Here is a 57280-nt window from a genome sequence, read left to right on the forward strand (position 1 = left end):
ATCCCGCTCATCAGTGGTTGCGGGAGACGATATCAAAGTCGATCTGAGGCGCCGCGGTATCTCTCCCAGCAGATCTGGCTTTAGCGTATCGGTCGCGAATCAGATATCTAATCGCGCGCAGTACGCCACTCCTGCTGCTTGGCCGGCGTTTCATGCGTCGGACAATTAGTAAAGCGCCGCCTGCCGTGCATCTCAATCATCTCGACGTTGGTCGTCGGCGCCCGATCGGTAACGCAGTAGGTACCCCTTCCAGTGATCACCCGCGTGCGGCGCGCGCCGTCGCCCGTGTTGTTCACCAGTTCCTCGACCTTGGGCGCTTCCCACAGGCGCGGCGCCGCCATGGCGCGCGCGTGCTCCATGCCCTCGCGCATGCGGAGCTGCGGGCTATCCGGTGGCAAGACGATCAGCGGCTTGTTTTCCTTGCGCAGGGCGCGGTCGATCTCGCCGACGCTGCGCCGCGCATTGGCGAGGATGTCCGCGGCGCCCGGCAGCGCAGCGGGCTGCTCGTCCACTGCCGTGGGCGCTGGCGCGGCCGATGGCGTCTGCGCCACCGGTGACGCCGGGGCCGGAGCGGTGCGCGCCGCCCGCATCGGAGCAGCTACCGATGCCGGCCGGACCTCCTTCACCGGCTCAGGTGCAGCCGGCTCAACGCGCGGTTCCAGCGTTGGCAGCAAAGGTAGCGATATCCACTGCATCGCCTCGTCGCTCCCTTCCTGCGGCATCGACGGCAATTTGCCTGCCATTTGCCACGCCAGGATCAAGGCCAGGTGAACCGCCAGCGTGACGCCAACGCCGGCAAGACGATCATTGCGCGTGCCGGCAGTCAGCGGGAATGGAGTAGAGAGGCTGGTCATCGACCACCAGTATAGCGAGCCCGCCAGCGCCTACGCTCACCAATTCTATCCGGCACCCACGATCGCCCGGACCGCCGCCAGGTGCACCGGAACCGACATCACCTCGAGCAGCAGCTCGCGCAACCCGTCCCAGACGATCTGCACGCCAAGGCACAGCAGGATGAAAGCGGTGAGCCGCAAGAAGACCGCGGTCCCCGCCTCCCCGATCAGCCGCAGCAAGTGTTCGCCATAGCGGAACGCGAGATAAATCAGCACGCCGATAAGCCCCAGCGCCATCAACGCGCCGCCCATGCGCGCCAGCGAGAACACGATCTCCACGTCGTGCAGCGCGACGCCCACCGTGATCGCCACCGCGATCGAGGCCGGGCCGCAGCTGATCGGGAAGGTCAAGGGATAAAAGGCCTGCCGGTGCGCATGGTCCGGCGTGTAGGCCTCGGCCAGCGCGGTCCGGCTGTCTAGCGTAGAAGGCGTCGCGCCCAGCAGGCGCCAGGCCACCGAGGCGAGGATCAGGCCACCGCCAACCCGCACGATGGGCAGCGAGATACCGAAGAAATCGAGCACATACGAGCCGATGAGCATCGACCCCGTCATCAGCCAGAACATATTACGCGCGATGCGGCGCGCCAGCAGCGCACGGGTCGCGGGCGACGCGCCCTCGGTCATGCTCAGGAAAATCGGTGCGGTGGCGGCCGGATTCAGGATCGGCAGCATCGTCACCAGGACGAACAAAAAACTCCTGGCCACGGCCAGTATCAACTCGATGGTCATGAAATAGCGTGTTCAAGCCCGGCCAGCGGTCGACGAGTGCCGCTGACGGGCCAGGCCCCCAGGCCCGGACCGCCACTGTACATCATGCCCTGGCAGCGCGGGCACACCGCTGCCCCGGGATCAACCGTCGACGTCGTCCGCCCACCCCAACCGCATCGGATTGAAATACAAGCCCTTCACGCACTGCGTCGGCGCCACCCGCGCGAAACCGAATGCCTCATACGCCGGCACCGCATGGTTCGACGCATTGACCGTGAAATTGCCGTCGCCACCACGTGCGATGGCCGCCGCCCGCGCCACATTCCACAAGCGCCGCGCCAGCCCCTGCCCCTGCCAGCGCTTGCCGACGAACAGGTGAAATAAATGGCTGTTGTCGCGGATCGCGATGAAGCCCGCGAGCTGTCCCTCGTCCAGCGCCACGTGGTACACATGCCCCATGGCCAAGTATTTGCGCACGCCGATCTGGTCGTTCTCGGCCAGGAAGGTGGCGGCGCCCTCGCGCGTCGATTCGTGCACGATGAACTCCAGCGCCAGCTCGCGCAACTGGGCTGCAATCGCCGGAACGAGCAGCGGAATATCGGTGTCTACCAGCGGCCGGATGTCCATGGCATGTATTGACAGTGTTGCGCGGAACGTAAACATACCACAGCGTTGATTTTCCATAATGCAATTTTATTGACGAGCGAACCGGCCCCGCCCTACCATGGTTCGACCATGCCGAAAGCCAGCTTCCTCGCCTTATTTTCCCCTGCCGCCGGCACGGTTCCCAGACGTCGCAAAGTGCCCCTGACGCAGCCGCTGCGCCACGCCCGCTACCGCCGCATCTGGCTCGCTAACCTGGTATCGAACCTCGGAACCTGGGTCCAGACCTTCGCCGCGGCCTGGCTGGTGGCCTCGCTGTCGCAGTCGGCCTCGATCACCTCGCTGGTGCAGACCGCCACCTATCTGCCGATATTCCTGTTCGCGCTGCTCGCCGGGGTGCTGGCCGACGCCGTGCACCGGCCCAAGTTCCTGTTCTTCTGCAATCTGTTCAATGCCGTATGCGCCGCCGCGATGGCCGTGCTGGTCTGGAGCGGCAAGGTATCCAGCGGCCCGGTGCTGGCGATCACCTTTTGCCTGGGCATCGGCACCGCCTTCGTCTGGCCGGCCTGGCAGGCGGCGCTGGCCAGCCTGGTCGAACCCGACGAAGTCGAAGCCGCCGCCACGCTCAACAACCTGTCGTACAACCTGTCCGCCATCCTCGGCCCGGCGCTGGGCGGCCTGCTGTTCGGCTGGATCGGGCCGGGCGCCCTGTTCCTGGCCAATGCCGTGTCCTTCATCGGCCTGCTGGGGGTCTACTGGCACTGGTGGCGCGAGGGCGAACCGCAGCCGGCCGCGCGCGAAAAGTTCGGCGTGCGCATGCGCCTGGGCTTCGCCACCGCCTTCGGCTGCCCGCGCTACCGCCGCATCCTGCGCAATGTGTGTTCGGTCTTCTTCGCCACCATCGCCTTCGCCAGCCTGCTGCCGGTATTCGTGCGCGACGTGCTGCACCTGCGCGCCGGCGTGTATGGCACCCTGATGGGCTGCCTGGGCGGCGGCGCGGTGGCCGCAGCCTTCTTCCTGCCGCAGGTGCGGGCCCGGGTCGACCGCACCGGGCTGCTGGCCGGCGCGCTGCTGGTGTATGGCGCGATGCTGCTGGCCATGCCGCATACGCGCTCGCTGGCCCTGCTCGCGCCCATGATCGTGTGCGGCGGCATGGCCTGGTCCACCACCGTCTCTACCCTCAACGCGGCGGCCCAGCTGTCCTTCCCGGCCGAGGTACGGGCGCGTACGCTGTCGATCTACCTGTTCATCATGTCCGGTGGCTATGCGGCCGGCAGCGTCGTCTGGGGACTGGTCGCCGACGCCTGGGGCGTGCGCGCCGCGTTCGCCGCCGCCGGCGCCTGCGTGGTGCTCAATGCACTGGTCTTGCTCACGGGCGGCCGAAAACATCCCATCTAATCGTGTCTTTGATCCGTTACGCCAGCGTGTAAAGTGGCGGTATCATCCTGATCATTTTGCCAATGCCAGTCACGCTCGCCGATTTCCGTTTCGCCCCCTGCTTCGACGTCGCGGTCGCGAGTCGCGTCGGTTGCGGCCCATCCACCCGCGCCGAGAACCAGGATAATTTCGTCGTTATCGATTTCGACGGCCGTGCCTGCCGCCTGCAGGACCAGCAACCCTGCTTCGTCACCGTGGACGGCTGGCCGTCGGGCCATGGCCGGTTGGCGGTGCTGGACGGCATGGGCGGCCATGGCCATGGCCGCGAGGCGGCCGAAGCGCTGGCGGCGGCCCTGCTGATGATGCCAGCCTGCGCCACGCTGGAAGAACTTAGCGAGCGGCTCGACGCCATCCACACCGGCCTGCAGGCGCGCTTTGCCCAAGGCGCCAGCGGCGCCGCACGGCCAGGTACCACGCTGACCCTGCTCGAACTGCCGGCGAGCGGCGCGCCGCTGCTGTACCACGTGGGCGACTCGCGCCTGTACGAACTCGACGCAGCGCACGCCGCGCCCCTGACGGTCGACCACGTGCCGGCCACCGTGGCCGCCCTCGCCGGCCGCCTCGACGAAGCCCACTGGTGGCGCCAGGTGCACGGGCGCCATGCGCCGCAGATTGCCCAGGCTTTCATCCTTGGCAATGCCTTCGCCGACCCGACGCGCCTGTCCGATCCGCTGTTCGCCCTCACCCCGGACATCCTGCCCTGCTGGCTGGCCCACCTGGCCGACCGCCGCGCGCTACACCTGCGGCCCGGCGCCGCCTACCTGCTGGCCACCGACGGGTTCTGGTCCTGCGCCCAGCCGGACGGTTTCGTGGCCGGCTGGCCGGCGTTGATGAACGGCGATCCGGCTGCGGTGACCCTGGTCGAGCGCCTGTTCGGCCTGCTGGAAAACGATCCGCCGGCAGGACTGCAGCCCGACAACCTGACCGCCCTCGTCGTACGGCCGCTGGCCCGCCATGCGGACGAAACCGTATTGCCGGTGGAAGCCCCCACCAAAGCCACCAACTGATCTCATGCTTTTAGAAAATAATGTTGTTAATCAACGAACTTGGTGCGCCGTGCGGTTCAAAAACAGCGTAAGCTTGCAATATTGATTTCGACCATTATTTAACTTGTCGCCCTGACATGAACCGCTGCCGCAATCCCGAGCATCCGCACTGCACCGTCTGGGTCATGCCCGACGACGCCATGTGCGCGCACGGGCATGCCCAGCCCGCAGTCGACATGCAGCCCGCCTCCGCGCCGGCAGCCACGCTGGTGGCCACCGCGCCAGTGGCCGGCCTGCCGTCGAGTTTCGACGCCATCACCGCCCTGCGCAGCCGGCGCACTACCGATATCGGGCCAGCGCCGACGCTGTCCCGCGCCAACCTGCAACGCCCCCAGCTGCACATCAGCGGTTTCGACCCGCGCGCCGCCGGCGGCCGCCAGGCGATCCGGCTCGAGCTGCGCGGCATGCCGATGGATTGCGCGCCCGAGGTGCGCATGCTGGTGCGTTCGGCCCTGCGCCTGCACGGCGGCGAAAGCTATGCCTTCCAGCGCACCTCGCGCGGCGACTGGCGCCCCCTGTTCCTCGAATTTTCCTCGCGCGGTCTGGAACACGGCCAGTACCGCATCGAGATCGAGCTGCACAGCCATCATCGCCAGGCGCCGGAATCGAATCGCACCTGGACCTGCTCGCCGGTCATCCTGGTGCCACGCCAGGACGCCAGCCTGGGCGAGATCCACCAGACCTTTCTCGCGACCCACAAGAACGTGCGCGTGACGGCCGACGACGCCGGTATCGCCCGCGTGAATGCACCGGGCGGCGGACGGATCGACATCGACGTCACTGCCCGCAATGCCTCGATCGCCCAGCTCAACCTGGACAGCGGCAGCGGCAAGATCGACCTCGGCATGTCGACCATCGCCTGGGACGAAGACCTGATCGAGATCGACATCCCGGTCGAGGCGGCGCTGCATCCCTGTCCCGCGACCGGCGCCTGCCTGGTGCACGCCGAGGCCGACTCGGCCACCCAGCGCCACGTACGCCTGTTCGCGCTGGATGAATGCGTGCTGGGCCGCTTCGAGAGCATCGCCGCCGAGGCCGACCTGCTGCTGTCCCACCACGGCGAAGCCGGCGCCGAGATCGGCGGCCTGACGCGCCGCCTGTCGGGACGGCACGCCGTCATCCGCCGCAGCCGCCATGGCTTCGAGATCGAGGACGTGTCGCGCTACGGCGTGCTGCTGGACGGCGTCTGGCCCGGCAAGCACATGCCGGTGCAGCTGCGGCTCGGCATGCGGATCGAACTGACGGCAAGCATCAAGGGCATCGTCACGCTCGAGGTGACGGCCCTGATGGCGCACGCGGTGGTGCTGCACCGGCTGGACGCCGGCGCGCGCGCCGAATGCTTCTACCTGATGGCGCCGGACTGCATTCCTGCGTCGAACCGGCACCAGCAAGCATCCAGCATGCCGCGCGCCGCCGCGCTGCCGATGCTGTTCCATCGCGACGGCGGCTTCTGGCAACGCGACCGCGACAGCGGCCGCGACACTCCGCTGGCGCCGCAAGCCCAGTTGGACCGCCTGCTGCAGACAGGGCTTGGCATCGCTGCGCGCTTCGTGGCGCAGGCCTATCCCGAGGCGCACGGCGGCCCCCGCGGCAGCGGCGAACGCCACCACCACGCTCTCACCGTCGCACTCGACGCCTGACGCCGCCTTTCGGGCGAACGCTCAGCCGTGCGGCGGAATCAGGATCAGGAAGACCAGCGCGGCGCCGGCCAGTAGTGCAGCCTGCAGGGCGAACACGATCGCCGGCGCCCGCAGGTGTTCAGGAATCTTCATGGCTCACCTCCCGTATGCAATAAGCCCACGTTGGTGACGCCAGCTTACGCCTGGCCGCAGCCCTCCCGCGCCAGTTAGCCGCGCGGCAAGTCAGTCATGGCGCCAGGCCGACGGCAAGGGTGGCAAAGGAATGCGTTCCGTTTCTCCGGGCACCGCCACGAAGCGGTCCGCTTCCCAGTCGTGCGCCGCCTGCTCGATACGCTCGCGGCTGGTCGAGACGAAATTCCAGAAGATGAAACGCTTGCCGTCCAGCGGCGCGCCGCCGATCACGACGAAGCGCGCTCCTTCGCGCGAACTCACCCGCACCGCGGCGCCCGGCTCGAGCATGGCCATCGTGTTGGCGGCGACTGGTTCGCCGTCGACCTCGATCGTGCCGAATGGTGCATAGAGGGCGGCTTCTTCCGGCAGACGGTCGAGTTCGATGGCGGCGCCGGCGCCCAGGTGCACGTCGAGGTACAGCGTTTCGGCGAAGGTCGGTACCGGCGAGGTCTGGCCCAGCGCGGTGCCGACCAGCACCCTCACCTTGGCGCCGTCGAGCTGCACTTCAGGGATCTGGTCGGCCGGCGTGTGGCTGAAGGCGGCTGGCGCTTCCTCGTGTTCGCGCGGCAGCGCGGCCCACAATTGCAGGCCGTGGGTGCGGCGCGTGCGTTCGAGCAGGTCTTCGGGCGTGCGCTCGGAGTGCACGATGCCGCTGCCGGCCGTCATCCAGTTGATCGCGCCCGGCTCGATGCGCTGCTCGGTGCCCAGGCTGTCGCGGTGCATGATCGCGCCCTCGAACAGATAAGTCACCGTGGCCAGGCCAATGTGCGGATGCGGACGCACGTCATGGCGCGTGCCCGGCTCGGCCTCCACCGGTCCCATGTGGTCGAAGAACAGGAAGGGACCGACCGATTGTTTGGCCGCCGCCGGCAGGATGCGGCGCACGGTGAAGCCGCCGCCCAGGTCCTTGTCGTGCGATTTGAAGAGGTGTGCGATGGTCATGGCGAGCTCCTGGTCGAAAAGGCAATGCTCGACTGTACACCGGAGTTAAAGTTCGCGCACCACCCGAAAGCCGACGATATCGTTCGACAGCACGGCCGAGAAGCCGTTGCGCAGCGCCGCGCGCAGGTAGCGCGGGTTGTACAGCCAGGAGCCGCCACGCAGGATGCGCCGCACCTGGTCGCCGCCCAATTCCCATGCGCTGCCATCCTGCGGGGCGCCCTCGTAGTTGTCGTGCACCACGTCCTGCACCCATTCCCAGACATTGCCGTGCATATCGTGCAGGCCCCAGGCATTCGGCGCGAACATATCCGCCGGCGTGGTGCCGTGCCGGAACTCGCCGCGCGGGCCGCCGTTATAGGTAAAGCTGCCGTCGAAATTGGCTTGCACGGTCGAGATGGTGTCGCCGACGTTGAATGCGGTCTTGCTGCCGGCGCGGCAGGCGTATTCCCATTCGGCCTCGCTCGGCAGCCGGTAGCGCTTGCGCGTGGCCGCGCTCAGCCAGGCCACGTACTGCTGCGCGTCGAACCAGGTCACGCCCACCACAGGATGCATCTCGGTTTGCGGGAAACCGGGGGATTCCCAATTGACCTCGCCATGCTGTTCCCAGCCGCTGGCCTGCACGAAGGCGCGCCACTCGCCGACCGTCACCGGATAGCGCCCCATGGCGAAAGGGCGTTCGATGCCGACCCAATGCTGCGGGGTCTCGCGCGCGATCCAGTTCTTTTGCGAGCCGGCCGCCATCGCGATGCGGCGTTCGTGCTCGGGCGAGCCCATCTCGAAACGGCCGGCCTGGATCAGGACCAGGGCCGGGCCGTTGCCGCTGCCGTCGGTGAACGGGTCGTGCAGGATGGCGCCGGGGTCGACGGCCGGCATCGCTGGCGGCGGCGCGCTTGGCGCCGGCTCGGCCGCGCGCGCCAACTCTTCCTCGCGCGCCTTCTTCTGCTGCGCGATATATGCGGCGGCGGCCCTGGCCTGGGCAGCTTTCCGGGCCGTCTCTTCCTTGGCCGCCTGCGCCTTCGCCACCTCTTCGTCGCGCCTGGCCAGCAACTGCTGGCGCAGCGATTCCTTGCGCGCCAGGCGCGCCTCCTCGGCCGCCACCCGCTCGCGCCGCTGCTGTTCGCGCAGCTGGACGCGGCGCTGCTCGTCGAGCCGGGCCTGGGCCGCCGCCGCGGCTTCCGCCTCGACCTTACGGCGTGCGGCTAGCTCGCGCGCTTCCTTCTCTGCTTCGACCCGGCGCGCGGCTTCCTGCACCGCCAGTTCCTGGGCCGATGGGCCGGCCGCGGCGCGGATCGCGTCCAGCAGCGCGTGCACCGTGGCCGGACGCTGCGCCGGATCGGATGCGAAGCCGGCGCGCAGCACGTCCCACTGGCGCGCGCCGAGCGTCTCGGGCACCTGCCCGCCCGGCGCCCCGGGCAGCACGCCGGTCAGCAGCTGGTGGATCATCACCGCCACCGCATACACGTCGAGCGTCGGCTCCGGCACCCGGCCTTCGAGCGCCGCCTCGGGCGCGCGGTAGCCGGCGGTGCCGGACGTCGCCGGCGCATCGAACGGCGACATGGCGCCGCTGGCGCGGGCACGGGCGGCGATGCCGAAGTCGAGCAGCTTCACTTCTCCCTTGCGGGTGACGAACACATTGCCCGGCTTGATGTCGCGATGGACCAGGCGGTGCTTGCCCCAGGCATAGTCGAGGGCGTCGGCGACCGGGTCGAGCAGCGCCAGCACGCGGTCCAGGGGCAGCCGGGACTCTCGACCCAGCACGGCGTCGAGGTCCTCGCCTTCCAGGTATTCCATGATGATGAAGTAGCTGGACGTGGCCGGATCCTGCGCCCACTCGTAGACGCGCACGATGTGCTCGTGCGCCAGGCGCCTCGCGCGCGTGGCTTCCTGGATCAGGAGCTTGGCGTGGCTGGCGGCCTGGGTCAGGTGCGGCGGCAGGATCTTGAGCGCGACCTGGGCGCTGTGTCCCAGTTCGGCATGGGTGGCGAGGTCGGTCGCCTGCCACACCTGGCCCATGCCGCCGTGGGCGATCAGGCGCTCGAGCCGGTAGCGGCGGGTTTGCGGGCCGATTTCCTGGCCGGCCATCAGGCCGATCTCGGTGCCGGGACGCGCCATGGGCACGTCCGCTACGGGACCGATCTCAGTGCCGAGGGCCTGCGGTTCGGCCCCGGCGCCGGCGCGCTCGGCCGGCGTATAGGCCGCGTCAAGGATCGCGTTCTTGCGCAGGTCGAACTCCTGACGGCTCAACAGCCCGTCTTCGTGCAGCGCGCGTAGTTCGCGGATCTTGTCGATGGCAGTCTGCATTGCTATTGAATCACGCCGGCAGCGTCGCTCCGCAAGCGGCGCAGAAACGGTCGTCACGCCCGGCCGGATGGCCGTGGACGCATTGGCGCGCGCCCACGATGCCAGTGGCCAGCGTCGCCTGCGAAGTCAGCGCCGCCTTGTTCACATCGTTCTGCATGGCTAGCAGGTCGAGCTGGTGGCGGCGGTCCTTGTCGACCTCGAGTTCACGGCGCGCCTGTTCGGCGACGACCCGCGCGTCGGCCAGCGCGGCGTCGATCTTGCCCACGCCAGCCACGCCGGCCAGCGCCGTCAACTGGTCGCCATCCATCGAGGCATGCACGCGCGTCTTCAGGTAGTCGGCCAGCACCGCCGCATTCGGCGCCTCGGCCAGCGCCAGCTTGGCGGTATCGTCCATCGCGCCCAGCGCCTCAAAGCGCGCCATCGCCAGACGGGTCAGTTCGAGTTCGTGGGCGCGGTCGGCCGCGCGCGCGCCTTGCTCGATGCCGGCGCGGCGCTCGTCGGCCTCCAGGGTGACGTCCTGCATCAGGCGCGCGTGCGTGCTGTCGGCCTCGATCGTGCGCAGCAGCTTCTCTTGCTGGGCGCCGCGGCGCACGCTCTCGATGCGCTGGCGCGCCTGTTCGTCTTCCCATTCCTGCGCCCGTTCGGCCTCGCGCCGGCGCGCCTCGTTAGCCAGCTTCAGGGACTGGAACGTCGCCTCGTGCTCGGCGCCCTCGATGTCGCGCAGACGCCGCGCCGCTTCTTCTTCGCTTTCGCGCAGCCTTGCCAGCTCGGCGCGCTGGCGCGCCGCGTCCTCGATCTGGCGCGCCTGTTCGATCTTGTTGCGGATCTGCTGTTGCAGCAATTGCTGAGAGAAGCGCTGCTGCGCCAGCTGGCGCGCCTGGGTGGCCTCTTGCTGGGCGCACGCGATCTCGGCGCGCATGCGCACGCCGGCCAGCGCGCGCAAGTGCTGCCACTCGGCCGCCTCGTCAGCGCGCTGCGCGTTCTTTTGCGCCATCTCGTGCTCGAGTTCGGCCAGCACCCCGGCCGCGCCATTGGCCAGCGCCTGCTTGCGCGACTGCGCCTCGAGGATGCGGCCATACAGCTCGATCTGGCGCGCCCGCACGCCATGCGCGCGGTCGGCGCCCTGCAGGGACAGTTCTGCGCGCGCGATGGCGTCATCCTGGCGCAGCTCGGCGCGGCGCAGCCGCAGCCGCCCTTCTTCTTCGCTGCGCTTGATGCGCTGCCATTCCTCGGCCGTGTACAACTCGTCCAGCTGGCGACTGTGGGCCAGTTGCACGTGCTTTTCGTCGGTCGCCAGCCACAGGCTGCCGATGCGGGCGCGGTTGGCGTCGTATTTGTCGTGGCGCAGCTCGAAGGTCTCGACCGCCGTCACCGCCAGGCCGTAGCCGGCCAGGAGCGTCTTGAGGCCGCCCTGCAGGCGCTGGTCGAGCTGTTCGCGCAATTCGCCATTGGCCGCCAGTTCGCGGATCGAGCGCGCGCCGATGAACTCCAGCGCTAGCTGGCGCACCGGATGCGACAGCAGTTCGCGCAACTCGGCGGCGCCGATCGTGCCCGGCGTGGTCATGAAATGGCGGGCGAAGGCCGGCACGTTTTCGATCCTGACGCTGACCGAAAAGCGCAGGGCGATATCGAGATGTTCGCAGGTAGGGATGTCGTCGAATTCGAACGGCACCGCCAGCGCCCCGGTGCGGGTGACGAGGATCTCGGCGTGCTGGTCGCGCAGCAGGTGGTTCAGACGGGTGAAGAACCCTTCGATCTCGTACTCGCCCTGCGGCACCTCGGTGGCCTTTTCTCCTTGCAGGATGAAGCCGCGCGCCGTGGCCGGCACGCGCAGCGTCTTGACGAACAGGCCCGACAGCTCGCGCACGCCGAAGAACACGGCCAGTTCGTCGGGGCCCGGCACCCAGCGGTTCTCGACCAGCACCGGCTTGTTGCGCGGCGCGCCCAGGATCACGCCGCAGCCGGCGCAATAGCGCGCCTCGGGCGCGTTCTTGCACTCGCAGCGCGGGCAATTGGCGCCTTTAATTCCGAACATCTGCAACATATCCGACTCCGTTCTGTCCTGTACTTCTCGTCACTTTCAACTGCAAACCTGCTGTCCAGCCACTGGATTTTAGCAGGGCCATGCCTTCGGCACGGATCGCTCCCGTGCGCAGGGTGCGAACCGGTCAAACAAACTGCTATCCCTGCTAGATAATCCCGATCCGCTCGACGCAGGCCAGGCTGGCGCCGCGCGCGCGCAAGGCGTCGCGCAGTCCATGAGGCAGAGCGGATTCCCACTCTTTTGGCAGCAGGATGCGGTCGCCCGGGCCGGCTTCGCGCGCGATCAGCGCGCATTTCGGCGCCAGCGCCTCGACCGCCTCGACCCGCCCCGCATGCCAGGCGCTGGAGCTGCCGGTGGCGATCACCCGGCCGCGCGCCAGAAATTCGCGGCCGCGCGCCATGCGGTCGGCCATCACCAGCGCCAGCTGGTAAGAGTCGCCGGAGAAGCGCGGCTCGCCGAAACGCACCGTGGTGCGCCACTGGCCCTGGCCGCGGCCATCGAAGTGGCGCGACCCGGCCAGCACCGCCGCCACCTGCGCCTGACGCACCGCATCCACGTCCGGCACGCTGACCGGATCGTCTTCGCCGCTCCCGGCCCTGGCCAGTGGCCGCACGCTGACCTCGACCCAACCGAGGCCATCGTGTTCGCCGCCGCTATGCATCGGGAACCAGGCGCGCGCGCTGGAGATCCCGGCGGCGGGATCGGGCTGGCCGTTCAGGGCGCCCAGGTGCGCCAGGGCGTCGGCGCCGCCCAGCAGCACGCCGTCGGGCATACCTGCCAGCCTGCGGCCATCGATCCGGCCCAGGTGCCAGGCGTCGGACCAGCCATTGGCCACGACCTCGCGCCGTGGCGCAAAGACGTCGCGCACGATGCGGTCGGCCAGTACCGCCGCCAGTTCCCAGTCGCGGTCTCCCTCGGCCGGCGCGCGGTCCAGGCTCAGCACCACCTGGTCGCGACTGTCGAAGCGCGGCTCGGTGTGGCGCGCCAGGCGCACCACCTGCTGCATGCGCTCGGCCACGCCAGGCGCGCCCGGCACGCTGCACTTGACGTCGGCGCGTCCGGCGCGCGGGCGGCGCGTCGCGGTGATCGTCAGCATGCCGCCATCGACGGCAATGCTGCGGCACTGGACCGCACTTGCATCTGCTTTCATGCCTCCTCCAACTCCACTTCACGCGCCGTGACCGCGCGCCGCGCGCCAGCCTCGGTCTCGAGATTGGCCACGATGCGGTCGGCTTCGTCGAACAGGTTGTCGAGCGGGCCTTCGCCGGCCACCTTCAGGCGCGCCAGCAGCGCCCAGGCCTCGTCCAGCGCGCTGGCGGCGCGGCGGCTGTGGCGTGCGCGCCGCAGCTGCTCTTCCTGCGCCAGCGGCTGGCCGGGAGCCGCCAGTTCCAGGGCCGGCATGGTGCCGACCGACAGGCTGACCAGGTCGAGCCGGCGCAGCAGCTCCTGGTGCTGACGGAAGCGGCCCTGGTCGGCCGGCAGCACCGCCATACGCACTGCGCACATTAGGCAGGGCAGCTCGAGGAACAGGCGGCGCAGCGCGCGCGCATCCTCGCAGGCGGGAACGAAGGCTTGCTGCGGCACCGCCGGGGCCAGCGCACCCTCGCGGGCAGCGGCGGACGGATGGACGGCATCGAGCCGCGCGGCAAGGCGCGCATCGAGCGTGGCCGCGTAATCACGCGCGGCGCCCAGGTCGACCGGCACGCAATCGTCGACCGTCACGCCGAAACGCGTATACATCAACTGGTTGAAACCGGTGCGGAAGGCGTTCCACTCTTCCAGGGTCGTGCAAGGGGGCAGCTCGAGGTTGCCCTGGGCCAGCTCGCGCTGCAGCGCGGTCTGCGCCAGTTCGACGAATCCGCTCAATTCGACCATGCAGCCGGCCTCGCTGGCCAGGAACAGGTCGAAGCGCTGGTGCGTGGCGCGCGGGTCGCTGGCGTCGATCGCGAAGTGCACCCGCAGGCCGATCTCGGGCGCGCCCGCGAACGGCGCCAGCTCGCAGGTATAGGGGCCCGGATGGACGCACCATGCGGTTTCGCCCTCGATGGCGGCGATGCGGCTGCCGGCGGCCTGGCGCCGGCTGCGTCCGCCCCGGTCGACCAGTACGGCGGCGCAGCCCGGCGGGACGGTGAGGCCATTCGGCGCCGGCAGCGCGATCGCCACGCTGCCGAGGCGGCTCGCGTCGAACTCCGGCTGCCGCAGCGGGCGCAGCGTGTTCTGCAACGTATTCTTGAACAGCGAACCTAGCATCATCGTCCTTCCGGGTATGTCAGAACACCACTACGTGATCGGCGTCGCCCGAGGAATCACCTCGAAGCGCGCTCCATGCTGCTGAAAATGCGCCGCGGGCAGTGCTTCGAAAGGCCATGGCCCTTCGCACTCGCCGTCGGCATCGAGTTGCCCTTCCAGTACCAGCGCGCCGCGGCCATCCCGCACCTCGATCGCCGGCCGTGCTTCCATTACTTCGGCGGCCCCTGCCGCTTCCGGGTCGAGCTGGACCACCACGGCCAGGCTGCCCGCGGCGTCGACAAAGTGCAGGCGCCACATGCCGTCGTCGGTGCGCAGCAGGTCCAGGGCATTGCCGCTGTCGGCGACGCGCAGCAGGCCGCGACTGCCGCGCCAGCCAACGGGCTGCGCCTGCGCACGCCGGCTGTCCGCCAGGTGGCGCAGGCGGCGCAAGGTCAGTGGCGAGCCTTGAAGCGCGGCGCGCTCGCCCGCCGTCAGCGGCCGGCTGCCGTCCAGCGCCTGCGCCAGCACCGCGTCGGCCAGCACCAGGCGGTCGCCCTCGATCCGGCGTCCCAGCAAGGCCCCGGCCTGCAACTTGCGATCCAGTTCCGTCATGCCCATCGTCTTTCCTCCTCCATTCCCGCCATCTCGTTCAGGTGCGCGACCGCGGCGTCACGCCGCTTGCGCAGGGTTGGCAGCGATATCCCGTCCAGCCCGGCCAGCTGCTGCATCGTCGGCAGCTCGCCGGTCTGCGGATCCAGCCATTCGGACGGATAGCTGTCGTCGAATGGGCCGAGCAGCTTGAGATACACCGCCAGCCGCACCGGCAGCGAATCCTGCGCCATACGGCGCGCCGCCCAGCTGGCGCGGTCCTCGCCCAGCGCCGCCAGTACAAGATAGTTGGGGGGGAGTGAAACCTGTTGCGCGACCAGGGCCAGGCGCGCAGTCTCCTGCGCCTCGACCGGGTCGGCATCGATCGCCGCCGCGGGTTCAGCGGCATCCAGCTCGTCCTGGCGCGCCTCAAGGATCAGGTCGGGGCCAGGCGTGCTGCCCTGTTCCGATTCGTCCAGCACGCGCCAGTAGTCGTCCAGCCAGGCGCTGGCCTCGCCGGCGTCGTGCAGCCAATCCTGGTCACGGTTGGCCGACAGCAGCTCGTATTCGCCGATCTCGCGCAGCATGGCGCCGATCTTTTCAGGACTGTTCTTGAGGCTGGCGAAGCGCTTGGACTTCGTGTGCAGCGGGCCCGCTGTGCCGGTGTGAAGCTCGAGGCTTTCGCTCCAGCGCATGATCCATTCGGGCTTGCAGTCGCCGCTCGTGCGCAGCTGGCGCGCCTCGATCGGCATCGCCACGACCTCGCGGCCCAGGATGGCGCCGACGTGCGGCGCGTGCTCGCGCCAGCCCTCGAACAGTCGCGCGACCTCGTGCCAGGCGGTATCGAGCATGCGGTAGGCGTACATGCGATTGGGACTGCATGGGCGGCCGCAGGCGGCCTGGTAGTTGTCGCTATCGACCTTGTCGCGCAGGACGGCGTACAGGTCGTTGAATTTCTTGCGCAGCAGGGCCTCGCCGCCAGGCTGGCTCCAGAACGGGCCGATGCGCGCATGCTCGGCCACCACCGCCGCGCATAGAAAGGCCCAATCCGACGGACGCGCCTGCAGCTCGTAGACGAGGGTCAAGGCCAGCTCGCCGCAGGTATCGCCATAGCTGTTGCCGGGCGCCTCAGCACGCGCGCCGGCCGCGTGCAGGGCATGGCCGACCGCGTCGACGTAGGCGCCGAGCGACTGTTCAGGATCCGGATCGAGCAAGGTATCCGGCCCGAGCCGGGCGCACGCCTGCAGGGAACAGTGTCCCAGCAGCTTGCGGACCTGCTCCCAACCGTGTTCCTGATACCGGGTTCCCGGCAAACGCATACCTTACCCATCCTCTGTTTCGCTCCGCAGCCATAGCGGATTGAAATAGATGATGCCATACAAACACGGCCTTGAGGCGCGCAAGAGCGCTCTATTTGTCCCTCTTTTCCAACGAATGGCCTTGCATGGATTGCAACAGAGCGGCCACGACCGGGGCCGCGTGGCCGCCGCCGGTAGCCGCCGAATGACTGACGAAGGCCGCGAATGCCAGCCGCCCGGTCTGGCCCGGCAGGGTTCCCGGCTCGAGCCAGCCCATGAACCAGACGGTCGCCAGATCGTCCTGGCCGGCCGGCGCCGTGCCGGTCTTGCCGTACAGGCCAGGCCGCAGCGCGTCGAAGCCGGCGCCGCGAAACGCCCCTGCCGCGGTGCCGCCGTCGATCACGCCCTTCATCCCGGCGCGCACGCGGTCCAGGCGCACGCCCAGCGGCTCCCCTGCCCCAGCCTGCGCCGCGCGGCCGTCGAGCGACAGCAGCAGGCGCGGCGCCACGGTACGACCCTCACCGACCGCGGCCGCCACCAGCGCCATCTGCAGCGGCGTGGTCTGCATGCGCAGGCCGATCGCCATCTGGCGCAGTTCGTGGCGGCTGTGGACCGGATCGAGCCGGGAGGCGCTGGCCTGCAGCGCGTCCCACTCGCCCCAGCGGTAGTCAGGCGGCAGCAGGCCGCCGTCGAGCCGCAGCGGCTGGCCGAAGCCGAGCCGTCCCGCCATCGCGGCCACCGGCCGCACCGTGTCCAATGCGCCCGGCTCCAGTTCGCGCGCGCCCGGCATGCCGCCTTCCGGCTGGCCCATCAGCGTATGGTCGCTCAGTTCCGCGCTCCAGGCGAACCAGGTATTGACGCTGTGCGCCATCGCCTGCGCCAGGCCCAGGCGGCCGTCCTGGGCCCGGGTGCTGGTGATCTGGTCGCGGAAATTGGTGATGCGGGCCCGGTTGCCATCGACGGGATAGCTGGGCGCGCCGGTGCGGAAATCGTAGCCACCCGCCTGCGCCAGCCGGTCCACCTCATGCAGGGGCAAGCCCTGCAGCAAGCCGTCCAGGCGGGCGTCGCCGCGCGCCGCGCCCTCCAGGCCGAGGGCGGTGATCACCTTGAAGGTCGAGCCAGGAGCGCGGTGCGCGCCGCCATCATGCTGGAAGGCGGCGATGCGGAGCACGCTGCGGGCCGGATCGGCGCGGTCGAAGTCGCGCAATTCTCCCCAGCGGCCCGGATCGGCCTGGCCGCCGCCGCTGGAGGCCGCGGCCAGGATGTCGCCGCTGCCGGCGTCCAGCAAGACCAGGCCGGCGCGCCGCTCCGGCTGGGCATCGAGGCCGCCGACGCAGGCCTGGCCGTCCCAGCGGCCTCCGCGCAGGCCGATGCAGTCGAGGAGCTGCTGGGCCCTGGCCTGCAGGCCCAGGTCGAGGCTCAGCTGCGCCTCATGCTCCGTGCCGCCAAGCCGCGCCAGCATGCCGGCGACGCTGCCGTCGTGCTGGCGGTGCACGCCCAGCAGCGGCGCCAGGCCGGCGCGCAGCGACGCTTCGGCCGGCGCGCCGTCGGCCCACAAGGCTTCGCCATGGCGGTCGCGCAGGCGCACCGGTACGGCGGCGGGCCGTGTTCCGTCGCTGCCACCAGCCGGCAGCGCCTGCCAGGCCAGGCGGCCATCGACCATGGCCAGGTGGCGGTAGGCGGCGTCGGCGCCGCCCGACATCGTCGCCAGGTCGAGTGGTTCGACCTGCACCGCGATCGCGGCCGACCCGGCCAGCGGCGCCAGCACGAGCCGCTGCACCGCCTCGCGGTCCGGGCAAGCACGGCCGTCGCAAGCGCCCTGGGCCAGCACGCGCGCGCCCGCCACGCCGCGCACCCGGCCCGCCACCAGCAGCTCGACCGGCCGGCCGGTTGCCGGTGTATTCAAAGTCACCAGCGATCCCTGGCGGCCGCCTTCCCAGCCGCCGACCCGCTGCCATGGTTCCCAGCCCTCAGGCAGACGCGCGAACAGGCGCATCGCTGCCACCGGCAGGCCGGCTTCGCGCGGCGCCGGCGCGCCGCCGACCAGCGCATGCCAGACCGCGTCGGCGCCCGGCAGGCTGCGCCAGGCCACCAGCCGGCGTTCGCTATTAAAGATGCGCACCTGCTCGCGCACAAAGGCGCCGTCGGCGCGGTGGTGCAGGCGCTCCAGCAGGCGGCGGTCGCCTGCATCGAGCTGGTGATCTTCCCAACCCGGCAGCGGCGCGCGCGCCTCCCGGACGGCGCGGTGCCAGGCCAGCAGGTCGCGCGGCGCCAGTTCGACCAGTCCATCGCGGCCCAGGCGCAGCAGACCGCGTGCGCGCAGCGCCTCGAACAGCGCCTGGTCCTCCATGCCGGGGCCTGGCAGCAGTGGCACCTGCCATGCGCCCGGCGCCAGACGCAGCTGCACAGGCTCTCCCTGGGCCGGGAAGGCCTGGACCAGGGCCGCGCCGCCAGCGGCGCCCTGTTGGAAATGATGCAGCACCAGCTCGCCCGCCTGCGGGCAGGCGGCGCTGGGCCGGCGCGTGAAGCGCAGGGCCTCGCTGCCCCACAGCAGCCAGCCGCTGTTACCCAGCACGGCCTGGCCCTGGCGCGCGCGCGTCACGTTGCCGCCGCTCGCATCGCCGATCCAGCCTGCCGTGGCGGCGCCGGCATTCCAGGCGAGCGTCAAGCCAGTCGCGCCGGCGCCGGCATTGCCGGTGATATCGATGCGCGGCATCGTCGAGCCGGGTCGGGCCAGCAGCACGCTGCGCGGCGGCGCATTGGCGGCGCGCGCGATCCGCGCCGCCTCGTCGAAGGGATAGCCGATCCGCAGCGGCAGCATGCGCGGCCGCGCCGGGTCGAGCATCTGGGTGCACAGGTCGACCCGCAGCGACGGGGCGGCACGCATGCCGCTCGCCACCAGCAGGGCCAGGCCGCCGTGCTGGGTGAGCGAGATGCCGCTGTCGCGCGGAACCACGAAGTCCAGCCCCGGCGCGATCGGCTGCAGGGCGCCCAGCGCGACCGCACCGGGTGTCTCGGCCGCGCCGTCCGGCAGCGCACGCGCATGCATCGCCAGCGCGACGGCGCCGCCCAGGACGACGGCCAGCACGGCCCATACCCAGGCTGGGCCAAGGGACAGGGACCAGCTGGCCCCGGCGCTCATCGGGCGGGCGCCAGCGCGCAGGTTGCGGGAACGGCGGCGCGCCGTGCGCGTAGCGGCCAATTGGTCGATCAGGGTCGCGAGCATGCCTGTCATCCGGTGTTTACGTGGCGCCCACGCGCCCTTCGCGCTCAGCTAGCGGAGGGGAGGTGAAAGAGAAGGTGCCGGAGGGGCTTCATCCGCCGCCTGATGCAGCTCATTCCGCGTTTTCGACTGCTCGTCGCATCCCGCTGGAGACCATGCGGCGCTTGGCCTACAGTGAACACATCGACACACCAACCACCTGAAAAGGAGCTGCAAAATGAACGTCCTCAAACACATGGAAGCCATCTTCATCGCCGCCGCCCTGGTCGCCGTCCCGGCGGGCTATCTGGCCAAGATTCCCGATGCCCGTGCAGACAACTACAGCATCGACAGCGCAGCTATTGCCAGCGGCGACAAGATGGCGGTTGTGACGGTCAGCGCCAAGCGCCTGGACGCCGCCGAAAAATCGCAATTGCTGGCGGCGGACACCGTCACCGCCGGGAGCCGCATGTGAGCGCCGTCGGTCGCCGACGCGCCGCCAGGATGCGGCGCGCGGCGGCCCGAACTTCATCATCCACTGAGCTGTATCATTTGTAAAAACTTGCTTCAAACGTCACGTCCCGATTCCCGGATTGCTATATTCCATCGCATCCGCTCAAGGATCTGGAGACGAACATGAAATCCCCCCTTTTGATTGCAGCCCTGATCGCCATCGGCGCCGCTGCCTTCACCCCACTGGCCTCGCACGCCCAGCCCCATATCTCGGTCGTGATCAACACCGCGCCGCCGGCGCCTGTCTACGAAGTCATTCCCACCGCACGCCGCGGCTATGTCTGGGCGCCCGGTTTCTGGGAATGGCGCAAGCATCGCCACCACTGGGTGCCGGGCCACTATGTCACCGCGCGGCCCGGCTATGTCTACGCGCCACCGAGCTGGCACCATCGCGGCGGACGCTGGGTGATGGAGCCGTCGCGCTGGAACCGCGGCCCGGCCCACCATTACGGCCCACCACCGGGCCACTACCGCGACGATCGTGACCGCCATCACCGCAAGCACGACCGCCACCATGGCCGCGACCGGGACCGCGACGGCATCCGCGATCGCCATGACCGCGACCGCGATGGCGATGGCGTGCGCAACCGCCACGACCGCCGCCCGGACAATCCCCACCGCTACTGAACCACGGCGCGGCCAGGATGCGGATCAGCGCTTCAGGTGCTTGTCCAGGAAGGCGAGGATCTTCGCATCCGCCACGGCCGCGTTCTTCTTCTTGGAGAAGCCGTGGCCCTCGTCGTCGAACACGACGTACTCGACTTCCACCTTATTCTTGCGCACCGCCTCGACGATCTCGTCGCTCTCGGCCTTGATCACGCGCGGGTCGTTGGCACCCTGGATCACCATCAGTGGCTTGCGGATGTGATGGGCGTGGAATAGCGGCGAGGTCGCGACCAGGAACTCCTTGTCCTTGACCGGGTCGCCGATCTCGTCGTACAGCGCCTTGCGCTGCGCTTCCCAGTACGGCGGGATGCTCTCCAGCGTGCGCACCCAGTTGCTGACGCCGAAGATGTCGATGCCGACCTTGAACGCCTCGGGCCGAAAGGCCAGCGCCGCCAGGGTCATGTAGCCGCCGTAGCTCCCGCCCATGATGCCGATGCGCTCCGGATCGATATAGCCCTGGCTCGCCAGCCAGGTCTTGGCCTCGACGCAATCCCACAGCGGCTCCATGCCGTGCTTGCGGTCGTCGGCGCGGAAGAAGGTCTTGCCATAGCCCGAGCTGCCGCGGTTATTGATGCCCAGGACCGCATAGCCGTGATTGACCAGGTACTGGATCCGGGCGCTGTAGCCGCGCATGGTCTGGCCGCCCGGCCCGCCGTGCACCAGCATCACCGCCGGCACTTTCGCGCTCGGCGACGCGCCCTTCGGCCGATAGTAGATCGACGGGATCACCATGCCGTCGAAGGACTTGAAGCGCACCACCTCGGCCTCGACCAGGTCGTTCGGGTCGATCTCCGGGTTCAGGCTGCGCGTCAGCTGCGACGTCTTGCCGCTCCTGAAGTCGTGCACGTACAGGTTGTTGGGCGAGCGGTCGCCGTTCAGGTAGAACGCCATCAGCTTGCCGCTTTCGGAGAAGGTCACCTGGCGCATCTCGCCGCCCGGCAGCTTGGGCAAAGCCACCGGTTTGCCTGCCTCGTCATACAGCCGTACCTCGATACTCCCGTCGCGGTTAACCAGGCTGACGCGGTGGCGGCCGTTGCGCGAATAGTCGGTGCCCAGCAAGTCCCAGTCGGCCTTCTCGACTTCCTTGACCTCGCCGCTGGCCAGGTCGTAGGACTTGATGCGCGCGAACTCGCCCTCCCCATTGCTCGTAAACAGCAGGCGCTTCGATGCCGGGTCGAAGTCCGCCGCCGCATGGCTGGCCGGCTCCTTGTGCGGCGTGATGTGTTTCATTTCGCGCGCCTGCACGTTATAGACATAGACGTCGCTGTCCGACGTGGTGGCGGGCTTGTTGAAGGCGAGCCAGTTGCCGTCGCGGCTGATGGCCGAGACATTCATGCCGCTGTCGTTCTTGTACACCATCGTGCGCGCATAGGTGGCGGCCTCGTACAGGTACAGGTCGAAGAACTTCGGATCGCGCTCGTTGGTGACGACGTAGAAGCCGCTGCCGTCCGGCTTCCAGCCGGCGAACGAGGCTTTCAGCTTGTCGCCGGGCGTCAGGTCGCGCTCCTTGCCGTCGAGTTCACGCACGTACAGGTGGTTTTGCTCGTCGCCGCCGCCATCGCGCGTAAACAGGATGCGGTCGTCGTTGTAGAAGTAGCCGACGGCGTAGGTGGTGTCGGTCTTCGACGCGGTCAGCGCGCGCGGCTTGCCGCCGCCGACGGGCACCGTATAGGCATTGAAGATGCCGGACTCGTTACTGCTGAACAGGATCTGCTTCTCGTCCTTGCTGAACGAGGCGCCGGTGAGCGAGGTCGTCGCCATGAACTGCTCGATCGTGTAGCGTTTGACGGCTTGAGCGCGCGGCTTGGCCGATGCGGCCTGGGCAAGGGCCTGCATCGGCGCAAGGCCGACGCCGGCGAGCATGGAAAACAGGGACAGACTGACAGCACGACGATTCTGATGCATACGTTCTCCTGTGGTTGAGTCCAACAGGATGAGTGTTTCAAAAGTCTTAACACCTGTCAACAATCGCGGATCGGTTATGCTCTCGCCATGATCGACCTCGCCACCCTGCAAGCCGCCGCCTTCAAGACCGAGCTGTCCGCCGCCCGGCGCCTGACCGCGCGCACCGGCATGCCTGAGGCCGAGGCCCTGGAAAAAACCCTGATGCTCAGCGCCGGCAACGCCGGACTGGCCAGCCTGCTCACCGACCGCCAGGCCCAGCGCAGCCACGCCGAACTGCAGGCAGCGCGGCGCCAGGCCAGCGTGGCCGCCGCGCGCACCCGCGGCGCGGGGCCGGAGACCAGCGCCTGGCGCGCCTGGTTCGATGGCTCGGCGCGGCCAAACCCTGGCCGTTGCGGGCTGGGCGCCGTGCTCGAAGGGCCGGCCGGCGAGCGCCATGAACTGTCCGTCGACGGCGGCCATGGCAACAGCAGCGAAGCGGAATACCGCGCCCTGAACGCCGTGCTGCGCGCGGCCGTCGAGCATGGCGCGACCGACCTGCTGGTGCTGGGCGACAGCCAGGTCGTGATCGACGACGTCAACGCCCCTGATGGCGCCAATGCGCCGGCCCTGGGCCTGCTGCGCAGTGAGGCGCTGGCCCTGCTGGCCCGCCTGCCGCAGGCGCGGCTGCGCTGGATCCCGCGCCACAAGAATACACGGGCCGACGCGCTGTCGCAGCGCGCCGTGCCGCCCCTCACCCTGGAACAAGAAGCATGACCGAAACAAGCAATACCGATCTCTCCGGCTGGCGCACCAGGCTGGTCGCCATGGCCGCCAGCAGCGCCGACACCGACGGCGCCCACGACAGCGCCCACCTCGACCGCGTGTGGCGCACCGCGCAGGCGCTGCTGGAACACCATCCCGAGGCCGACCGCCTGGTGGTGCTGGCCGCCTGCTACCTGCACGACCTGATTAATTTGCCGAAGAACGACCCCGAACGCGACCAGGCCTCACGCCGCTCGGCGCGGCTGGCGCGCCATCAGCTGGCCCACCTGGGCTTCCCGGCCGACAAACTGGACGCCGTGGCGCATGCGATCGAAGCCCACAGTTTCTCGGCCGCGATCCCCGCCGAGACGATCGAAGCGAAGATCGTGCAGGACGCCGACCGCATGGACGGCCTGGGCCTGGTGGGCCTGGCGCGCATGTTCTACATCGCCGGCCGCATGGAAAGCAGCCTGGCCCACCCCAGCGACCCGCTGGGAAAGGAGCGTGACTTCGACGACCGCCGCTATTCGCTCGACCACATCATGGTCAAGCTGCAGAAGCTGCCCGACATGATGCAGACCGACGCCGCGCGTGCGCTGGGCCGCGAGCGGCTGGCCAAGCTGCTGGCCTTCCGCGAAGAGTTCGCGGCCGAATGGAGTGGATCCTAGACCGCAACCTTGACCACTTGTAGCAATGCTAAGATAGACGAACTGTATTGACCGAGGTGTCCATGACCAGTTCGACCGCAGCACCGCAACCCGTCTCCGGCAAACTCAATTTCGTCCTCGTCTGCGTCTTCATCGACATGCTCGGCATCGGCCTGATCGTCCCGGTCCTGCCGCTGCTGCTCGACCAGTTCGTCGATGGGCCGGACAAGCGGGCCTTGTGGTACGGGCTGCTGGCGGCGACCTTCGGTATCCTGCAATTCCTGTTCATGCCGGCGCTCGGCGCGCTGAGCGACCGCATCGGCCGCCGTCCGGTGCTGCTGTATTCGATGGCGGGCATGTGCCTGAACTTCCTGGTCACGGCCTGGGCGCCCAGCCTGGCCTGGCTGTTCGTGGGCCGCATCATCGGTGGCATGTCCTCGGCCAGCATGTCGGTCGCCTCGGCCTACGCCTCCGACATCTCGACCCGCGAGAACCGCGCCAAGGCCTTCGGCAAGATCGGCGCCGCCTTCGGCCTGGGCTTCATCTGCGGCCCGATGCTGGGCGGCATACTTGGCGACGCCAACCTGCACCTGCCCTTCTACGTCGCGGCCGCGCTGTCGGCGGCGAACCTGGTGTATGGCTTTTTCTTCGTGCCGGAGTCGCTTGCCAAGGAAGGCCGCGAACCGTTCAGACTGGCGCGCCTGAATCCCTTCTCGGCCTTGCTCCGATTGGTCAAGCGCGAAGACATCCGCGGCCTGGTGATCGTGATCACGCTGGTCACCTTCGCCCAGATGATGCTGCAATCGACCTGGGTGCTGTACACCACCTTCCGCTTCAACTGGACGCCGCGCGACAATGGAATCGCCCTCTTTTGCGTCGGTCTCGGTTCGGTAGTGGTCCAGGCCTGGCTGCTGGGCAAGCTGATCCACCGTTTCGGCGAGGTGCGGCTGTCGCTGATGGCCCTCACTTCCGGCATGCTCACCTTCCTCGCCTACGGCCTGGCCACCCAGGGCTGGATGATGTACGTCTTCATCCTGGAGAATGTGCTGGCCTATGCCACCGGGCCCGCCCTGCAGGGCATCGTCTCGAAGTCCTCGCCATCCGATCAGCAGGGCGAGGTGATGGGCTCACTGCAGTCGATCGGCAGCCTGGGGGTGATCGTCACACCCCTGCTCGGCACCGGCATCCTGAGCGCGGTCAGCCACCTGCCCCCTGGCGACTGGCGGGTCGGCAGCAGCTTCTTCTTGTGCGCGGCGATGCAGGCGGTGGCATTGATCGTGGCGTGGCATTACTTTCGCAGCCATCAATATGCCGGCGTGAAGGCCTAGGCCATGCCAACCCACGTGCTTGCCGCGATCCTGTTCGCGGCCTTCCTGCACGCGGCGTGGAATGCGGCCCTCAAGTCGCAGCCCGACACATTCATGGCGGCGCTGGCCGTGACCAGCGGCGCCGCCGTACTGGCTGCACTTGCACTTCCCTTCCTGCCGGCGCCGGATGCGTCCAGCTTTCCCTTCATTGCTGCCTCCAGCATGCTGCAGATCGCCTACTACCTGCTTCTGGCGGCGGCCTATCGGGTGGCCGACATCGGCCATGCCTACCCGCTGATGCGTGGCGTCGCACCGGTCCTGGTGGCACTGGGCGGCGGCCTGCTGGCCGGCGAATCGCTGCACGGCGCCCAATGGATCGCCATCGGCCTGATCTGCGCCGGCGGCGCCGCACTGACGCTGGGCGCGCGCGGCCACGCCTCGGGCGGGCTGCGTCCAACCGCCCTGGTGCTGCTGACCGCGACGGCGATTGCGGCATACACCCTGGTCGACGGCCTGGGCGTGCGGCGCTCGGGCGCTCCAGCCGCCTACACCGCGTGGATCTTCCTGCTTACCGGGATCGGCATCGCGGCCCTGTCATGGCGCCGCAGCGCCGGCCAGCTGCCGGCCTACCTGATCCGCCATCCCGGACTGGCGCTGATGGGCGGCGCAGCAACCACCGGCTCCTACGGCATCGCCTTGTGGGCGATGACCCAGGCGCCGGTCGCAGTGGTCGCCGCCCTGCGCGAAACCTCGATCGTGTTCGCCACCGCGATCGCGGTATTCTTGCTGCGCGAGCGCGCCACCCGCGCCCGGATCTGCGGCGCCGGCCTGGTGGCGCTGGGCGCGGCGGCGGTACGCCTGGCGTAACCGGGATCGACATTCAGAACTTCAGCTCATAGTTCGCCTGGATGCGCACCGCGCCCGGATAATCGAAGCGGCGCTTCTCGACGCCGGCGACCGGATCGGCGTAGGTCACCTCGAAGCCCGAATCCTCGTGCGCCAGGTTCGATAGCGACAGCCGGACCAGCCGCTTCGGATCGAAGCGCCACGCCGCATAGGCTTCGAGGTCGGTGCGCGCTTCCGAGTAGTAGCCGCGATTGGCTGTCACCCTCACTTGCCCGTTGCGCGTGAAGGCGGCGCTGCCTCCCAGCGCCAGCGCTCCCGCCTTGTAGTCGAGACCGACGTTGGCCGACAACGGCGTCTGCCGCTCCAGCCGGTTGTCGGGACCGGGGACCGATTTCACGCGCGCCCAGTGACGGCTCACGCCGGCACGCACATCGATCGCCGGCGCTTGCGCAAACAGCGACGCGAGGGGGAATTTGGTTTCCAGTTCAAGCGTGCGGACCTCGGCGCGGCCGTCGTTCACCGGCGTGACGATCCAGCGGTAGCCGTCGAAGTAGATGCGGTTGCTGGTGTAGTCCTCGATGCGGCGCAGCGACGCACGCAGCGCGACCATCGCGTTCTCGGCCCAGTAGTGTTCGTAACCGGCATCCACACCCCAGGCCAATTCGGGCTTGAGCTCCGGATTTCCCTGGAAATCGGCCTCGGTAGCGCTGTTGTTTTCCCACACCTGGCGGCGCGGCAGCAGATTCCACAGATCCGGCGCCTTGTAGGTACGGGTCACGGCAAAGCGCAGCTGGTCGCCCTTGCGGTCCGGGATCTTCCACAAGGTCTGCAGGATGGGGCTCCAGACGTTGGAACTGCTGCGAGTGGCGTCGAACGAGTCGCCCGAGGCGCGGATACGGATGCCTTCCCAGCGCAGGCCCAGGTACATCGACCACTGCGGCGTGATGTTCCATTCATCCTGGGCGTACACCGCCATGCGGGCCACGCGCGCCTCGAACGTTTCGTCGAGCGGCAGGCCGGGCGGGAAGACCCGGATCGCGTCGCGTTCGTGGCGCATCTCGTCGCGCCAGCCGACGCCGCCGTCCCAGCCGGCCGCGATGGCGTGGCCGTTTTCCAGCTTGCGGATGTACTTGCCGGTCGAATTCACGCCGCGATCGCGCCAGCCGGAATCGACCCAGCCGTCGGTGACCGGAACACCAAGGGGATCGGCGCCCCGGCGCAAGATCGTGTTGTCGGCATTCTCGCCGCTGAGTCCCAGCTTGGTCTCCAGGGTCGCGCCGGAATCGAGTTCGGTGGTCCATTTCAGGTCGGTGCGCAGGTCTTCGGCGTCGGCCCGCATCCGGTTGTGCTGGTCGGGGACCGGTGGCGGCTGGCCGATGGCGGTCGCGATCGACAAATGGGTGCGGTTGCGGAAGCGATTGACGTTGACAAAGGTCTCGAGACTGATCGTATCGCCATCCGCCAGCGTCCATTCGAAACGTGGGGTCAGGTTCATCCGCCGCATGCGGCCCTCTTCCGGCGCGCTCGTCATGCGAGCCAGGGCAACTGCGCCGCCTGGCGCGATGGTCTCTTCGAAGATGCTCCAGGCACGGTCATAGCGCTCCGCGGTCGCGTCGCCCGCGAGCGACCAGGCGAAACCCTCCCCGCGCTCGCTCAGCTGCAGCGCCGCATTGGGGCCCCGAAACTGCGACGATTGCAGCATCCCCAGCTTGAGCTGGCGCTCGCGTTCCTTGGCAACGCGACGCAGGATGATGTTGACGGTGCCGGCCACCGACTGGGTCGACAGGTCGGCGGTGGCAGCGCGCAGCACCTCGATGCGTTCGACCACGTCGGGCGACAGCGAATCGAAGTCGAAGCCGCCAGGCGGCCGCTCGCCGTTGATCAGGATCTGGGTATAGCCGGCGCCGAGTCCGCGCATCTGGATTTCACCGCCCCGCGCCTGGTTGGTGTTCACGGTCACGCCCGGCACACGCTTCAAGGTATCGAGCACCGAACGGTCGCCATAGCGGCTCAGTTCTTCGCGCCCGACCACGGTGCGGGTGGCGGTGTCGTCGCGGCGCGGGTCGTAGCTGGCGCTGCTGCCCTTGATTTCTACCTGCGAGACAGGAGCTCCCGCTTCTTCCTGCTGTGCGCACGTGGGGCCGGCAAAGGCCGCCAGGATGATGAGGGAAAGGGGACGGCGGCTTCGGTTCGGCGTTTTCACAGGGGAATCTCCTCGTTATTGGGTGTGTATGGAGGAAATATATGCCCATCATTGGCACAATGTAAACGTATTCTTGGAAGTTTATGCTTCCCACATGAGGAATCGTTGAATTCCATCTAATGGCAACAGTTACTGCCATGCCAAGGCATTAGCACCAGCGTTCGCCACTGTGCCACCACCTGGAGTACACTCGGGCATGCCTTGACATGGAAATATCGTTTCCATTCGGCACTTTCGCTGTAGCACGCCCGCTATAATGCGCACTTTTCGAAGAAAGGCGATCGTCCGTGTCCCGTATAAAAGTCTTGCCGCAATACGTCATGCCGAAGCAGGCGATCACCAACTTCGCCGGCCGCGTCGCCGGCCACAAGGGCGGATCGATGACGACCAGCCTGATCCGTTGGTTCGTGGGCAAGTACGGGGTCAATATGGATGAGGCGGCCAATCCGGACATCGCCAGCTACCCCAGCTTCAACGAATTCTTCACCCGTCCGCTGCGCGAGGGCGTGCGTCCGCTGGCGGCCAGCGACTACGTGTGCCCGGTCGACGGCGCCATCAGCCAGTTCGGCGACATCGACGATCACCAGATCTTCCAGGCCAAGGGCCACAAGTTCACCACGGCCGAACTGGTCGGCGGCGACCAGGCGCTGGCCGCGCATTTCCAGCACGGCCACTTCGCCAACGTCTACCTGAGCCCTAAGGACTACCACCGCATCCACATGCCGTGCGACGGGCGCCTGACGCGCATGATCTATGTGCCGGGCAAGCTGTTCTCGGTGAATCCGACCACGGCGCGCGGTGTGCCGGGCCTGTTCGCGCGCAACGAGCGCGTGGTGTGCGTGTTCGAGAGCGATGAATTCGGGCCCTTCGTGATGACCCTGGTCGGCGCGACCATCGTCGGCAGCATGGCCACCGTCTGGCATGGCGTGGTCAATCCGCCGCGCATGCCGCGTATCTGCGAATGGAATTACGACCCGGGCCAGGTCACGCTGAAAAAGGGCGAAGAGATGGGCCGCTTCCTGCTCGGCTCTACCGTCGTGATGCTGTTCCAGCGCGGCGCCATCGCCTTCAACCCGGCCTGGGCGCCGGAAGGCAAGGTGCGCCTGGGCGAACCGATGGGCGAGCGGCCGCTCAAGTCTTGACGTCCTCCAGCGCCGCGCGCGCCTTGAACGCGGCCACCGCTGCATGCGGGCTGTGGCCTTTCTCGGTGCAGGCCGATTCGATCATCTCCAGGAAGGCCCGGGTCTTGGCCGGCATCAGCTTACGGCTCGGGAACACTGCCCAGCCGCTGGCGGTCGGCATATCCCATTCCGGCAGCACCCGCACCAGTTCTCCAGTCTGCATATAGGGTTGGGCGAACAGCGTCGAGCTGAGCGCGATGCCGGCGCCGCGCGAGGCGATGCGCGCCAGCAGGTCGGGCGAGTTCGCCGTCAGCCGCGCGTTGAGCGCGCGCTCCCACTTCAGCTTCCCGCGCATCAAGACCCACGGCACGGCCCCGCCGGTGCGACTCAGGATGCACAGCACGTCGTGCGCGTCGAGATCGTCGGGATGCTCGGGAATGCCGCGCCGCGCCAGGTAGCTCGGCGCCGCATACAGGCCGGGCTGCTCGAGCGTGATCGGACGCGCGCTCAGGGTCGCGTCGTTCGGCAGGTCGCCCATGCGGATCGCGATGTCGAAGTTCTCCGCCACCAGGTCGACCCGGCGCGGCGTCAGGTCCATCTCGAGCCTGACCGCCGGGTAGCGCTCCAGGAAGCGCGCGATAACTTCGTTCAGGCCGCTGTTGGCGAAGTCGCCCGGCGCCGAGATGCGCAGCTTGCCGCTCGGTTCGCCCTGGCGGTGCTGGGCCAGCGCGCTGGCGGCATCGGCTTCGTCGGCCAGGCGGCGCGCATGCTCGTACAGGCTGGCGCCGAACTCGGTGACCACCAGCTTGCGGGTCGTGCGCTGCAGCAGGCGTTCGCCCAGGGTCGTCTCGAGCAGCGCCAGGCGGCGCGAGACGGTCGACTTGGGCAGGTGGACGCGCTCGGCCGCGCGGGTAAAGCTGCCCGACTCGACGATCCGGGCAAACAGCAGCAAGTCATTCGGTTCCACGTCCATGATTGTTCCACCAGCAGAATAATGTTATCCATTCTACTGGCTTCCGGACTGATTTTGGAATTGCTAAAGTAGCCCCATCGAAACTCTCTACCAAACGAAGGGGCCTGACCATGAACATCCTGCACATCACCACCAGCGTCCGCGGCGACGCATCGGAATCCACCCGCGTCACCCAGCAGATCGTCGACAAGCTGTCCGCTGCCAACCCGGGCGCGACCGTCGTGCGCCGCGACTTCGGCGCCCAGCCGCACCCGCTGCTGGACGGCGCCACGATCGGCGCCCTGTTCACCCCGCTTGAGCAGCGCAGCGCTGAACAAGCAGCGCGCGTCGCCCTGGACGATGCGCTGATCGCCGAAGCGCAGGCGGCCGACGTGATCGTGCTGGGCGCCCCGATGTACAACTTCGCGATGCCGGTGCAACTGAAAAGCTGGTTCGACGCGGTCGCCCGCGCCGGCGTGACCTTCCGCTATACCGAGACCGGTCCGGAAGGCCTGCTGAAGAACAAGAAGGTGTACGTGGCCGCGGCCCGCGGCGGCGTCTATGACGAAGCGGCCGACCCGCAAGTGCCGCAGATGCGCGCCCTGCTGAACTTCCTCGGCTTGAACGACCACACCTTCATCTACTCGTCGGGCATGGCGATGGGTCCGGACGCGGTGGCCAAGGGCCAGGCCGCGGCCAACGCCGCCATCGAGGCAGCACTGGCGTAATTTGCCGCCCGCCAGGCGGCGCAACCAAACAGGAGAACAGCATGAATACCGCAGTTGCCACTACCACCATCCAGAAAACGCGTAGCGTCGAGCGCATCATCAACGGCCAGTTCGTGATGGACGGCGCGGGCGTGAAGATCAACCGCGTGCTGACCGGTCCCCTGCAGCGCCGCCTGGATCCGTTCCTGATGCTCGACGCCTTCGGCAGCGACAAGCCGGGCGACTACATCGCCGGCTTCCCGGAGCACCCGCGCCGCGGCTTCGAGACCATCACCTATATGCTGGCCGGCCGCATGCGCCACCGCGACAGCGCCGGCAACGAGGGCATGATCACCGATGGCGGCGTGCAGTGGATGACGGCCGGCCGCGGCGTGATCCACTCCGAGATGCCGGAACAGAACGAGGGCCTGATGGAAGGCTTCCAGCTGTGGCTGAACCTGCCCGCCAGCGACAAGATGGTCAAACCGTGGTATCGCGACATCCCGCTCGAGGAAGTACCGCGCTTTACGCTGGACGATGGCGTGACGGTGCAGGTCATCGCCGGCAGCACCCACGGCGTGACCGGGGCCGTGCAGCGCGCGCATACCGAGCCGCTCTACCTCGACCTGGAGATCCCGGCCGGCGTGAGCTTCGAGCAGCCGATCCCGGCCGGCCACAATGCCTTCGTCTACCTGTTCCGTGGCGAGGCGGTCATCGAAGGCAAGGGCGTCAGTTCGGGGCGCATGGCGATCCTCGACAACGCGCCGGGCGCCGACGGGGTTCGCATCAAGGCAGTGGAGAATACCCGCGTGCTGGTGCTGGCCGGGCGTCCGCTGAACGAACCGATCGCGCAGTACGGTCCGTTCGTGATGAATACCCAGGCCGAGCTACAGCAGGCGGTGGAGGATTTCCGCGCCGGCAGGTTCAGTTGAACGATCGGCAGCAGGGCGCCCCAAACCGCCCTGCTGCCCCCTATGCGAGGTTGACGGCCATGCGCTACACTCGCGGGATGACACAAGCGCAAGACATCTCGTAATGGCACTGCTGGACACCCTCGGCGACCTGTGGTCGCGTGCAAGCCGGGCCATGGGCCTGGAAAACGCCGACCGCTTCCCTCCCGGCCACGCCTATCCGCACACCCGCTGGAACAAGGCGTATTTCGACATCCCGTCCGACTACAAGGCCGACCGGATGGAGACCATCGTCTGCGCCGCGATCGCCAATACGCCTTATGTGTTCGGCGAGATCCGCAACCCCACCCCACGCATGCAGCGCGCGCTGCTGTCCATCATCGAATCGCGCCTGCGCCGCGCCGATGCGCCGGCCGACCTGGTGCACCTGTTGATCAAGGCTTACCGCCAGCCGCATACGCCGGACATCGTGCCGGGATTGCGCGCCGCGATCGCCGCCAACGCCCAGTACGACGCCAATATCCAGGCGCATGCGGTGCTGGCCTACCTTGGCGACGCGCCGGCCGGGTTCGGTGTCATCGAGGCGCAGGGCTGAGTCGCTCCGCGACATAGGCCAGCCACTTGTCCCCTGGGTTTGCCCGGCCCTCGATGGTCGCGACGTGCTCGTAGCTGCGCGCGATGACCGGCTCCCCGACGAATACCAGATACCGTTCGCCGACGATGAACCAAGGCTCGATGCTGCAAAAGTGCATCCGGGCATAGCGGCCACCGCCGTGCTCCCAGAATTCGGCGCGTCCCTGGTCGGCTTGCGGCCCCGGATCCTGGAAGATAGTCGGCGGCGATATGCCCATCAGCGTAAAGACTTTCCGGTCGGGCCCTCGCCAGCGCTTCTCGACCTCGAACTGATACTCGACCGGATACCGCCGCGAATAGCGTTCGTCGTCGCGGTCCGCCAGGGCGCTGCTCCAGCCCTGGTAGGACGCCAGCCATTCCGGAGTCTCGGGTTGGCGCCGCGGCACCGGCTCCGGCCGCGGCGTTGCGCGCACCACCTTCACGAGCGCGACGTCGGTCGCGCCTGCGACTTGCTCTTCGGCGCTGAGCCGCTGCGGCAGGAACCGGCAAGCCTGGGCCGGCTGGACCGCTCCGGCAAGCAGCAAGGACGCGAGCAGCGCCGCGGTCTTCTGTCGCTTCATAATCCCCTTCGGATCGCCCGGCGAAATCGGCATCGACCTCGCCTCCAGTGACAGTATAACCAGACATGCGCCGCCAGCAGCCTGCCCCCCGGCCACGCCTTTTTCTACGGGACCGCTTTTACCGATAGAATATCGCCACCATTTTTTCTCCCGCCCATGCCATCCATGACTTCCGCCCGCCAGTTCCAATTCAAATCCATCAACTACACCGGCTTGCAGGCCGGCCCACGCGTCATCATCATGGGCGCGACCCATGGCAATGAGGTGTGCGGCACCAAGGCGATCCAGCGGGTCATGGAAGAAATTGACAGCGGCAAGCTGCACATCGCGGCCGGCAGCGTCACCTTCGTCCCGATCGTCAATCCGCTGGCCTACGCCCAGAACACCCGTAACGGCGACCGCAACCTGAACCGCGACCTGTTCCCGAAAGAGAAGCCGCTGGACTTCGAGGACCAGGTCGCCAACTGGCTGTGCCCCCTGCTCGGCCAGCACGACGTGCTGCTCGACCTGCACTCCTTCGCCGCCACCGGCGAGCCGTTCGTGATGGTCGGGCCGCTCGATAACGACGGCACGCTGCAGCCCTTCCGCCACGCCGCGAAGGAACGCGCCTGGGCGCGCCGTCTGGGCGTGCGCCGCTTCGTCGACGGCTGGCTGGCCACCTATGGCGACGGCGTGCAGCGCCGCAGCCGCAGCGCCGATGAACTGGAAACCGTGCTGCGCTACGGCGTCGGCACCACCGAGTACATGCGCAGCACCGGCGGCTTCGCACTGACGCTGGAATGCGGCCAGCACGACGATCCGGCGGCGCCCGACGTCGCCTACCGCGCCATCATGAACACGCTGGCCCACCTGGGCCTGATCGCCGCCGCGGATCCGCAACCGGTGGCCTTCGACGAGATGGAAGCGCTGTCGATGGTCGTGGTGCACGACAAGCTGCATGCGGACGACGCCTTCGTGCGCCCATGGAAGAGCTTCGATCCGGTGAGCGAAGGCGAGCTGCTCGGCCACCGCGCCGACGGCACGCCGGTGGTGGCCGAATTCGGTGGCCGCATCCTGTTCCCGGCCGCGAACGCCGCCGCCAATACCGAGTGGTATTACCTGACCCGCCCCAACGCGACTTTCGGCCGCGAGTAAGACCTCGGACAGGGCATTTCGAGCCGTCGCCAGCAAACATTTCTTGAATATCGTAAGATGACGATATTCGGATCGAAAGAAGCCGATATAAGGAAAACCATGGACATCGACGCGATCCACAAGGCCCTGGCCAACCCGGTGCGGCGCCAGATCCTGCAGTGGCTCAAGGAGCCGCAGCAGCACTTCATCGAGCAGGATCATCCGCTCGAGATGGGTGTGTGCTGCAAGCTCATCGACCAGAAAACCGGCCTGTCGCAATCGACGGTGTCGGCCCACCTGGCCACCCTGCAGCGCGCCGGGCTCGTAAGCACGCGCCGCGTCGGTCAATGGATTTTCTTCCAACGGAACGAGGAAGCCATCCATGCCTTTCTCGCACAACTGAACGACGGACTTTAGGAATACCCGATGACTACAATGTTTGACCCGATCAAGGTGGGCGCCCTCGAATGGCCGAACCGCATCGTCATGGCGCCGCTGACCCGCTCGCGCGCCGATGGCGGCGCACGCGTACCGAATGCGCTGATGGCCGAATACTATGTGCAGCGCGCATCGGCCGGGCTGATCCTGTCCGAAGCGACTTCGGTGACCCCGATGGGCGTGGGCTATGCCGACACGCCGGGCATCTGGTCTGAGGAGCAGGTCGAAGGCTGGAAGATCGTCACCGAGGCCGTGCACAAGGCGGGTGGCCGTATCTTCTTGCAGCTGTGGCACGTGGGCCGCATCTCGGATCCGTCCTTCCTGGACGGCGAACTGCCGGTCGCGCCGTCGGCGATCCAGCCGGATGGCCATGTAAGCCTGCTGCGTCCGAAGCGCCCCTTCGTCACCCCGCGCGCGCTCGAACTCGATGAAATCCCCGGCATCGTCGCCGCCTACCGCAAGGGCGCCGAAAACGCGAAGAAGGCCGGCTTCGACGGCGTCGAAGTCCACGGCGCCAACGGCTACCTGCTCGACCAGTTCCTGCAGGATTCCACCAACAAGCGCACCGACGCCTATGGCGGCCCGATCGAGAACCGCGCGCGCCTGATGCTCGAAGTGACCGACGCCTGCATCGACGTCTGGGGCGCCGACCGCGTCGGCGTGCACCTGGCGCCGGCCCGCGATTCGCACGATATGGGCGACTCGACCCCGTTTGATACCTTTGGCTACGTGGCGCGCGAGCTGGGCAAGCGCAAGATCGCCTTCATCTTCACCCGCGAAGGACAAGGTCCGGATGCACTGGGCCCGATGCTCAAGAAGGAATTCGGCGGCGTCTGGATCGCCAACCAGCAGCTCACCCGCGAGAAGGCCGAGGAACTGATCGCCAGTGGCACCGCGGACGCGGTGTCGTGGGGCCAGCTGTTCATCGCGAACCCGGACCTGCCGAAGCGCCTGCAGCTGGGTGCGCCGCTCAACGAACCGAACACCGATACCTTCTACCAGCCAGGCCCGGTCGGCTACACCGACTATCCGGAACTGGAACAGGCAGCCTGATTTTTCGTTTTCGCCACCGCTTCGCTGCCCTGTCGCCGGCGAAGCGGCGGCGCCTCTTTCGACGGGACCTTTATGGTCCCGTTTTTTATGCGTATTGACGATACTATCGAATCTGCATACGCGAAGTACAGATTCTCTCCTGCGGGTGTCCAGCGTGGAACGTTAGTGCTATTCTTGCGCGATTGACATTTCGCGCACCCAGATGCGCCCACCGAGAGAGGATTTTTCAGTGAACTTTCCCGCACACCGCGTGATGGCCGTCGCCATCGCTTCCGCCTTCGTCTTCGGCGGCGCCGTCCACGCCGCGCCGGCCCAGCAAGCCGCTACGGCCCGCGCCGAAACCGCCTTCCTGTCGCAAGACGACGCGTTTGCCCGTTCCGCCCGCATCGCGAACGTGGACTATGTGCTGGACTTTACACTGACCGGCAAGGAAACCTTCGCCGGCACCACGACCGTCACCTTCGACCTCAAGGATACGAATTCCGCCGTCACCCTCGACCTGAACAAGGCCACCGTCAAGTCGGTCAGCGTCAACGGCAAACCCGTCCAGGCACGCTACAACGACTGGTTCATTACCATCGACCCGGCGCATCTGGCCAAGGGACGCAACACCGTCACCGTCGCCTACGAACGCCTGCACAGCACCAATGGCGAAGGCCTGCACCGCATGGTCGACCCGGCCGATGGCCGGGTGTATACCTACTCGCACTTCGAGCCGGTGGCGGCCCAGCAGATGTTCCCCCTGTTCGACCAGCCCGACCTGAAGGCCAGCTACACCGTTACCGTCACCGCGCCGAAGGACTGGCACGTGGTCACCACCACCCGCGAAACGAAGATCGATGATGCCGGCGCCAACCGCCGCTGGACCTTCAAGCAAACCCGCCGCCTGAGCCCCTACAACTTCTCGCTGCACGCCGGCCCTTACCAGGTCTGGGAAGACAATAGCGGCAAGTACCCGATGCGCCTGTTCGCGCGCCAGTCGCTGGCCAAGCAGGTGGTCCCCGCCGACTGGTTCCGCCAGACCAAGGCGGGCATGACCTTCTTCGAAGAGTACTTCGGCATTCCCTACCAGTTCGAGAAGTACGACCAGCTGATCGTGCCCGACTTCCTGTACGGCGCGATGGAAAACGCCGGCGCCATCACTTTCGCCGAAGCGCGCTACGGCGTGGCCAATATGACGGCCGACCAGAAGCAGTCGATGACCGAAGTGATCATGCACGAGATGGCCCACCAGTGGTTCGGCAACCTGGTTACCATGAAGTGGTGGAACGGCCTGTGGCTCAACGAAAGCTTCGCTTCGTTCATGGGCATCCTGGCCACCGCCGAATCGACCGAGTTCAAGGACTCGTGGCAGAAGTTCTACCAGACCGGCAAGCAGCGCGCCTACATCCAGGACCAGACCGCGAGCACCCACCCGATCGAGGTGCCGGTGCCGTCGTCGGCCAATGCCTTCGACAATATCGACGCCATCACCTATTCGAAAGGCGGCGCCGCCCTCAAGCAGCTGCGCCACCTGCTGGGCGAGGAAGTGTTCCGCAAGGGCGTGCACAACTACCTGGTCAAGTATTCGTGGCAGAACGCCACCCTCGATGATTTCATCAACACCCTGGCCAAGACCGCCGGCCGCGACCTGTCGGGCTGGACCAAGGAATGGCTGTACCACGCCGGCGTGAACACGATCGCGGCCAATTACAGCTGCAGCAACGGCAAGATCAAGGACTTCACCCTTACGCAAGCAGCGCCCAGCAAGGAACTGCCGACCCTGCGCGAACAACGCGTGCAGGTGGCGGCGTTCAAGATCGACGGCGGCAAGCTGTCGCTGGTCAAGAACGTGCCGGTGACCTACAAGGGCGCGAAGACCGCGGTCAAGGAGCTCGATGGCGCGGCCTGCCCTGACCTGGTCTATCCGAACTACCAGGACTGGGGCTATGCGAAAGTCCAGCTGGACGCCCGCTCCTTCGATACCGCGCGCACGAAGTTGTCGCAGGTCGACGATCCGCTGCTGCGCGCCATGCTCTGGCAGAGCCTGTGGGACAGCGTGCGCGACGCCCAGCTGCCGCTGAACGACTTCATCACCGTGGCCCTGAACAATGCGCCGCAAGAGAAGGACTACACCCTGCTCGGCGACGTGCTGGGCAAGGTCGTCCAATCGAAGGCCTACCTCGACGCCATGCGCCTCGACAATGCATATGCGAAGCAGACCTATGCAGCCCTGGAGAAGATGGCCTGGGACGGCGTGCTGGCGCACAAGGCCAACGCCGACGTCCAGCGCCGCTGGTTCAGTCTCTACGTGAGCGTGGCCTCCAGCCCGGAGGCGCTGGCGCGCCTGGCCGGCATCCTCGACGGCAAGATGGATGCCGCCGGCATGGAGCTCACCCAAGACCAGCGCTGGGCGCTCATCGCCCACCTCAATCGCTACAACCACGCCGGCGCTGAAGGCCTGATCGCGGCGGAGAGCGCGCGCGACAAATCCGACGCCGGCCAGGTGGCGGCGGTGGCAGCCACTGCGTCGCGTCCGGATCCGAAGGTCAAGGCCGAGTGGGTCGGCAAGATCGAAGACCTCAAGACGCCGCTGCCGTTCTCGCGCATCCGCACGGCGATGGGCAGCGTGTTCCCGGCCGAACAGGGTCAGTTGAGCGAGCTCGAGGCCGATGCGCGCCTGGCGCGGCTGCCGGCGATCGACAAGGCGGCTGGCCCGGTCTATATGCGCGCCTATGCCATCACCATGATCCCGACCGCTTGCACGCCGCACAGCGTGCAGCGCCTGAGCCGCGCTGCCGATCAGATGAAAGACCTGTCGGCATTTACCCGCCGCTCGCTGCTCGACACCCTGCAGAACGAGCAGCGCTGCGTGGCGATCAAGGGGGCGATGACGGCGCCGAAGTAAGCGATTGATGCGCGCGGACGCCGGCCTGATGCCGCGCCGCGCGCCGGGCTGGCCGCTCTTGGCCACGCTCGGCGCGCACCTGCTGCTCGCATGGTGGTGGCTCGACGCCACCGGCGTGCGGTCCTTGCCGTCCATCGTGCCGGCGCTGCGTGAATTCCTCGTGGTGCCGGTGCTGGTGCCGCCGCCTGCAGCTGAATCTCCCCCACCTCCACCGATTCCCCGATCGCCTGCACGCGCTCCCGTCGCAGCGCAGCCGATCACGCTCCCCGCGGATGCCCCGGTGGCGGAGCCTGTCGCCGAATCCTATCCCGATCCACTGGCGCAGCCCGCGCCACTAGACGATGCCGCATCCGAGGAAGCGACGCTGGCCGGCCGCGCCAGGCGTGCGGCCGGCAGCGCCGATCACGACCTGCGCAAAGGCAAACTGGCCCCGCTCGAGCCGACCGACACGCCCTGGAAGCGTTTTTCCAGCGCCGTCGAAGGCGCGCGCAAGGACACATCGCGCACGCTGACCTCGGAGAGCTACACCTCGCCCGACGGCACCATCGTCTACCGCTTCCGCAAGAACGGTAAATATTACTGCCGCAGCGGCGGCGGCGTGCGGCCGAGCATGTTCGGCGCCGAGGGCGGCGGCGCGGTCCTGTTCGACAAGCCCGGCGGCGGCGGCACGGCCGGCCTCGTACCCTGCCCCTCCCAGGCCGAATTCAAGCGCGACTGAGCGCCGCTCGTCGCCGTCGGCGGTGGAACGCACAGTTCCGCCACCCGGCGCCAGGCGCCGTCGGCCCCGCACTCGGCTGGCGGGTGGTCGCGCAGCAGCGCGCCAAGGTCGAGCGGCGCGCCCACGCGCACCTTGACCCCGCGCGCGATCGGCACGCACAGCGCATCATGCCAGGCCGCCGCATGGCCTTCGGGTGTTGGCAGCGCGCCGCGCAAGCGGACGGCGGCCTCTTCGCATGCGGCGCCGCTGGCGAATTCTCCGCGCAGGCTGCTGCTCTCCAACGTGACATCGAGATTCTGTTGGAGGTACAGCAGCAGGATGATCGTAAACATATAATGGCCGGGTCCGCGGCCCCCGCCGCGCTTGCAGAGGAAACACATTGGACTGGGATTATCCGCAACCGTTCATCCTGCCGGTCGTGCCGCAGGCCGGCGACATTGATGGCCTGAACCACACCAATAACGCCGTCTATGTGCGCTGGTGCGAACAGGCCGGCTGGGCCCACTCGGAAGGGCTGGGCCTGTCGCTGGACGACTACCGACGCCTGGACCGCGCGATGGCGATCCGGCGCGGCGACTACGAATACCTGTTGCCTACGGTGCAGGGCGAGGCGCTGAGCCTGGCCACCTGGCTGGTTGGCGGCGACGGCAAGCTGACGATGGAACGGCGCTTCCAGCTGGTGCGCGACCGCGACCGCGCCACCGTGCTGCGCGGACGCTGGGAACTGGTCTGCATCGAGATCGGCAGCGGCCGGCCGCGCCGCATGCCGGCCGAGTTCCTGGACACCTATATGCCCGTGGTGGTTGCACCAGCCTAAGCCCCGGTCCGCGCGCATGGTTGCATTGCGCATGCTCAAGGACGAGTTTGATCGATCCGGCCTACCACCCGCTTGGGCGGGATCAGACTGGTTCCGTCACCCGATCCGACGACGAGGATGCGATGTTCCGGATTCTGCCCAAGATCCCGATCGATATGCGACTGATCCTGTTCTGGCTGCTGGCCTGCCCCCTGTTGGCGGGGCCGTTGCTGGCCGGCTGCCGGCTGCGCGACGGCGGGCACGAAGAGCTCGTGGTGCCCGAACTGGTGCGCACCCATCTCTATCTCGCACCCACCGGGTCGGACAGCAATCCCGGCACCCGCGCCGAACCCTTCCGCACCCTTGCGCGCGCGGCCCAGGTGGTCACGCCGGGCACGACCGTGCACGTGGCGCCCGGCATCTATTCAGGCGGCGTGCGCACGACCACCAGCGGCACGCTCGAAGCACGCATCGTCTTCCAGAGCACCGAGCGCTGGGGCGCCAGGATCGTGCCGCCGCTCGACGCGCGCCAGAGCGCGGCCTGGGACAACCGCGGCAGCTACATCGACATCATCGGCTTCGAAATCGACGGCACCCAGTACCAGAGCGGCATGAAATGGCTGAGCGGCATTTATAACGGCGGCTCGCACAACGGCGTGCACGGCAACCGCATCCACCACATCGGCAACGACGTGCCGTGCGAGCCCAAGGGTGGCTCGGGCATCGGCATCGACAGCTACTTCAAGGGCGTGGACGTGGTCGTGACCGGCAACCACGTGCATGACATCGGCCCACCCGGCTGCCGCTATATGCACGGCATCTACGTCAGCACCACGGCCAACGTGCGGGGTAACGTCGTCTACCGTGTGTCGGGCGCCGGCATCCATCTGTGGCACGACGCCAACCGCGTGACCGTGCGCGGCAATACCGTAGCGGCATCCGGCACCGGCATCGTGGTCGGCGGCGGCGACTTTTATCACAGCAAGGGGCCGAACGACCATACCCACGTCAGCAACAACATCGTCTACGACAACCACCACGGCATCCTTGGGCAAGGGGCGATCGGCCGCCACAACAGCTTCCGCAACAACCTCGTGTACCAGAACGCCGGCGACGACTGGAAGCTGTCGCCCGGCCGCGAGCATACGGGCAGCATCAGCGCGCCGCCCCAGTTCGTCGAGTACAGCGCCAGCGGCACGCCGGACTTCCGCCTGCGTCGCGGTTCGCCGGCGATCGGACAGGGTTTGCCGCTGGATGCGGCGCCGCCCGGCAGCGGCAATGCCGGGGCGCGGCCGATGCGCAAGGCCGACATCGGGGCCATGCCGTCGGCGCCGCCGTCCTAGCGACGTCACGGCGTAGTCATGGCGCTTACAGGATTTCGCGCACCCGCCCGAACGGCCGGCACAGGCGCACGCCTTTGGGCGTGACCACGAAGGGCCGCTCGATCAGGATCGGATGCGCGGCCATCGCATCGAGCAGGGCCGCGTCGTCTACTTCGGGCCGGTCGAGACCCAGCTCGGCGTACAGGGCTTCCTTGCGGCGTACGGCGTCGCGCGGCTGCAGGCCGGCGTCGGCGATCAGGCGCGCCAGTTGTTCGCGGCTCGGTGGAGTGGCCAGGTACTCGACCACTTCCGGTTCGTGGCCGGCCTCGCGGATGGCGGCCAGGGTATTGCGCGAGGTCCCGCAGCGCGGGTTGTGGTAAATCGTGATATCCATTGTCATAACAGGCGGTGTCGGGTTGTCATTGGCTTGTCGTTCAAACAGCGGCATGATAACCACAGCGCATACCCTGCACCAGCATTTTTGCTTGTCCCCCCTCCCCGCTCCGGCTAGAATCCCACGCTTGATTTTCTAGAGCGTAATGGAATTCCATAACCATATGTCATTACGCCGCAACGGAGACCGGATGGACGATTACCTGCAGCGCCCCGAAGCATTGCCCACCCTGCGCCAGCGCACCGCGCTGCGCGTGCTGCAGCTATTCGGCTGGAAAGTCTACTTCAAGCCGCTGCCCGGTCCCCACGGGATCGCGGTCATCTACCCGCATACCTCGAACTGGGACTTCCCCATTGGCATGGTCGCCAAATGGGCGCTGGATACCCCGTTCCGCTGGTTGGCCAAGGACACGCTGTTCCGCGGCACGATGGGCCGCCTGATGCGCTACTGGGGCGGAATCGCCGTCGACCGCCGCGCGCCGATGGGCGCCACGCGCCAGCTGGCGCAGCAGATACTGAAGGAAGACTGGTGCTGGGTCGGCATCACGCCGGAAGGCACGCGCGGCTATCGCCCCCACTGGAAGAGTGGCTTTTATCACCTGGCGCAAACCGCCAACGTGCCGATGCTGCTGGTCAGCTTCGACTACAAGAAGAAAGAGCTGCGCCTGACCGAAACGCTCCAGCCATCCGGCGACATCGAGCGCGACATGGACACCATCCGCGCCGTGTACCGGAACGTCACCGCCCTCTACCCCGAAAATGCAGCGCCGATCGTGCTCGCCTCGAAGGACGACAAGGACGCCGAGCGCAAGCGCGCCTGACGTTATTTCTTAGCCAGCCGGCTGCGGCCGGCCCGCCGCACTCGACCCCGCCAGCCGGTCCCAGGCATTCGCCGCGCTCAGGAATACCTGCCCGCTGAGCTGGCCCAGCAGGTCGCTGTCGCGCAGCCGGTCCATCACCGGCCCCTTCACTTCAGCCAGGTGCAGGGTCACGCCGCGCTGGCGTAGCGACGCGTTCAATTCCCCCAGGCCGAACAGGGCCGAGGTGTCGATCGCATTCACCGCCGACAGCACCAGCACCAGGTGGGCGGTAGAGGCATGTTCCACCAGTTCCTCGTCGATACGCTCGTTCACCGCATCGACGTTCCCGAAGAACAGCCCGGCGTCGACCCGCAGCATCAAGAGGCCCGGCGTGGTCTCGGCCGAATAGCGGTCGACGTTGCGGAAGTGTTCAGTGCCGTGGATGCGGCCCAGCACCGCGATGTGCGGCCGGCTGGCGCGCCAGATCAGCGCGCCCATCGACAGCGCCACGCCCACCAGCACGCCCGCCTCCACCCCCAGCACCAGCACGCCACCGGCTGTGGCCAGCAGCGCCAGCGCGTCGGCGCGGTCGTAGCGCCAGGCAGTGCGCAGGGTCGACCAGTCGAGCATGCCCAGCACCGCCACGATGATGGTCGCGGCCAGCGTCGGCAGCGGCAGCAGGGCCAGCCAGCCGGTGGGCGCCACCAACGCCAGGGCCAAGAGGCCCGCCGTGATCATGCTCGCCAGCTGGGTGTTGGCGCCGGCCGCGAAATTCACCGCCGAGCGCGAGATGCTGCCGGTGACGGGAAAGCCGCCGGAGAGGGCGCTGCCGACATTGGCCGCGCCCAGGCCCACCAGCTCGCGGTTGCTGACCAGCTTCTCGCCGCCGCGCTTGAGCGCCAGCGCCTGGGCGCCCGACATGCTGATCAGGAACACCATGAAGCCGATCAAGAGCGCCGGCTGCAGCAAGGCCTGCCAGTGGCCGCTCGACGTCGCCAGGTTCAGGCCCGGCAAGCCGGCCGGCACCGCGCCGGTGGTGGCCACGCCCATGCGGTCCAGCGCCAGCAAGGGCACCAGCGCGGTGGCGCCCAGCACCACGAACATCGGCGCCAGCTTGGCCGCGATGTCGGCCACGACGGGCTTGACGCGCAAGCAGCGCAGCAGCGGCGCCAGCCATTCGCGCGCCATGACCAGCAGGGCCAGGGAGCCGAAGCCCAGCGCGATGCTGGGCCAATGAGGTGAGGCGTCGAGCGCGATCGGGCCGCCAACCAGGGTGCGCAGTTGGCCCCAGGCGATGACGATCGCCGAGCCGATGGTGAAGCCGCTCATTACCGGGCGCGAGAAGAAATTGGCGAGAAAGCCGATGCGCAGCAGGCCGCAGGCCAGCAGGACCAGGCCCGACATCAGCGCCAGCTGGGCCGCCAGCACGCCATGCAGGCCGGTACCGGGCGTGGCCAGCGGCGCCAGGGTGGACGCCGTCATCAGCGACACGATGGCCATCGGCCCCACCGACTGGGTGCTGCTGGTGCCGAACAGCGCGTACAGCAGCGGCGGGAAGATGCTGGCATAGATCCCGACCACCGGCGGCAGACCGGCCACCAGCGCATAGGCCATGCCCTGCGGGATCATCATCATCGCCACCACGATGCCGGCGCTGATGTCGCCCGGCAGCGCGGCGCGCCGGTATTCGCGCAGCCACTGAAGCATGGATTACCCTGGGAGGTCTTGCCTGTTTGAAAGGCCGCTAGCGTAGCATAAATACCGCATATCGATATTCGATTTTCGATCGAGCGATTGCGGCGCCTTACTCAGGGCCGGCAACAGCCGCTCAGGACATCGCCAGTTCCACGCAGTTGCGGCCGGCCCGCTTGGCCCGCGCCAGTGCGGCATTGGCCCGCACCGCAAGCGAATCGCCGCTCTCGCTCTCGCCCAGCTGGGCCACGCCCAGGCTGATGGTCACGTGGTCGCAGCCCGGGATCTCGACCTGCTCGATCGCGGCGCGCAGCTTCTCGGCCATCCGAAGGCCGTCGATCGCGCTGGTATGCGGGGCGATCACCAGGAATTCCTCGCCACCCGAGCGCACCAGCACGTCGCTGGCGCGCAGCAGCGCGCGCGCGGTATTGGCCACGGTGCGCAGCACGATGTCGCCCACCGGATGCCCGAAGCTGTCGTTGACCTGGCTGAAGCGGTCGATGTCGAAGCTCACCAGCGCCAGCGGCAGGCGGTAGCGGCGGGCGCGCTTGATTTCCTGTTCCAGCAGGTGCTCGCCGTGGCGGCGGTTAGCGACCTCGGTCAGGGCGTCGGTGGTGGCCAGGTGGGTCACGCGCGCCAGCAAGATCTCGTTTTCGCGCGTCACCTCGGCCATGTGCAGGCCATGCGACGCCAGCTGGGCCAGGTCGTCCAGCGCCTGCAGCTGCGCGCGAGAGAAGGCGCGCGCATGGTCGAACATCAGGCACAGTGAGCCGCGCGGGCCGCCCGGGCCCTGGCCCGGGATCGGCAGACCAACCACCATGCGCACGCCAAAGCGCTCCAGGCTGGCCGCCAGTTCGGGCTCGCCCGCCTTGTCCGGCGCGTCGAGCAGGGTGAATTCGCCGCTGGCGGCGGCCAGCAGGCCGGGGAAGGCGTGGCGCAGCGGCGACTGCAGCAGGCGGCCCTCGACCTCGAGCAGCGCCATCAGGTGCAGGCCGGCCACACCCTGCTCGGCTTCCAGGTGCAGGTCGCCGTCGCGGTGCTGGAACAGCGCCGCATGCACCAGGCCCGGCCAATCCGTGACGGCCGCGCACAGGCGCTCGGCAAAGCGCACGCTGTCGTCGGCGTCGCCCAACGCCTGCTGGCTGGCGCCGCGCAGCGTCAGCAGCGCGTGCAGCTCTTCCTCGGCGTGGCCCGGCGCAGACGGCCGCGCGAAGCCGGTGCGCAGGCGCGCGTCCAGCAGCGCGCGGGTCTGCTGCGCGCGCAGCGGGCCGATGGCATAGTCGATCGGGCCGAAGGCCATCAGCGCCGGCAACCAGCGCGCATTGGTGAAGGGGCACAGCACCAGGGTCGGCTTGCCGGCGCGCTCGGCCACCAGGGCGCCCAGGGCCGCCAGGTCGATGCCCAGCTCGCAGCGTTCGAGGTCCAGCACCACGAGGTCGGCCGGCTCGCGCGCCAGCAGGCTGCGTGCCTGCTCGGCGCCGGAGGCCACCCGCAACTGCGCGAACACGCCGGCGCAGGCGGACTGGAAATCGGCGCGGCGCTGGCCCACCGGATTGACGAACAGGCAGCTGCATTCATCGTCCACCGTGTCTGCGCGCGCGCCCTCTTCTTGCATTCCCATCCTCCAAAACGTTTCCAGGTATTACCGACTCGGCATGTTTCCATCGCGAGTGTGCCATAAGCGCAGCACTGTGTGTGGAACCGCACCGTCGCGCGTTGCGCCGCGCCCAATACTCTCCAGATCGAATGCATATTCATGGGAGAAGCGCGATGGGACAGCAGGACGACGTGGCGAACAAGCAGAAGGCCATCCAGAACCGCCAGGACCAGATCGACGGCAGCATGCAGAAGGCCGAGAGTGACGACAAGGGCGCCGTGCAGACCGGCGTCCCGCAGCCCGAGACGCCGATGCCCGGCCAGCACCTGGCCAAGCCCGGCATCGAGGCGCAGATGGAACTCAAGCCGAAATTCATGGCGGAGGGCTACAAAGGCAGCGGCAAGCTGGAAGGCATGAGCGCCATCGTGACCGGCGGCGACTCCGGCATCGGCCGCGCGGTCGCGGTGCTGTTCGCGCGCGAAGGCGCCGACGTGGCCGTGATGTACCTGAACGAACACGAGGACGCCGAGGAAACCAGACGCTGCATCGAGGCCGAGGGCCGCCGCTGCATCACCATCCCGGGCGACGTCAAGGACGCGGCCTTCTGCAACCAGGCGGTGGAAAAAGTCGTCGCCGAATTCGGCCGCCTGGACGTGCTGGTGAATAACGCCGCCTTCCAGGAACATGCGAACTCGCTGCTCGACATCACCGACGAGCGCCTGGACGAGACCTTCCGCACCAACATCTACGGTTACTTCCACATGGCGCGCGCGGCGCTGCTCCATCTGAAGCGCGGCGCGGCGATCATCAACACGGGATCGGTCACCGGCCTGCAAGGCTCGAAAAAGCTGCTCGACTATTCGGCCACCAAGGGCGCGATCCACGCCTTCACGATGTCGCTTGCCTCGAGCCTGATCGAACAGGGCATCCGCGTCAATGCGGTGGCCCCGGGCCCGGTCTGGACCCCGCTGAACCCGGCCGACCAGCCGTCCGAGCAGCTGAAGGAATTCGGCGCCGCCACCGACTACAAGCGCCCGGCCCAGCCAGAAGAACTGTCGCCGGCCTATGTGTTCCTGGCCTCGCCCGTGTGTTCGGGCTACATCACCGGCATCGTGCTGCCGATTACCGGTTCGGTCGGCTGACAGGCCGGTCTGCGAATAACAAGGAGAACGTCCATGCGCAGCATGTGGAAGGGAGCGATCAGTTTCGGGCTGGTCCATATTCCGGTCGATATGTACACCGCCGTCGAGAGCAAGGGGCTGGACCTGACCATGCTCGACCGGCGCGACTTTTCGCCGGTGGGCTTCAAGCGCTACAACAAGGGCAACGGCAAGGAGGTGGCGTGGGACGACATCGTCAAGGGCTATGAATATGAAGACGGCGAGTACGTCGTACTGTCCGACGAAGACCTGCGCCGCGCCAACCCCGAGGCGACCCAGACCATCGACATCCAGGCCTTCGTGGATGCCGAGGACGTGCCGTTGATCTACTACGACCAGCCCTACTACCTCGCGCCCGGCAAGGGCGGCGCCAAGGTGTACGCCTTGCTGCGCGAGACCCTGCGCGAGGCCGGCAAGATCGGCATCGCGCGCGTCGTCATCCGCGTCAAGCAGCACCTGGCGGCGCTGGTGTGCGTGGGCGACACCATCGTACTCAATACCCTGCGCTATCCGGACGAGATGCGCGACGCGGGCGAACTCAAGATCCCGTCGCCCGACTCGAAAACGGCCGCCGTCACCGTCAAGGAACTCAAGATGGCGATGGCGCTGGTCGAAGGCATGAGCGAGGACTGGGAACCGAAGCAGTATCACGACACCTACCGCGAGGACGTGCTGGCCCTGGTCAAGAAGAAGATCAAGGCCAAACAGACCAAGACGATCACGCAGCCCGAGCCCGAGAAGGAAAAACGCACGAGCGGCAAGGTCATCGACCTGGTTGCCCTGCTCCAGGCCAGCCTGGGCAAGAAGCCGGCCAAGGCCGCGCTGGCGGCGCTGGAAGATGACGACGACGATGACGACGATCCGCCACCGCGCAAGTCGAAGAAGCCGGCCGACGATGAGGACGACGACGACGACGCCCCCGCTCCGCGTGCGCGCAAGACGTCCGGCGCGGGCAGTCGTTCCGGCGCCACCGCCGCCAAGTCGACCCGGACCGCAGCGAGCAAGAGTGCTGCCAAGCCGGCCGCAAAGAAAGCCGTAGCCAAGAAGGCTGCCGCAAAGGCCCCGGCCAAGGCGCCGGCACGCAGGAAGGCAGCCTGAGGATGGGGGAACTGATCGACCTCCTCCAATGGCCGGCCATGGTGGTCAGCCTCTACGCCGCCTTCCTGATCGGCTCCAAGCGCGCCGAACGCCGGGTGTTCGGATTCTGGATGTTCATCCTCAGTAACCTGATGTGGATCGTCTGGGGCTGGCACGACGAAGCCTGGGCCCTGATCACCCTGCAGTTTGCGCTGATGGCGATGAATATCCGGGGTATCTTCAAGAACGACAACTGAGTGCAAGAAGGCGGCCGGGCCGCTTCTTGCATCTCTTCCTTTCGAGGTATTGTAAAAACCTATCATAATAATTAGATCAATTATCTTTATCTAATTCAGATTGCTCTATAGAATCTATCTCATTGAAATTCAACGCAATGAGGAGATCACGAATGAGCCAACCCCGCCTGACCACCGCATCCGGCATCCCGCTCGCCGACAACCAGAATTCTCTGAGCGCCGGCCCGCGCGGCCCGCTGCTGCTGCAGGATTTCCAGCTGATCGAAAAGCTGCAGCACTTCAACCGCGAACGCATTCCAGAGCGCGTCGTCCACGCCAAGGGCTCGGGCGCCTACGGAACCTTCACCGTCACCCATGACATCAGCAAGCTGACCAAGGCCAGGCTGTTCGACCACGTCGGCAAGCAGACTCCGGTGTTCCTGCGCTTCTCGACCGTCGGCGGCGAAAAAGGCAGCGCCGATACCGAACGCGATCCGCGCGGCTTCGCCCTGCGCTTCTATACCGAAGAAGGCAACTGGGACCTGGTCGGCAACAACACGCCGGTGTTCTTCATCAAGGACCCGATCAACTTCCCGGATTTCATCCACACCCAGAAGCGCGACCCGCAGACCAACCTCAAGTCGGCCAATATGATGTTCGACTTCTGGAGCAATGCGCCGGAAAGCCTGCACCAGGTGACGATCCTGTTCTCGGACCGCGGCACGCCGGACGGCTACCGCCACATGGACGGTTTCGGCAGCCACACCTATAGCCTGATCGACGAACAGGGCCAGCGGGTCTACGTGAAATGGCACTTCAAGACCCGCCAGGGCATCAAGAACCTGAGCTCGGCCGACGCCACCCGCATCGCCGGCAGCGACCCGGATCACGCCCAGCGCGACCTGTTCAATGCGATCGCCGCCAACGACTTCCCGCAGTGGGACGTGCAGGTGCAGGTCGCGACCATCCAGGAGCTGGAAGCCTGGAGCGCACGCACCGGCTGGAATCCGTTCGACCTGACCAAGGTCTGGCCGCATGGCGACTTCCCCGTGCAGCCGGTCGGCGTGCTGGAACTGAACCGCAACCCGCAGAACTACCACGCCGAAGTCGAGCAGGCCGCCTTCTCGCCGGCCAATGTGGTGCCGGGCCTGGGCTACTCGCCCGACAAGATGCTGCAGGGCCGCCTGTTCGGCTACCACGACGCCCAGCTATACCGCGTCGGCACCAACCACCAGCACCTGCCGGTGAACGCCCCGCGCTGCCCGGTCCACAACCACCAGCGTGATGGATCGATGGCGATCGCCAACGGCGGTTCGGCGCGCAACTACCACACGCTCAATAGCGTGGGCGCCGGCGCCACCGGCATGGGCCACGGCGAGCGCGAACTCGCCCTCGAAGGCGATGCAGGCCGCTTCGACTTCCGCGGCCAGGAAGACGATTACACGCAAGCCGGCAACCTGTTCCGCCTGATGGACGCCCAGGCGCGCCAGAACCTGTGCGATAACCTGGCCGGTCCGTTGAGCCAGGTGGACGAAGACATCCTGCAGCGCCAGCTGCACCACTTCGACCAGGCCGATCCGGCCTATGGCAGCGGCGTGCGCGCCTCGCTCAAGGCGCTGGGACGCAACGTCGACTAGTGCGCTGATCTCATCCAGACGCGTGGACGGCTCGGCGGTTCACGCGCTCATGGTTCGAAGCCGAGCGCCTTCATCGCCTTCGTCAGCGTCTTTGCCGCCTTGGCGTAGCCTTCCCACGGCGCATTTCCCTCGTCCAGCCGCGTGTGCACATTGGCCACCGTCCACTGCGTGCTCGATTTGAGGCCGGGCAGTTCTTCCCAGCGCAGCGGCACCGAGATCCCGAGTCCGGGCCGCACCCGCGCCGACCAGGCGGCGACGGTGGTTGCGCCCTGCCCGTTGCGCAGGTAGTCGATGAAGATCTTGCCGACCCGGTTCTTCGGGCCGCTCTTGAAGGCGAAGCGGTCGGGCAAGGTGTCGGCCATATGCCGCACGATCGCCTGCGAGAACGCCTTCACCGTATCCCAGTCGTAGCTACCCTTGATCGGCACCACCACGTGCAGGCCCTTGCCGCCGCTGGTCTTGAGGAAGGCCGGCAAACCCAGTTCGTCGAGGAAGGCATGCATCAGCTGGGCTGCTTCCTGCATCGCCGGCCACTCGACGCCCTCGCCCGGGTCGAGGTCGAACACCATGCGGTTCGGCTTCTGGTACGTGCCCTTGAGCGCGTTTTGCGTGTGGATCTCGACCACGTTCCACTGCGCCGACGACAGGATGCCCTCTACTTTCGCTACTTCGAGCATCGGCGGATGGTCGGGATCGAGCGCCTGATCCAGCTGGCGCAGGCCCGGCATCTTGCGCACGTCCGCATGCTTCTGGAAGAACAGCTCCCCGCCCACGCCCTCGGGTGCGCGCACCAGCGACACCGGCCGGCCCTTCAGGTGCTCCATCATCAGTTCGCCGACCAGCGCGTAGTAGCGGATCAGGTCGAGCTTGGTCGCGCCGCTCTCCTTGTCGATCACGCGGTCGCCGTTCGTGATCTTCATCGATGCCGGCAGCTTGCCGGGCGCCGCAACTGGTTCTTCATCGTCCTTTGGCGTTGCTTCGGTCATGTGCTGTGCCTTCTCACGTGTGATGCCCTTGGGCGGCTTGTCTTCGCGCAGGCCCTGGAATACCGGATGGCGCACGGCGCCGGCGCTTGTCCATTCCGAGAAGCTGACCTCGGCCACCAGCACTGGCTTCACCCAGTGGTGCTTGCGGCCGGGGACGGCGCGCGCCGGGAACGGACTTTCGTCGGTGCGCAACTTCTCCAGGCGCTTGGCGATCGAGGCCAGCGAGGAATGGTTGAAGCCCGAGCCGACGTTGCCCGCGTAACGCAGCACGCCCTCCTCATCATACGTCCCGAGCAGCAGCGCGCCGATGCCGGTGCGCGAACCCTTGGGATCGGTGAAGCCGCCGATCACGAACTCCTGGCGTAGCCCGCACTTGAGCTTGATCCAGTCGGGCGAGCGCCGCGACACGTAGCGCGCATCGCGGCGCTTGCCGATCACGCCTTCCAGTCCGATCTTGCAGGCGGCAATCACGAGCTCGTCGGGCTTGTCGCCGAACTCGGCTGAGAAGCGCACCTTGTCCGATTTCTTTTTCGCAAGCAGTTTTTCGAGCAAGCCGCGCCGGTCGACCAGCGGCAGTTCTCGCAAGTCGTGGCCGTCGAAGTACGGCACGTCGAACAGGAAGAACTCGATTTGCTCGGCATGCTTGCCGTCGAAGGCCAGCTGCAGCTTGCCGAAATCGGGCTTGCCGCTCTCGTCATGGACCACGATTTCGCCGTCATACCAGCCGTCGGGGAGCTTCATGCGTTCCAGCTCGGCCTTGAGCGGCAACAGCTTGTCGGTCCAGTCGTTGGCATTGCGCGTGATCAGGCGTACTGCGCCGTCCTCGATGCGCGCCAGCATGCGGTAGCCGTCGAATTTGACCTCGAATACCCAGTTCTCGGGATCGGGCGGCGGTGCGTCCACCAGCGTGGCCAGTTCGGGCGAGAATTTCTCGGGCAAGGCGACCAGATCGGCTACCGGCGCCGCCGTGGGCTTGGCGGCCGCTTTTTTCTTCGCAGCCGTCTTCTTTTTCGGCGCCGACGCATCTTTTTCTTCCTCTTCCTCGCGCAGCGCGTCGACCTTGCGCTGCGCCCGCTCCGGCATCGGCAGACTCTTGACGCTGTCCGGCATCTCGTCGACCAGCGAGAACTCCTCGGACGAGCGCGCATACTCGTCCTTCTCCTTGATCAGGAGCCATGGTTCCTGCTTCTCGTTGCCGCGGCCCTTCATGCGCACCAGGGTCCAGCGGCCACGCATCTTGTGGCCATGCATCTCGAACTTGATGCTGCCCTTGGCGAAACCCTTGTGCGGATCTTCCAGCGGTTCCCAGGTGCCCTTGTCCCAGATGATGACTTTCCCGGCGCCATATTGCTTGGCCGGAATCGTTCCTTCGAAATCGGAGTACGAGATCGGGTGGTCCTCGACGTGCACCGCCATGCGCTTGTCGTGGGTGTCGTAGCTGGGGCCTTTCGGCACCGCCCAGCTCTTCATGGTGCCATCCAGTTCGAGCCGGAAATCGTAATGCAGGCGGCTGGCCCAATGCTTCTGGATGACGAAGGTCAATTCATCGACGCCGGGCGTGCCGCCCTCGGCGGGCTCGGACGTGATCGTGAAATTGCGCTTGGCTTTATAGACTTTGAGTGCGTCTGGCATCGCGGTGCTCCTGGGACCAATTGATTACAGCCTATTCCCGGCCCGCGCCACGGACTGTACGGCAGCGAACGCTGACCGTGGTCGAAAGAACAAATGTAAGCGGATGTAATTTTCGTCAACTGGACCGTAACGGGGCCCGTTATCTGCTCAGTAACACGGGGAAAACAACTCCACGGAGCCCCACACGAGAGCAACCGAGTTTCAAACCACTTTAAAGGAATGACACCATGAGCAAAATCGCCGCTACCCTGATCGCTGGTCTGTTCGCTACTTCCGTGTTCGCCCAGACGCCTGCCGCCACCACCCCTACCCATGCCGAAGCGCAGGCCCACAAAGATGCAGCCAAGGCCGACGCCAAGCATGCGAAAGAAGTCGCCAAGGCCGACGAGAAGGTAGAGAAAGCCAACGCCGAAGCAAAGGCCGACGTGGCCAAGGCGGAAGCGAAAGCATCCGAGAAGAAAGCTGAAGCCAAGGCCGACCAGGTCGAAGCGAAGGCCGACGGCGTCGCCCGCTCGCAGTAATCCCCACGGCTCAAGGCCCTCACCAGAAGCCGGCTCGAGCCCCACCATATCGCGGCGTCCCCAACGCCGCTCCCATGCAAAAGACAGGCCTTCCTGTCTTTTGCCTTGTCTGCTCTACAATAAGCTTTTGCCCGCTGTGTAAAGGACATCATGGACCGTATCGTCTTCCTCGATCGAGACAGCCTGCAAGCCAATGTGCGCGTGCCGGGCTTTGCGCATACCTGGCAGGATCACGCGGGCACCAGCCCGGACGAGGTCGTGGAACGCCTGGCCGGCGCCACTGTCGCCATCACCAACAAGGTGCCGCTGCGCGCGGATGCGATCGCGCGACTGCCCGACCTCAAACTGGTTGCGGTCGCGGCCACCGGCCTTGATAACGTCGACCTGGCCGCCTGCCGCGAACGGGGCATCGTGGTCTCGAACATCCGCGACTACTCGCTGGTCTCGGTGCCGGAACACTGCTTCACCCTGATGCTGGCGCTGCGCCGCAACCTGCGCGCCTATGCCCTCGACGTCGAGGCCGGCAAATGGGAAACGTCCAGCCGCTTCTGCCTGCTCGACCACCCGATCGGCGACCTGGCCGGCAGCCGGCTGGGCATTGTCGGCTACGGCGCGCTCGGCAAGCGGGTCGCCGGCATCGCGCGCGCCTTCGGCATGCGGGTGGCCGCCACCTCGCGCTCGCCGATCCAGGATCCGGACGTCACCGAACTGGCGCTGGACGAACTGCTGTCGACCTCGGACATCGTCAGCCTGCACCTGCCGCTCACCGAACAGACCCGCGACCTGATCGGCCGGCGCGAGCTGGGCCTGATGAAGCCGGGCGCGCTCCTGATCAACACCGCGCGCGGTGGCCTGGTGGACGAGGCGGCGCTGGCCGAGGTGCTGATGGAAGGCCGCATCGGCGCCGGCTTCGACGTCCTCTCCAAGGAACCGCCATCGTCCGGCAATCCCCTGCTCGGCCTGCGCCTGCCGAACTTCATCCTGACCCCGCACGTGGCCTGGGCCAGTGCCGGTGCGATGCAGACGCTGGCCGACATGCTGGTTGATAATATCGAGGCCTGGCGGGCGGGTGCTCCACGCAACGCGGTCTGAACAACGCCTTCAGTCCGGCGCCCGCAGCGGCAGGTCGAGCACGAACAGCGTCCCGGCGCCCGGCGTGCTCTCGACCCGGATCGTCCCGCCAAGGAGACTCGTGACGATGTTGTAGACGATGTTCAGGCCCAGGCCGGTGCCGCCCTGCCCCATGCGGGTGGTGAAGAAGGGATCGAAGATGCGGCCGAGATGGGCCGCCTCGATGCCGCGGCCATCGTCGCGGAAGGTGATGGTCACCCGGCCGTCGTGCAGCACGGCGCCGATCGTCATGCTGCCGCCCGGCCCCTCGAAGGCGTGCAGCATGGCGTTGTTGACGAAGTTGATCAGGACCTGGCCCAGCGGGCCGGGGAATCCATCCATCACGATCCCGGCCGGCACGTCGAGCAGCAGGCGGTGTTCGGCAAGGCGCACCGTATTCATCAGCGTCGCCACGATTTCGTGGCACGCCTGGGCCAGGTCGAAGCGGCGGCGCTGGGCGCTGGCCTGGTCGACCGAGACCTGGCGGAAGCTGCTCACCAGTTCGGCCGCATTGTGCAGGCTGCGCACGATCAGCTCCGACGCCTCTTTCGAGGCCGCCATATAGTCTTCCAGGTCGGAGCGCTTGAGCGTGGCGTGCGCGAAGCGCGCCGCCACTGCGCTGGTGCGCTCCTGCAGCGTGCTGGCCATCAAGAGGCTGTTGCCGATCGGGGTGTTGAGCTCGTGCGCCACGCCCGCCACCAGCGAACCGAGCGAAGCCAGTTTCTCTTGCGCGGCCAGCTGGGCCTGGGTTTCCTTCAGGCGCAGATAGGCTTCGGCATTGTCCATCGCCACGCCGACGTAGGCGGCCAGGGTGCCCAGCATGTCGAGGTGGACCTGGCCGTAGGCGCCGGGCTGGCGGCTCTGGACCGTCACCGCGCCCAGCACCCGATCGCCCACCGTCACCGGCACGCACAGCAGCGAGCGCGGCGCCAGCGCCGCCGTGCCCGACACCGCCACCGCGTCGACCGCATCGACGGGGTGCGCCAGCACGGCCGGCAGTTCCGCCTCGACGTCGATCAGCAGGAATTCGCGGCCCTCGGCCACGCAGCACGACAGCAGGTGGCGCGCCGGATCGAAGTGCAGTTCGCGCGGCGCCATGCGCCGTCCCACCATCATCGCGTACGGCAGCTCGAGCATTCCCCGCTCCGCGCGCCATAGCGCGACCGCGAACACCGGCGCGTCCATCAGCGCCACCACGTGCTGATAGAGCGTGTTCATGATGGCCTCGTTGTCGAGGTTCGCGGTCAGCACGCGGCCCATGTCGGACAGCAGCGCGATATTGCGGTGCGCGCGCTCGACCGATTCCTTCTGGCGCTCGACTTCGCGCTTGTCGCGTTCGGCCGCCTCCTTCTGCAGCAGCAGTTCGGCGGTGCGGGCATGGACCTCGCGCGCCAGCAGCCCTTTCTGCTCGACCAGCGCGCGCACCCGCAGCCGGTAGGCCAGGTACGATAGCGCCAGCACCGCGGCCGCCGCCAGCGTGCGGAACCACCAGGTCTTCCAGTATGGCGGCGTGATCGTGATCGCCAGCGTGGCGGCGTCCGGACTCCACAAGCCATCCTTGTTGCTGGCCCGGACCCGGAATACGTAGCGCCCCGGATCGAGGTTGGTATAGGTTGCGAAGCGCCGGCTGGCATTGGTGTCGACCCAGCCCTGGTCGAAGCCCGCCAACTGGTAAGCGTAGCGGTTGCCCTGCGGGTCGGCGTAGTGCAGGGCCGCGAATTCGAGGGTGAACACGGTGTCTCGGTGCGACAGCGTGATCTCGCGCCGGATCGGCAGGTCGGGGATGGACCGGGTTTTGTTCAATACCAGCAGGTCGGTGATCGCGACCGCCGGCGGAAACGGGTTATCTCTCACTTCGGCGGGCTGGAACGAGGTCATCCCGTCGATGCCGCCGAAATGCATCTGCCCGTTGGCGCCGCGCCAGGCCGAGCCGACGAAATAGGAACCATCGATCAGGCCGTCCTTGGCCGAGTAGCTCTTGGTCTGGCCATTGACCGGATCGACCCGCGTGATCCCGGCCGTGGAGCTGACCCACAGGATGCCGTCGTCGTCCTCGAGGATGGCGCCGACCGAGGGCGCCTCGCCGGCATCGGCGAAGGGATAGAAGCGGAACCAGGTGCGCTCGCCGTCGCGCATCATGCGGTGCAGCCCGCCGGCGGTGCCGACCCACAGCTCGCCCGAGCGCGACTCGTGCAGGTAGTTGACGCGGCTGTGGCGCAAGGTGTCCGGATCGGACGGGTCGTTGCGAAAGCGGGTGAAGGTATTGGTGGCGCGATCGAACCGCTCCAGGCCCGACTCGGTGCCGATCCACAGGATGCCGTGCCGGTCTTCCAGCAGCGCGCGGCCATAGTTGTCGCCCAGGCTGGTGGGGTCGAGCGGATCGTTGCGCCAGTTGCGCGTGGTCTCGGCCCCGGGCGCCAGCGCCGACAGGCCGTCGCGCGTCGTCACCCATAAAGTGCCGTCACGGCCGGCGCGGATCGCCTGCACATGGCTGGCGTTCGGTCCGGGGGCCAGCGCCACCCGGCCCATGCGTCCGTCCGGGGCGCGCCACAGCAGGCCGGTCGGAGTGCCGATCCACAACCGGCCGCGGGCGCTGGCGAGCGCGGTCACCCTGTCGCCCAGCAGCGCGCCACGCACGCGGCGTGCCTGGCGGGTGGCGGGGTCGAGCAGCATCAGGCCATCGCTGACGGTGCCGACCCACAGGCGGCCGGAGGAGTCGCCGGCGATGGCGCGCACCCGCGCGCGGCCGATGCCCTCGGTGTCGCCATAGCGCGCGAAGCCGCCGCTGGCCAGGTCGGTGCGGTTGATGCCGCCAAAATACGTGCCGACCCATAGTGTGCCGGTGCGGTCGACCAGCACCGCCGGCACCTGGTTGTCCGACAGGCTGTGCGGGTCCTGGGCCGCGTTGCGGTAGCTGATGAAGCGGCCGCTGGAGGGGTCGAGCCATTTGAGGCCGTCGGTCTCGGTGCCGACCCACAGCTGGGCCCCGCTGTCGTGGTAGAGCGTCCGGATGTGCACGTCGCCCAGTCCCTCGGCCGCGCCCATGCGCCGGCGTTGCGGCGCGGCCTCGTCCAGGCGCCACGCTTCGAGCCCGGATGCGCTGCCGATCCACAGCGTATCGCGCGGCCCCATCGACAGCGCCAGCACCGTATTGCCCTTGACGTTGGACGGGGGCGCGAGCGCGAAATGTGCAAAGCGGCCGCCGCCCGGGTCCATCCGGTCCAGGCCGGCCGCCGTGCCCACCCACAGGGCGCCAGCATTGTCGAAGGCGAGCGCATTGACGCGATCGTCGCGCAGG

The 57280-nt window shown here is 67.5% G+C and carries 48 protein-coding genes (2 of these 48 cut by a window edge); 28 read left to right on the plus strand and 20 right to left on the minus strand.

Annotated elements, in window-relative coordinates; genetic code table 11:
• Positions 1–47 carry the end of a LysR family transcriptional regulator gene (locus FVD38_RS09495; RefSeq protein ID WP_147934589.1) on the plus strand. Its footprint begins 847 nt before the window's first position, so 47 of the gene's 894 nt are visible here — the last part of the coding sequence; its start codon lies off the left edge, out of view; it ends in the stop codon at positions 45–47.
• Between the two features lie 60 nt (positions 48–107).
• Here the strand turns inward: FVD38_RS09495 and FVD38_RS09500 are convergent, their stop codons facing one another.
• The 3 genes from FVD38_RS09500 to FVD38_RS09510 form a co-directional block, all read right to left on the minus strand.
• Positions 108–854, minus strand: coding sequence for a hypothetical protein (locus FVD38_RS09500; RefSeq protein ID WP_147934590.1), 747 nt, complete (start codon positions 852–854; stop codon positions 108–110).
• Positions 855–899: 45 nt separating this feature from the next.
• The gene (locus tag FVD38_RS09505; RefSeq protein ID WP_147934591.1) at positions 900–1622 is read right to left on the minus strand and encodes a MarC family protein; all 723 of its coding nucleotides are present in this window, start codon (positions 1620–1622) and stop codon (positions 900–902) included.
• A 120-nt stretch (positions 1623–1742) separates the two neighbouring features.
• A complete protein-coding gene (locus tag FVD38_RS09510) occupies positions 1743–2228 on the minus strand; it encodes a GNAT family N-acetyltransferase (RefSeq protein WP_147934592.1) in 486 nt (161 codons plus the stop codon).
• A gap of 174 nt (positions 2229–2402) precedes the next feature.
• Between FVD38_RS09510 and FVD38_RS09515 the strand changes: the two genes are divergently transcribed.
• The 3 genes from FVD38_RS09515 (at position 2403) to FVD38_RS09525 (ending at position 6327) form a co-directional block, all read left to right on the plus strand.
• Positions 2403–3602: an MFS transporter gene (locus FVD38_RS09515; protein ID WP_229493546.1), complete on the plus strand. Its 1200-nt coding sequence runs from the start codon at positions 2403–2405 to the stop codon at positions 3600–3602.
• A gap of 62 nt (positions 3603–3664) precedes the next feature.
• Positions 3665–4648, plus strand: a complete 984-nt coding sequence (locus FVD38_RS09520) for a PP2C family protein-serine/threonine phosphatase (protein WP_147934594.1) — start codon at positions 3665–3667, stop codon at positions 4646–4648.
• Between the two features lie 116 nt (positions 4649–4764).
• Positions 4765–6327, plus strand: coding sequence for an FHA domain-containing protein (locus tag FVD38_RS09525; protein ID WP_147934595.1), 1563 nt, complete (start codon positions 4765–4767; stop codon positions 6325–6327).
• A gap of 222 nt (positions 6328–6549) precedes the next feature.
• Here the strand turns inward: FVD38_RS09525 and FVD38_RS09530 are convergent, their stop codons facing one another.
• The 8 genes from FVD38_RS09530 to FVD38_RS09565 form a co-directional block, all read right to left on the minus strand.
• Entirely contained in the window at positions 6550–7440 is an 891-nt protein-coding gene (locus FVD38_RS09530) for a pirin family protein (RefSeq protein ID WP_147934596.1), read from the minus strand.
• Between the two features lie 45 nt (positions 7441–7485).
• A complete protein-coding gene (locus tag FVD38_RS09535) occupies positions 7486–9741 on the minus strand; it encodes a bifunctional serine/threonine-protein kinase/formylglycine-generating enzyme family protein (protein ID WP_147934597.1) in 2256 nt (751 codons plus the stop codon).
• Between the two features lie 10 nt (positions 9742–9751).
• The gene (locus FVD38_RS09540; RefSeq protein ID WP_147934598.1) at positions 9752–11785 is read right to left on the minus strand and encodes a coiled-coil domain-containing protein; all 2034 of its coding nucleotides are present in this window, start codon (positions 11783–11785) and stop codon (positions 9752–9754) included.
• 145 nt (positions 11786–11930) lie between these two features.
• Positions 11931–12935 (minus strand): hypothetical protein, encoded by a 1005-nt coding sequence (locus FVD38_RS09545; protein WP_147934599.1) that lies wholly within the window; start codon positions 12933–12935, stop codon positions 11931–11933.
• Positions 12932–14038 carry a hypothetical protein gene (locus FVD38_RS09550; RefSeq protein ID WP_229493548.1) on the minus strand — a complete coding sequence of 369 codons (1107 nt, stop codon included), beginning with the start codon at positions 14036–14038 and terminating at the stop codon, positions 12932–12934. Before FVD38_RS09550 ends, FVD38_RS09545 begins: the two co-directional genes overlap by 4 nt.
• Before the next feature lie 27 nt (positions 14039–14065).
• Positions 14066–14626 (minus strand): hypothetical protein, encoded by a 561-nt coding sequence (locus FVD38_RS09555; protein ID WP_229493550.1) that lies wholly within the window; start codon positions 14624–14626, stop codon positions 14066–14068.
• A complete protein-coding gene (locus FVD38_RS09560) occupies positions 14623–15921 on the minus strand; it encodes a hypothetical protein (protein ID WP_147934601.1) in 1299 nt (432 codons plus the stop codon). The genes FVD38_RS09555 and FVD38_RS09560 overlap by 4 nt, the downstream gene beginning before the upstream one ends.
• A 91-nt stretch (positions 15922–16012) precedes the next feature.
• Positions 16013–19126, minus strand: coding sequence for a penicillin-binding transpeptidase domain-containing protein (locus FVD38_RS09565; protein WP_147934602.1), 3114 nt, complete (start codon positions 19124–19126; stop codon positions 16013–16015).
• A 214-nt stretch (positions 19127–19340) separates the two neighbouring features.
• On the opposite strand from FVD38_RS09565, the gene FVD38_RS09570 reads away from it, so the two are divergent.
• Positions 19341–19577: a hypothetical protein gene (locus FVD38_RS09570; protein ID WP_123071466.1), complete on the plus strand. Its 237-nt coding sequence runs from the start codon at positions 19341–19343 to the stop codon at positions 19575–19577.
• A 161-nt stretch (positions 19578–19738) separates the two neighbouring features.
• Positions 19739–20242, plus strand: a complete 504-nt coding sequence (locus tag FVD38_RS09575; protein ID WP_123071467.1) for a YXWGXW repeat-containing protein — start codon at positions 19739–19741, stop codon at positions 20240–20242.
• Positions 20243–20266: 24 nt separating this feature from the next.
• Here FVD38_RS09575 and FVD38_RS09580 read toward each other — a convergent pair whose 3' ends face one another.
• Positions 20267–22186 carry a S9 family peptidase gene (locus FVD38_RS09580; protein WP_147934603.1) on the minus strand — a complete coding sequence of 640 codons (1920 nt, stop codon included), beginning with the start codon at positions 22184–22186 and terminating at the stop codon, positions 20267–20269.
• A gap of 87 nt (positions 22187–22273) precedes the next feature.
• Here FVD38_RS09580 and FVD38_RS09585 point away from each other — a divergent pair, with 87 nt between their 5' ends.
• From FVD38_RS09585 to FVD38_RS09600, 4 genes are all read left to right on the plus strand, one after another.
• A complete protein-coding gene (locus FVD38_RS09585) occupies positions 22274–22939 on the plus strand; it encodes a ribonuclease HI family protein (protein ID WP_147934604.1) in 666 nt (221 codons plus the stop codon).
• Positions 22936–23595 (plus strand): HD domain-containing protein, encoded by a 660-nt coding sequence (locus FVD38_RS09590; RefSeq protein WP_147934605.1) that lies wholly within the window; start codon positions 22936–22938, stop codon positions 23593–23595. The genes FVD38_RS09585 and FVD38_RS09590 overlap by 4 nt, the downstream gene beginning before the upstream one ends.
• Positions 23596–23657: 62 nt before the next feature.
• Positions 23658–24902, plus strand: coding sequence for an MFS transporter (locus FVD38_RS09595; protein ID WP_147934606.1), 1245 nt, complete (start codon positions 23658–23660; stop codon positions 24900–24902).
• A 3-nt stretch (positions 24903–24905) separates the two neighbouring features.
• The gene (locus FVD38_RS09600; RefSeq protein WP_147934607.1) at positions 24906–25748 is read left to right on the plus strand and encodes an EamA family transporter; all 843 of its coding nucleotides are present in this window, start codon (positions 24906–24908) and stop codon (positions 25746–25748) included.
• A 13-nt stretch (positions 25749–25761) separates the two neighbouring features.
• On the opposite strand, the gene FVD38_RS09605 is transcribed toward FVD38_RS09600, so the two are convergent.
• Entirely contained in the window at positions 25762–27930 is a 2169-nt protein-coding gene (locus FVD38_RS09605; RefSeq protein ID WP_147934608.1) for a TonB-dependent receptor plug domain-containing protein, read from the minus strand.
• A 287-nt stretch (positions 27931–28217) separates the two neighbouring features.
• Here FVD38_RS09605 and asd point away from each other — a divergent pair, with 287 nt between their 5' ends.
• Positions 28218–29072, plus strand: a complete 855-nt coding sequence (asd, locus tag FVD38_RS09610) for an archaetidylserine decarboxylase (protein WP_502572593.1) — start codon at positions 28218–28220, stop codon at positions 29070–29072.
• Here asd and FVD38_RS09615 read toward each other — a convergent pair.
• Complete coding sequence (locus tag FVD38_RS09615) at positions 29062–30024, minus strand: LysR family transcriptional regulator (protein WP_147934609.1); 963 nt, start codon at positions 30022–30024, stop codon at positions 29062–29064. The genes asd and FVD38_RS09615 overlap by 11 nt on opposite strands.
• 110 nt (positions 30025–30134) lie before the next feature.
• On the opposite strand from FVD38_RS09615, the gene FVD38_RS09620 reads away from it, so the two are divergent.
• The 3 genes from FVD38_RS09620 (at position 30135) to FVD38_RS09630 (ending at position 32216) form a co-directional block, all read left to right on the plus strand.
• A complete protein-coding gene (locus tag FVD38_RS09620; RefSeq protein WP_147934610.1) occupies positions 30135–30731 on the plus strand; it encodes an FMN-dependent NADH-azoreductase in 597 nt (198 codons plus the stop codon).
• 41 nt (positions 30732–30772) lie between these two features.
• Positions 30773–31642: a pirin family protein gene (locus FVD38_RS09625; RefSeq protein ID WP_147934611.1), complete on the plus strand. Its 870-nt coding sequence runs from the start codon at positions 30773–30775 to the stop codon at positions 31640–31642.
• Between the two features lie 103 nt (positions 31643–31745).
• The gene (locus tag FVD38_RS09630; protein ID WP_147934612.1) at positions 31746–32216 is read left to right on the plus strand and encodes a hypothetical protein; all 471 of its coding nucleotides are present in this window, start codon (positions 31746–31748) and stop codon (positions 32214–32216) included.
• On the opposite strand, the gene FVD38_RS09635 is transcribed toward FVD38_RS09630, so the two are convergent.
• Positions 32197–32847, minus strand: a complete 651-nt coding sequence (locus tag FVD38_RS09635) for a hypothetical protein (protein WP_147934613.1) — start codon at positions 32845–32847, stop codon at positions 32197–32199. The two genes, FVD38_RS09630 and FVD38_RS09635, sit on opposite strands and share 20 nt — an antisense overlap.
• A gap of 132 nt (positions 32848–32979) precedes the next feature.
• Between FVD38_RS09635 and FVD38_RS09640 the strand changes: the two genes are divergently transcribed.
• The 7 genes from FVD38_RS09640 (at position 32980) to FVD38_RS09675 (ending at position 41162) form a co-directional block, all read left to right on the plus strand.
• Entirely contained in the window at positions 32980–33948 is a 969-nt protein-coding gene (locus tag FVD38_RS09640; RefSeq protein ID WP_147934614.1) for a succinylglutamate desuccinylase/aspartoacylase family protein, read from the plus strand.
• Between the two features lie 99 nt (positions 33949–34047).
• Positions 34048–34344 (plus strand): ArsR/SmtB family transcription factor, encoded by a 297-nt coding sequence (locus FVD38_RS09645; RefSeq protein ID WP_147934615.1) that lies wholly within the window; start codon positions 34048–34050, stop codon positions 34342–34344.
• Positions 34345–34353: 9 nt separating this feature from the next.
• Positions 34354–35418, plus strand: coding sequence for an alkene reductase (locus FVD38_RS09650; RefSeq protein WP_147934616.1), 1065 nt, complete (start codon positions 34354–34356; stop codon positions 35416–35418).
• 229 nt (positions 35419–35647) lie between these two features.
• Positions 35648–38305, plus strand: coding sequence for an aminopeptidase N (gene pepN / locus FVD38_RS09655; RefSeq protein WP_147934617.1), 2658 nt, complete (start codon positions 35648–35650; stop codon positions 38303–38305).
• Positions 38306–38312: 7 nt separating this feature from the next.
• Entirely contained in the window at positions 38313–39023 is a 711-nt protein-coding gene (locus tag FVD38_RS09660; protein ID WP_147934618.1) for a hypothetical protein, read from the plus strand.
• Positions 39024–39402: 379 nt separating this feature from the next.
• Entirely contained in the window at positions 39403–39840 is a 438-nt protein-coding gene (locus FVD38_RS09670) for an acyl-CoA thioesterase (protein ID WP_147934619.1), read from the plus strand.
• 122 nt (positions 39841–39962) lie between these two features.
• Positions 39963–41162 carry a DUF1565 domain-containing protein gene (locus tag FVD38_RS09675; RefSeq protein WP_147934620.1) on the plus strand — a complete coding sequence of 400 codons (1200 nt, stop codon included), beginning with the start codon at positions 39963–39965 and terminating at the stop codon, positions 41160–41162.
• Between the two features lie 25 nt (positions 41163–41187).
• On the opposite strand, the gene arsC is transcribed toward FVD38_RS09675, so the two are convergent.
• Positions 41188–41535: an arsenate reductase (glutaredoxin) gene (gene arsC, locus FVD38_RS09680; RefSeq protein WP_147934621.1), complete on the minus strand. Its 348-nt coding sequence runs from the start codon at positions 41533–41535 to the stop codon at positions 41188–41190.
• Positions 41536–41725: 190 nt separating this feature from the next.
• Between arsC and FVD38_RS09685 the strand changes: the two genes are divergently transcribed.
• Positions 41726–42355, plus strand: coding sequence for a 1-acyl-sn-glycerol-3-phosphate acyltransferase (locus FVD38_RS09685; RefSeq protein ID WP_147934622.1), 630 nt, complete (start codon positions 41726–41728; stop codon positions 42353–42355).
• Positions 42356–42364: 9 nt separating this feature from the next.
• Here the strand turns inward: FVD38_RS09685 and FVD38_RS09690 are convergent, their stop codons facing one another.
• Complete coding sequence (locus FVD38_RS09690; RefSeq protein WP_147934623.1) at positions 42365–44041, minus strand: SulP family inorganic anion transporter; 1677 nt, start codon at positions 44039–44041, stop codon at positions 42365–42367.
• Between the two features lie 121 nt (positions 44042–44162).
• Positions 44163–45641 (minus strand): GGDEF domain-containing protein, encoded by a 1479-nt coding sequence (locus tag FVD38_RS09695; protein WP_147934624.1) that lies wholly within the window; start codon positions 45639–45641, stop codon positions 44163–44165.
• A gap of 155 nt (positions 45642–45796) precedes the next feature.
• On the opposite strand from FVD38_RS09695, the gene FVD38_RS09700 reads away from it, so the two are divergent.
• The 4 genes from FVD38_RS09700 (at position 45797) to FVD38_RS09715 (ending at position 49733) form a co-directional block, all read left to right on the plus strand.
• On the plus strand, positions 45797–46765 hold the full coding sequence (locus FVD38_RS09700) for an SDR family oxidoreductase (RefSeq protein WP_147934625.1): 969 nt from the start codon (positions 45797–45799) through the stop codon (positions 46763–46765).
• Between the two features lie 33 nt (positions 46766–46798).
• Entirely contained in the window at positions 46799–47881 is a 1083-nt protein-coding gene (ku, locus tag FVD38_RS09705) for a non-homologous end joining protein Ku (protein WP_147934626.1), read from the plus strand.
• Positions 47882–47883: 2 nt separating this feature from the next.
• On the plus strand, positions 47884–48117 hold the full coding sequence (locus tag FVD38_RS09710; protein ID WP_147934627.1) for a hypothetical protein: 234 nt from the start codon (positions 47884–47886) through the stop codon (positions 48115–48117).
• A gap of 152 nt (positions 48118–48269) precedes the next feature.
• The gene (locus tag FVD38_RS09715) at positions 48270–49733 is read left to right on the plus strand and encodes a catalase (protein ID WP_147934628.1); all 1464 of its coding nucleotides are present in this window, start codon (positions 48270–48272) and stop codon (positions 49731–49733) included.
• A gap of 47 nt (positions 49734–49780) precedes the next feature.
• Here the strand turns inward: FVD38_RS09715 and ligD are convergent, their stop codons facing one another.
• A complete protein-coding gene (ligD, locus tag FVD38_RS09720; protein ID WP_147934629.1) occupies positions 49781–52351 on the minus strand; it encodes a DNA ligase D in 2571 nt (856 codons plus the stop codon).
• 227 nt (positions 52352–52578) lie between these two features.
• On the opposite strand from ligD, the gene FVD38_RS09725 reads away from it, so the two are divergent.
• Together FVD38_RS09725 and FVD38_RS09730 are read left to right on the plus strand one after the other, a co-directional pair.
• Positions 52579–52872, plus strand: a complete 294-nt coding sequence (locus FVD38_RS09725; protein ID WP_147934630.1) for a hypothetical protein — start codon at positions 52579–52581, stop codon at positions 52870–52872.
• 150 nt (positions 52873–53022) lie between these two features.
• Complete coding sequence (locus FVD38_RS09730; protein WP_147934631.1) at positions 53023–53964, plus strand: D-2-hydroxyacid dehydrogenase; 942 nt, start codon at positions 53023–53025, stop codon at positions 53962–53964.
• A gap of 9 nt (positions 53965–53973) precedes the next feature.
• Here FVD38_RS09730 and FVD38_RS09735 read toward each other — a convergent pair whose 3' ends face one another.
• Positions 53974–57280 carry the 3' portion of a two-component regulator propeller domain-containing protein gene (locus tag FVD38_RS09735; RefSeq protein ID WP_147934632.1) on the minus strand. The gene runs 563 nt beyond the window's last position, so 3307 of the gene's 3870 nt are visible here — the last part of the coding sequence; its start codon lies off the right edge, out of view; its stop codon occupies positions 53974–53976.

Source organism: Massilia arenae (genome assembly GCF_008014745.1).
Lineage (GTDB): Bacteria > Pseudomonadota > Gammaproteobacteria > Burkholderiales > Burkholderiaceae_D > Telluria > Telluria arenae.

Bases quoted from the DNA above. Each gene is read 5' to 3' on its own strand.
- FVD38_RS09500 (WP_147934590.1), bottom strand. From the start codon at position 854: ATGACCAGCCTCTCTACTCCATTCCCGCTGACTGCCGGCACGCGCAAT.
- FVD38_RS09505 (WP_147934591.1), bottom strand. From the start codon at position 1,622: ATGACCATCGAGTTGATACTGGCCGTGGCCAGGAGTTTTTTGTTCGTC.
- FVD38_RS09510 (WP_147934592.1), bottom strand. From the start codon at position 2,228: ATGGACATCCGGCCGCTGGTAGACACCGATATTCCGCTGCTCGTTCCG.
- FVD38_RS09520 (WP_147934594.1), top strand. From the start codon at position 3,665: ATGCCAGTCACGCTCGCCGATTTCCGTTTCGCCCCCTGCTTCGACGTC.
- FVD38_RS09525 (WP_147934595.1), top strand. From the start codon at position 4,765: ATGAACCGCTGCCGCAATCCCGAGCATCCGCACTGCACCGTCTGGGTC.
- FVD38_RS09530 (WP_147934596.1), bottom strand. From the start codon at position 7,440: ATGACCATCGCACACCTCTTCAAATCGCACGACAAGGACCTGGGCGGC.
- FVD38_RS09535 (WP_147934597.1), bottom strand. From the start codon at position 9,741: ATGCAGACTGCCATCGACAAGATCCGCGAACTACGCGCGCTGCACGAA.
- FVD38_RS09540 (WP_147934598.1), bottom strand. From the start codon at position 11,785: ATGTTGCAGATGTTCGGAATTAAAGGCGCCAATTGCCCGCGCTGCGAG.
- FVD38_RS09545 (WP_147934599.1), bottom strand. From the start codon at position 12,935: ATGAAAGCAGATGCAAGTGCGGTCCAGTGCCGCAGCATTGCCGTCGAT.
- FVD38_RS09550 (WP_229493548.1), bottom strand. From the start codon at position 14,038: ATGATGCTAGGTTCGCTGTTCAAGAATACGTTGCAGAACACGCTGCGC.
- FVD38_RS09555 (WP_229493550.1), bottom strand. From the start codon at position 14,626: ATGACGGAACTGGATCGCAAGTTGCAGGCCGGGGCCTTGCTGGGACGC.
- FVD38_RS09560 (WP_147934601.1), bottom strand. From the start codon at position 15,921: ATGCGTTTGCCGGGAACCCGGTATCAGGAACACGGTTGGGAGCAGGTC.
- FVD38_RS09565 (WP_147934602.1), bottom strand. From the start codon at position 19,126: ATGCTCGCGACCCTGATCGACCAATTGGCCGCTACGCGCACGGCGCGC.
- FVD38_RS09570 (WP_123071466.1), top strand. From the start codon at position 19,341: ATGAACGTCCTCAAACACATGGAAGCCATCTTCATCGCCGCCGCCCTG.
- FVD38_RS09575 (WP_123071467.1), top strand. From the start codon at position 19,739: ATGAAATCCCCCCTTTTGATTGCAGCCCTGATCGCCATCGGCGCCGCT.
- FVD38_RS09580 (WP_147934603.1), bottom strand. From the start codon at position 22,186: ATGCATCAGAATCGTCGTGCTGTCAGTCTGTCCCTGTTTTCCATGCTC.
- FVD38_RS09585 (WP_147934604.1), top strand. From the start codon at position 22,274: ATGATCGACCTCGCCACCCTGCAAGCCGCCGCCTTCAAGACCGAGCTG.
- FVD38_RS09590 (WP_147934605.1), top strand. From the start codon at position 22,936: ATGACCGAAACAAGCAATACCGATCTCTCCGGCTGGCGCACCAGGCTG.
- FVD38_RS09595 (WP_147934606.1), top strand. From the start codon at position 23,658: ATGACCAGTTCGACCGCAGCACCGCAACCCGTCTCCGGCAAACTCAAT.
- FVD38_RS09600 (WP_147934607.1), top strand. From the start codon at position 24,906: ATGCCAACCCACGTGCTTGCCGCGATCCTGTTCGCGGCCTTCCTGCAC.
- FVD38_RS09615 (WP_147934609.1), bottom strand. From the start codon at position 30,024: ATGGACGTGGAACCGAATGACTTGCTGCTGTTTGCCCGGATCGTCGAG.
- FVD38_RS09620 (WP_147934610.1), top strand. From the start codon at position 30,135: ATGAACATCCTGCACATCACCACCAGCGTCCGCGGCGACGCATCGGAA.
- FVD38_RS09625 (WP_147934611.1), top strand. From the start codon at position 30,773: ATGAATACCGCAGTTGCCACTACCACCATCCAGAAAACGCGTAGCGTC.
- FVD38_RS09630 (WP_147934612.1), top strand. From the start codon at position 31,746: ATGGCACTGCTGGACACCCTCGGCGACCTGTGGTCGCGTGCAAGCCGG.
- FVD38_RS09635 (WP_147934613.1), bottom strand. From the start codon at position 32,847: ATGCCGATTTCGCCGGGCGATCCGAAGGGGATTATGAAGCGACAGAAG.
- FVD38_RS09640 (WP_147934614.1), top strand. From the start codon at position 32,980: ATGACTTCCGCCCGCCAGTTCCAATTCAAATCCATCAACTACACCGGC.
- FVD38_RS09645 (WP_147934615.1), top strand. From the start codon at position 34,048: ATGGACATCGACGCGATCCACAAGGCCCTGGCCAACCCGGTGCGGCGC.
- FVD38_RS09650 (WP_147934616.1), top strand. From the start codon at position 34,354: ATGACTACAATGTTTGACCCGATCAAGGTGGGCGCCCTCGAATGGCCG.
- FVD38_RS09660 (WP_147934618.1), top strand. From the start codon at position 38,313: ATGCGCGCGGACGCCGGCCTGATGCCGCGCCGCGCGCCGGGCTGGCCG.
- FVD38_RS09675 (WP_147934620.1), top strand. From the start codon at position 39,963: ATGTTCCGGATTCTGCCCAAGATCCCGATCGATATGCGACTGATCCTG.
- arsC (WP_147934621.1), bottom strand. From the start codon at position 41,535: ATGGATATCACGATTTACCACAACCCGCGCTGCGGGACCTCGCGCAAT.
- FVD38_RS09685 (WP_147934622.1), top strand. From the start codon at position 41,726: ATGGACGATTACCTGCAGCGCCCCGAAGCATTGCCCACCCTGCGCCAG.
- FVD38_RS09690 (WP_147934623.1), bottom strand. From the start codon at position 44,041: ATGCTTCAGTGGCTGCGCGAATACCGGCGCGCCGCGCTGCCGGGCGAC.
- FVD38_RS09695 (WP_147934624.1), bottom strand. From the start codon at position 45,641: ATGCAAGAAGAGGGCGCGCGCGCAGACACGGTGGACGATGAATGCAGC.
- FVD38_RS09700 (WP_147934625.1), top strand. From the start codon at position 45,797: ATGGGACAGCAGGACGACGTGGCGAACAAGCAGAAGGCCATCCAGAAC.
- ku (WP_147934626.1), top strand. From the start codon at position 46,799: ATGCGCAGCATGTGGAAGGGAGCGATCAGTTTCGGGCTGGTCCATATT.
- FVD38_RS09710 (WP_147934627.1), top strand. From the start codon at position 47,884: ATGGGGGAACTGATCGACCTCCTCCAATGGCCGGCCATGGTGGTCAGC.
- FVD38_RS09715 (WP_147934628.1), top strand. From the start codon at position 48,270: ATGAGCCAACCCCGCCTGACCACCGCATCCGGCATCCCGCTCGCCGAC.
- ligD (WP_147934629.1), bottom strand. From the start codon at position 52,351: ATGCCAGACGCACTCAAAGTCTATAAAGCCAAGCGCAATTTCACGATC.
- FVD38_RS09725 (WP_147934630.1), top strand. From the start codon at position 52,579: ATGAGCAAAATCGCCGCTACCCTGATCGCTGGTCTGTTCGCTACTTCC.
- FVD38_RS09730 (WP_147934631.1), top strand. From the start codon at position 53,023: ATGGACCGTATCGTCTTCCTCGATCGAGACAGCCTGCAAGCCAATGTG.